At 64.2% G+C, this 56,127-nt stretch carries 53 protein-coding genes and 1 pseudogene (1 of these 54 only partly in view); 32 read left to right on the top strand and 22 right to left on the bottom strand.

Going from position 1 to position 56,127, the window contains the following annotated elements; genetic code table 11:
* Positions 1–355, bottom strand: partial view of an aldehyde dehydrogenase gene (locus tag ACG97_RS05315; RefSeq protein WP_047966307.1) — the 5' end (the start) only. The gene continues 1,133 nt to the left of window position 1, outside the view; only the first 355 of its 1,488 coding nucleotides appear in the window; its start codon is at positions 353–355; its stop codon lies off the left edge, out of view.
* Positions 356–403: 48 nt separating this feature from the next.
* A complete protein-coding gene (locus tag ACG97_RS05310; RefSeq protein WP_047966306.1) occupies positions 404–949 on the bottom strand; it encodes a cupin domain-containing protein in 546 nt (181 codons plus the stop codon).
* A gap of 211 nt (positions 950–1,160) precedes the next feature.
* On the opposite strand from ACG97_RS05310, the gene ald reads away from it, so the two are divergent.
* The 10 genes from ald to ACG97_RS05260 all read left to right on the top strand — a co-directional run bounded on the left by ald (position 1,161) and on the right by ACG97_RS05260 (position 11,754).
* Positions 1,161–2,285 carry an alanine dehydrogenase gene (gene ald / locus ACG97_RS05305; protein ID WP_047966305.1) on the top strand — a complete coding sequence of 375 codons (1,125 nt, stop codon included), beginning with the start codon at positions 1,161–1,163 and terminating at the stop codon, positions 2,283–2,285.
* A gap of 17 nt (positions 2,286–2,302) precedes the next feature.
* Positions 2,303–3,055, top strand: coding sequence for a gamma-glutamyl-gamma-aminobutyrate hydrolase family protein (locus ACG97_RS05300; protein ID WP_047966304.1), 753 nt, complete (start codon positions 2,303–2,305; stop codon positions 3,053–3,055).
* A gap of 51 nt (positions 3,056–3,106) precedes the next feature.
* Entirely contained in the window at positions 3,107–4,441 is a 1,335-nt protein-coding gene (locus tag ACG97_RS05295; RefSeq protein ID WP_047966303.1) for a glutamine synthetase family protein, read from the top strand.
* Between the two features lie 55 nt (positions 4,442–4,496).
* Positions 4,497–5,876 carry an aspartate aminotransferase family protein gene (locus ACG97_RS05290; protein ID WP_047966302.1) on the top strand — a complete coding sequence of 460 codons (1,380 nt, stop codon included), beginning with the start codon at positions 4,497–4,499 and terminating at the stop codon, positions 5,874–5,876.
* 214 nt (positions 5,877–6,090) lie between these two features.
* Positions 6,091–6,987 (top strand): flagellar motor protein MotB, encoded by an 897-nt coding sequence (gene motB, locus ACG97_RS05285; RefSeq protein ID WP_047966301.1) that lies wholly within the window; start codon positions 6,091–6,093, stop codon positions 6,985–6,987.
* Entirely contained in the window at positions 6,984–7,733 is a 750-nt protein-coding gene (locus ACG97_RS05280; protein ID WP_047966300.1) for a class I SAM-dependent methyltransferase, read from the top strand. The genes motB and ACG97_RS05280 overlap by 4 nt, the downstream gene beginning before the upstream one ends.
* A complete protein-coding gene (locus ACG97_RS05275; protein ID WP_047966299.1) occupies positions 7,720–9,048 on the top strand; it encodes a hypothetical protein in 1,329 nt (442 codons plus the stop codon). The genes ACG97_RS05280 and ACG97_RS05275 overlap by 14 nt, the downstream gene beginning before the upstream one ends.
* A gap of 2 nt (positions 9,049–9,050) precedes the next feature.
* Positions 9,051–9,854, top strand: a complete 804-nt coding sequence (locus ACG97_RS05270) for an RNA methyltransferase (protein WP_047966298.1) — start codon at positions 9,051–9,053, stop codon at positions 9,852–9,854.
* 97 nt (positions 9,855–9,951) lie between these two features.
* Complete coding sequence (locus tag ACG97_RS05265) at positions 9,952–10,683, top strand: pseudouridine synthase (RefSeq protein WP_047966297.1); 732 nt, start codon at positions 9,952–9,954, stop codon at positions 10,681–10,683.
* Between the two features lie 81 nt (positions 10,684–10,764).
* Positions 10,765–11,754: a hypothetical protein gene (locus ACG97_RS05260; protein WP_156167948.1), complete on the top strand. Its 990-nt coding sequence runs from the start codon at positions 10,765–10,767 to the stop codon at positions 11,752–11,754.
* 106 nt (positions 11,755–11,860) lie between these two features.
* Here the strand turns inward: ACG97_RS05260 and ACG97_RS05255 are convergent, their stop codons facing one another.
* Both ACG97_RS05255 and ACG97_RS05250 read right to left on the bottom strand, forming a co-directional pair.
* Positions 11,861–12,325 (bottom strand): GNAT family N-acetyltransferase, encoded by a 465-nt coding sequence (locus ACG97_RS05255; RefSeq protein WP_047966295.1) that lies wholly within the window; start codon positions 12,323–12,325, stop codon positions 11,861–11,863.
* Positions 12,318–13,532 (bottom strand): alkaline phosphatase family protein, encoded by a 1,215-nt coding sequence (locus tag ACG97_RS05250; RefSeq protein WP_053068072.1) that lies wholly within the window; start codon positions 13,530–13,532, stop codon positions 12,318–12,320. Before ACG97_RS05250 ends, ACG97_RS05255 begins: the two co-directional genes overlap by 8 nt.
* Positions 13,533–13,599: 67 nt before the next feature.
* On the opposite strand from ACG97_RS05250, the gene ACG97_RS05245 reads away from it, so the two are divergent.
* Positions 13,600–13,947 carry a YkgJ family cysteine cluster protein gene (locus ACG97_RS05245; RefSeq protein ID WP_047966294.1) on the top strand — a complete coding sequence of 116 codons (348 nt, stop codon included), beginning with the start codon at positions 13,600–13,602 and terminating at the stop codon, positions 13,945–13,947.
* Between the two features lie 40 nt (positions 13,948–13,987).
* Here the strand turns inward: ACG97_RS05245 and ACG97_RS05240 are convergent, their stop codons facing one another.
* The 4 genes from ACG97_RS05240 to ACG97_RS05225 form a co-directional block, all read right to left on the bottom strand.
* A complete protein-coding gene (locus ACG97_RS05240) occupies positions 13,988–15,058 on the bottom strand; it encodes a DUF1513 domain-containing protein (protein WP_047966293.1) in 1,071 nt (356 codons plus the stop codon).
* Entirely contained in the window at positions 15,048–16,079 is a 1,032-nt protein-coding gene (locus tag ACG97_RS05235; RefSeq protein WP_082133651.1) for an imelysin family protein, read from the bottom strand. The genes ACG97_RS05240 and ACG97_RS05235 overlap by 11 nt, the downstream gene beginning before the upstream one ends.
* 47 nt (positions 16,080–16,126) lie before the next feature.
* The gene (locus ACG97_RS05230; RefSeq protein WP_047966291.1) at positions 16,127–17,539 is read right to left on the bottom strand and encodes a di-heme oxidoredictase family protein; all 1,413 of its coding nucleotides are present in this window, start codon (positions 17,537–17,539) and stop codon (positions 16,127–16,129) included.
* Between the two features lie 74 nt (positions 17,540–17,613).
* The gene (locus ACG97_RS05225; RefSeq protein WP_238377260.1) at positions 17,614–18,798 is read right to left on the bottom strand and encodes an imelysin family protein; all 1,185 of its coding nucleotides are present in this window, start codon (positions 18,796–18,798) and stop codon (positions 17,614–17,616) included.
* 142 nt (positions 18,799–18,940) lie between these two features.
* Here ACG97_RS05225 and ACG97_RS05220 point away from each other — a divergent pair, with 142 nt between their 5' ends.
* A complete protein-coding gene (locus ACG97_RS05220; RefSeq protein ID WP_047966290.1) occupies positions 18,941–19,291 on the top strand; it encodes a hypothetical protein in 351 nt (116 codons plus the stop codon).
* 319 nt (positions 19,292–19,610) lie between these two features.
* The gene (locus ACG97_RS05215) at positions 19,611–20,738 is read left to right on the top strand and encodes an HD-GYP domain-containing protein (protein ID WP_047966289.1); all 1,128 of its coding nucleotides are present in this window, start codon (positions 19,611–19,613) and stop codon (positions 20,736–20,738) included.
* Positions 20,739–20,884: 146 nt separating this feature from the next.
* On the opposite strand, the gene ACG97_RS05210 is transcribed toward ACG97_RS05215, so the two are convergent.
* From ACG97_RS05210 to prpB, 8 genes are all read right to left on the bottom strand, one after another.
* Complete coding sequence (locus tag ACG97_RS05210) at positions 20,885–21,466, bottom strand: HD family hydrolase (RefSeq protein ID WP_047966288.1); 582 nt, start codon at positions 21,464–21,466, stop codon at positions 20,885–20,887.
* Between the two features lie 142 nt (positions 21,467–21,608).
* Positions 21,609–22,331 (bottom strand): ABC transporter substrate-binding protein, encoded by a 723-nt coding sequence (locus tag ACG97_RS05205; protein ID WP_047966287.1) that lies wholly within the window; start codon positions 22,329–22,331, stop codon positions 21,609–21,611.
* A gap of 206 nt (positions 22,332–22,537) precedes the next feature.
* Complete coding sequence (gene prpF / locus ACG97_RS05200) at positions 22,538–23,725, bottom strand: 2-methylaconitate cis-trans isomerase PrpF (protein ID WP_047966286.1); 1,188 nt, start codon at positions 23,723–23,725, stop codon at positions 22,538–22,540.
* A gap of 8 nt (positions 23,726–23,733) precedes the next feature.
* Entirely contained in the window at positions 23,734–24,135 is a 402-nt protein-coding gene (locus tag ACG97_RS05195; RefSeq protein WP_047966285.1) for a GFA family protein, read from the bottom strand.
* A gap of 57 nt (positions 24,136–24,192) precedes the next feature.
* Positions 24,193–26,793, bottom strand: coding sequence for a Fe/S-dependent 2-methylisocitrate dehydratase AcnD (acnD, locus tag ACG97_RS05190; RefSeq protein ID WP_047966284.1), 2,601 nt, complete (start codon positions 26,791–26,793; stop codon positions 24,193–24,195).
* Positions 26,794–26,909: 116 nt separating this feature from the next.
* Positions 26,910–28,061 carry a 2-methylcitrate synthase gene (prpC, locus tag ACG97_RS05185; RefSeq protein ID WP_047966283.1) on the bottom strand — a complete coding sequence of 384 codons (1,152 nt, stop codon included), beginning with the start codon at positions 28,059–28,061 and terminating at the stop codon, positions 26,910–26,912.
* Between the two features lie 49 nt (positions 28,062–28,110).
* Positions 28,111–28,437 carry a cupin domain-containing protein gene (locus tag ACG97_RS05180; RefSeq protein WP_047966282.1) on the bottom strand — a complete coding sequence of 109 codons (327 nt, stop codon included), beginning with the start codon at positions 28,435–28,437 and terminating at the stop codon, positions 28,111–28,113.
* Between the two features lie 35 nt (positions 28,438–28,472).
* Complete coding sequence (gene prpB / locus ACG97_RS05175) at positions 28,473–29,345, bottom strand: methylisocitrate lyase (protein WP_047966281.1); 873 nt, start codon at positions 29,343–29,345, stop codon at positions 28,473–28,475.
* Between the two features lie 266 nt (positions 29,346–29,611).
* Here prpB and rpoE point away from each other — a divergent pair, with 266 nt between their 5' ends.
* From rpoE to nagZ, 16 genes are all read left to right on the top strand, one after another.
* Positions 29,612–30,211 (top strand): RNA polymerase sigma factor RpoE, encoded by a 600-nt coding sequence (gene rpoE / locus ACG97_RS05170; protein WP_047966280.1) that lies wholly within the window; start codon positions 29,612–29,614, stop codon positions 30,209–30,211.
* Between the two features lie 7 nt (positions 30,212–30,218).
* Positions 30,219–30,716, top strand: coding sequence for a sigma-E factor negative regulatory protein (locus tag ACG97_RS05165; protein ID WP_082133650.1), 498 nt, complete (start codon positions 30,219–30,221; stop codon positions 30,714–30,716).
* Positions 30,716–31,663, top strand: coding sequence for a MucB/RseB C-terminal domain-containing protein (locus ACG97_RS05160; protein WP_047966278.1), 948 nt, complete (start codon positions 30,716–30,718; stop codon positions 31,661–31,663). The genes ACG97_RS05165 and ACG97_RS05160 overlap by 1 nt, the downstream gene beginning before the upstream one ends.
* A 2-nt stretch (positions 31,664–31,665) precedes the next feature.
* Positions 31,666–32,139: a SoxR reducing system RseC family protein gene (locus ACG97_RS05155; RefSeq protein ID WP_047966277.1), complete on the top strand. Its 474-nt coding sequence runs from the start codon at positions 31,666–31,668 to the stop codon at positions 32,137–32,139.
* Complete coding sequence (locus ACG97_RS05150; protein WP_047966276.1) at positions 32,121–33,536, top strand: DegQ family serine endoprotease; 1,416 nt, start codon at positions 32,121–32,123, stop codon at positions 33,534–33,536. Before ACG97_RS05155 ends, ACG97_RS05150 begins: the two co-directional genes overlap by 19 nt.
* The gene (locus tag ACG97_RS05145) at positions 33,533–33,787 is read left to right on the top strand and encodes a glutaredoxin family protein (RefSeq protein WP_047966275.1); all 255 of its coding nucleotides are present in this window, start codon (positions 33,533–33,535) and stop codon (positions 33,785–33,787) included. Before ACG97_RS05150 ends, ACG97_RS05145 begins: the two co-directional genes overlap by 4 nt.
* A gap of 63 nt (positions 33,788–33,850) precedes the next feature.
* Positions 33,851–35,644, top strand: a complete 1,794-nt coding sequence (gene lepA / locus ACG97_RS05140; RefSeq protein ID WP_047966274.1) for a translation elongation factor 4 — start codon at positions 33,851–33,853, stop codon at positions 35,642–35,644.
* Entirely contained in the window at positions 35,645–36,607 is a 963-nt protein-coding gene (gene lepB, locus ACG97_RS05135) for a signal peptidase I (RefSeq protein ID WP_047966273.1), read from the top strand. It begins immediately after the preceding gene.
* A 20-nt stretch (positions 36,608–36,627) separates the two neighbouring features.
* A complete protein-coding gene (locus ACG97_RS05130) occupies positions 36,628–36,996 on the top strand; it encodes a DUF4845 domain-containing protein (RefSeq protein ID WP_047966272.1) in 369 nt (122 codons plus the stop codon).
* A 5-nt stretch (positions 36,997–37,001) separates the two neighbouring features.
* Positions 37,002–37,706 (top strand): ribonuclease III, encoded by a 705-nt coding sequence (gene rnc / locus ACG97_RS05125; protein ID WP_053068071.1) that lies wholly within the window; start codon positions 37,002–37,004, stop codon positions 37,704–37,706.
* 3 nt (positions 37,707–37,709) lie between these two features.
* Positions 37,710–38,600, top strand: a complete 891-nt coding sequence (gene era / locus ACG97_RS05120; RefSeq protein WP_047966271.1) for a GTPase Era — start codon at positions 37,710–37,712, stop codon at positions 38,598–38,600.
* 21 nt (positions 38,601–38,621) lie between these two features.
* Positions 38,622–38,978 (top strand): antibiotic biosynthesis monooxygenase, encoded by a 357-nt coding sequence (locus ACG97_RS17975; RefSeq protein WP_047966270.1) that lies wholly within the window; start codon positions 38,622–38,624, stop codon positions 38,976–38,978.
* Positions 38,959–39,687: a DNA repair protein RecO gene (gene recO, locus ACG97_RS05110; RefSeq protein WP_047966269.1), complete on the top strand. Its 729-nt coding sequence runs from the start codon at positions 38,959–38,961 to the stop codon at positions 39,685–39,687. The genes ACG97_RS17975 and recO overlap by 20 nt, the downstream gene beginning before the upstream one ends.
* A gap of 25 nt (positions 39,688–39,712) precedes the next feature.
* Positions 39,713–40,447, top strand: a complete 735-nt coding sequence (pdxJ, locus tag ACG97_RS05105; protein ID WP_047966268.1) for a pyridoxine 5'-phosphate synthase — start codon at positions 39,713–39,715, stop codon at positions 40,445–40,447.
* Positions 40,447–40,842, top strand: a complete 396-nt coding sequence (acpS, locus tag ACG97_RS05100; protein ID WP_047966267.1) for a holo-ACP synthase — start codon at positions 40,447–40,449, stop codon at positions 40,840–40,842. The genes pdxJ and acpS overlap by 1 nt, the downstream gene beginning before the upstream one ends.
* A gap of 13 nt (positions 40,843–40,855) precedes the next feature.
* Positions 40,856–41,944, top strand: coding sequence for a beta-N-acetylhexosaminidase (gene nagZ, locus ACG97_RS05095; RefSeq protein ID WP_047966266.1), 1,089 nt, complete (start codon positions 40,856–40,858; stop codon positions 41,942–41,944).
* 120 nt (positions 41,945–42,064) lie between these two features.
* On the opposite strand, the gene ACG97_RS05090 is transcribed toward nagZ, so the two are convergent.
* From ACG97_RS05090 to dinG, 5 genes and pseudogenes are all read right to left on the bottom strand, one after another.
* Positions 42,065–43,732, bottom strand: coding sequence for a SulP family inorganic anion transporter (locus ACG97_RS05090; protein WP_047966265.1), 1,668 nt, complete (start codon positions 43,730–43,732; stop codon positions 42,065–42,067).
* A gap of 114 nt (positions 43,733–43,846) precedes the next feature.
* The gene (locus ACG97_RS05085; protein ID WP_156167945.1) at positions 43,847–45,313 is read right to left on the bottom strand and encodes a hypothetical protein; all 1,467 of its coding nucleotides are present in this window, start codon (positions 45,311–45,313) and stop codon (positions 43,847–43,849) included.
* A gap of 176 nt (positions 45,314–45,489) precedes the next feature.
* A complete protein-coding gene (gene map / locus ACG97_RS05080) occupies positions 45,490–46,287 on the bottom strand; it encodes a type I methionyl aminopeptidase (RefSeq protein ID WP_047966263.1) in 798 nt (265 codons plus the stop codon).
* A 118-nt stretch (positions 46,288–46,405) separates the two neighbouring features.
* Positions 46,406–46,693, bottom strand: a pseudogene (locus ACG97_RS05075) (DUF3579 domain-containing protein); the annotation flags it as partial.
* Between the two features lie 180 nt (positions 46,694–46,873).
* Entirely contained in the window at positions 46,874–49,006 is a 2,133-nt protein-coding gene (gene dinG / locus ACG97_RS05070) for an ATP-dependent DNA helicase DinG (RefSeq protein WP_047966261.1), read from the bottom strand.
* A gap of 142 nt (positions 49,007–49,148) precedes the next feature.
* Here dinG and ACG97_RS05065 point away from each other — a divergent pair, with 142 nt between their 5' ends.
* The 3 genes from ACG97_RS05065 to ACG97_RS05055 all read left to right on the top strand — a co-directional run bounded on the left by ACG97_RS05065 (position 49,149) and on the right by ACG97_RS05055 (position 53,601).
* Positions 49,149–51,116 carry an aminotransferase class I/II-fold pyridoxal phosphate-dependent enzyme gene (locus ACG97_RS05065; RefSeq protein ID WP_047966260.1) on the top strand — a complete coding sequence of 656 codons (1,968 nt, stop codon included), beginning with the start codon at positions 49,149–49,151 and terminating at the stop codon, positions 51,114–51,116.
* Between the two features lie 303 nt (positions 51,117–51,419).
* Entirely contained in the window at positions 51,420–52,343 is a 924-nt protein-coding gene (argF, locus tag ACG97_RS05060) for an ornithine carbamoyltransferase (RefSeq protein ID WP_047966259.1), read from the top strand.
* 37 nt (positions 52,344–52,380) lie between these two features.
* A complete protein-coding gene (locus ACG97_RS05055; RefSeq protein ID WP_047966258.1) occupies positions 52,381–53,601 on the top strand; it encodes an argininosuccinate synthase in 1,221 nt (406 codons plus the stop codon).
* Between the two features lie 452 nt (positions 53,602–54,053).
* Here ACG97_RS05055 and ACG97_RS05050 read toward each other — a convergent pair whose 3' ends face one another.
* Positions 54,054–55,487, bottom strand: a complete 1,434-nt coding sequence (locus tag ACG97_RS05050) for an IS1182 family transposase (protein WP_047966257.1) — start codon at positions 55,485–55,487, stop codon at positions 54,054–54,056.
* Between the last annotated feature and the right edge of the window lie 640 nt (positions 55,488–56,127).

Raw genomic sequence — 56,127 nt, 5'->3', positions numbered from 1 at the left:
CCACGCTGGTGGTGTCGCCGATCGGCTTGCCGGCGTCCAGCGTTTCCAGCAGTGCCAGTTCGTCACCATGCTCGCGGATCAGCGCCGCGAAGCGCTTCAGGATGCGGCCGCGGGCCAGCGGCGCGAGGTCCGACCATTTGCCGCTGTCGAAGGCGCGGCGGGCGGCCTTGACTGCCTGTTCCACTTCCGGTGCGCCGGCCCAGCTGATGCTGGCCAGGTGCTGGCCGTTGGCCGGGTTGATGCAGTCGAAGGTGCGCCCGTCTGCTGCTGCAACATACTGGCCGTCGATGAAGGCGCGGCCTTCGATGGTGAGCGTGCTGGCAAAAGCTTGCCATTCTGCATGGGTGCGAGCCATGGTGTTTCTCCTTTGTTGTGTCGGGTCCGCCCCGTAGCAGGAGGCGGTTCAGAACGTCGGCGGAGAGCTGGCGCTGACGATCTCGCAGCACTCGTCGCTGACGTTGCGGAAGCGGTGCGGCTGGCGACTGTCGAAGTAATAGGCGTCGCCGGGGCCGAGGATGCGGGCTTCGTTATTGACGGTGATCTCGATCTGGCCGCGAATGATCACGCCGCCCTCCTGGCCGTCATGGGTCAGCATGTCCGGCCCGGTGTCGGCAAACGGCTCGTACACTTCGCGCAGGATGGCGATGTCGCGCCGCTCGTGCGAGGTGCCGACCAGCAGCAGCTGGATCTGGTCGTTGCCGAGGTTGGGCAGTTCGTCCTTGTTGTAGAACACGCGTGGTGCTTGCGGGTCTGCATCGAAGGTGAAAAAGTCGGAGAGGGTCATCGGCAGACCCTCCAGCACTTTTCGCAGTGAACTGATCGACGGGCTGACGCGGTTTTGCTCGATCAGCGAGATCGTACCGTTGGTGACGCCCGCTCTTTTGGCCAGTTCACGCTGCGAAAGACCCATGCGTTCGCGAACCATCCTTAATCGTGCTCCAACATCCATGCTTCCTGTCCAATCTGTATGTTAATAATTTTAGACGTACAACGATGAGGATTTTGACCACTTTAAGCCCGTCTGTTGCGCCGCAATAACGAAATTTCTTTGCAACCCGTGCATTTTATAGTCAAAATCAGTGTGTGATTGCAAGTTTGTTGTATATTTTTTTAAACAACTGTTGCTCAGAGCTTCACGACATCACCCAAAGGAGAGTGCTATGTTAATCGGCGTTCCGAAGGAGATCAAAAATCATGAGTACCGTGTCGGCCTGACGCCGTCCGGTGCGCGTGAACTGGTGGCACACGGCCACAAGGTGCTGGTGCAAAGTCAGGCCGGGCTCGGCATCGGCTTTGCCGACGAGCAGTACCTGCAGGCCGGCGCCACCATCGTGTCGCGGCCGGAAGAAATCTTTGCCAGGGCCGAGATGATCATCAAGGTCAAGGAGCCGCAGCCGGCCGAGTGTCGCATGTTGCGCCCGGGGCAGCTGCTGTTTACCTATCTGCATCTGGCGCCGGATCCGGAACAGGCTCAGTTGTTGCTGGAATCCGGTGCCGTGGCCATCGCCTACGAGACGGTGACCGACGAGCGTGGCGGCCTGCCGCTCTTGGCGCCGATGTCGGAAGTGGCCGGCCGCATGGCGGTACAGGCCGGCGCCCACGCGCTGGAAAAGGCGCAGGGTGGCCGCGGCGTGCTGCTCGGCGGTGTGCCCGGTGTGGCGCCGGCGCGGGTGGTGGTGCTGGGCGGCGGGGTGGTTGGCCTCAATGCGGCGCGGATGGCGCTGGGACTGGGCGCCGATGTGACCCTGCTGGACAAGTCGCTGGCGCGGCTGAAAGAGATCGACATGCTGTTCGGCAGCGGCATCAAGACGCTGATGTCCAACAGCAGCAATATCGAGGAAGCGGTGCGCGATGCGGACCTGATCATCGGTGCGGTGCTGGTGCCGGGTGCGGCGGCGCCGAAGCTGCTCAACCGCGCGATGCTGAAACAGCTGCGCGCCGGTGCGGTGCTGGTGGATGTCGCCATCGATCAGGGCGGCTGCTTTGAGACCAGCCGGCCGACCACGCACCAGCACCCGACCTATATTGTTGACGGCATCGTGCACTACTGCGTTGCCAACATGCCCGGTGGTGTCGCCAGAACCGCCACCATGGCGCTGACCAATGCCACGCTGCCTTATGCCCTGGAGCTGGCGGACAAAGGTTGGCCGCAGGCCCTGCATGACAATGTTCATCTGCGTCACGGCCTGAACATCTGTTGTGGCAAAGTGACTTATGCGGCGGTAGCGCGCGACCTCGGTTACGACTACGTCGATCCGCTGACCGCGCTGAAGACGGCGCTGTAAAACCAACCGAGGTAACCATGCAAGCGATTATCGGCATCCCTTGTGATGTCAAAACCATAGGCCTGTTTCCCTTCCACGCGGTGGGCGAGAAGTACATCACCGCGGCGGTGGGGGCGGCCGGCGGCGTGGCCGTGCTGATCCCGTCGCTGGGTGACGCGGCGCAGCTGGACACTATTATTAATCTGGTGGACGGCATCCTGCTGCCGGGTTCGCCGTCCAATATCGAGCCGCACCACTATCAGGGTGTGCCCAGCCGCCCCGGCACCCTGCACGACAAGGCGCGCGACGCTACCACGCTGCCGCTGGTGCGGCGGGTGATCGACGCCGGCATCCCGCTGTTGGGCATCTGTCGCGGCTTCCAGGAGATCAACGTGGTGCTGGGGGGCGAATTGCACCAGCACGTGCAGGAGCAGCCGGGGCTGAATGACCACCGCGAGCCGCAGACCGAGGATCTGGACCTGATGTACGGCCCGGCGCACAGCGTGCAGTTCACCGCCGGTAGCTGGCTGCAGTTCTGGCTCGGCCGCGACAGTGCCAGGGTCAACTCCATCCATCAGCAGGGCATCAAGCGGCTGGCCGACGGCCTGATCGCCGAGGCGGTGGCCGAGGATGGGCTGATCGAGGCCTACCGCGTCGGCAGCGCCAGCAACTTTGCCTATGCCGTGCAGTGGCATCCAGAATGGAAGTACTGGGACAACGACGTGTCCCAGGCAATTTTCGAGGCTTTCGGCGCAGCTTGCCGGGAGCGCCGTATGCGTCGCAACCAATAGACGTACTCGGCAAAACCGCCGGCATGACCGGTAAAAAAGAGGAAATGCATCATGAATCACCAATTGTTTGAATGGCTGCGCGACAACCGTATCACCGAGATGGAATGTATCGTTCCGGACATGACCGGCGTCGCCCGCGGCAAGATCGTCCCGAAAGACAAGTTTGTTTCCGACCAGGAAATGCGCCTGCCGGAAGCCGTGCTGATCCAGACCGTCACCGGCGACTATCCCGATGACAGCATGCTGGACCTGACCGACCCGGACATGGTGCTGATGCCGGATCCGAACACCATGCGCTTCGTGCCGTGGGCCACCGATCCGACCGCGCAGCTGATCTACGATGCGCTGCGTCCGGATGGCTCGATGGTGGAAGTCGCCCCGCGCAACGTGCTCAAGCGCGTGCTGGCGTTGTATGAGGCCCAAGGTTGGGAGCCGGTGGTGGCACCGGAGATGGAGTTTTACCTGCTGTCGCCCAACCCTGATCCTGATATTCCACTGGCACCGCCTATCGGTCGTACCGGCCGTGCCGAATTCGGTCGCCGCTCCTACGCCATCGACGCGGTCAACGAGTTCGATCCGCTGTTCGAGGACATCTACGACTACTGCCACGCGCAGAATCTGGAAGTCGACACGCTGATTCACGAAATCGGCACCGCGCAGATGGAAATCAACTTCATGCACGGCAATGCGCTGGACCTGTCCGACCAGGTGTTCCTGTTCAAGCGCACCGTGCGCGAGGCCGCCTTCCGTCACGGCATGTACGCCACCTTCATGGCCAAGCCGATGGAAGCGGAGCCGGGCAGCGCGATGCACATTCACCAGAGCGTGCTCAACAAGCACACCGGCAAGAACCTGTTCTCCGGTGAAGACGGCAAGCCGACCGAGCATTTCTTCCACTTCATCGGCGGCCTGCAGCACTACCTGCCGGAGTGCATGCCGTTCTTCGCGCCGTACGTGAACTCCTTCCGTCGCCTGTCGCCGTACACCGCGGCACCGACCAACGTGGAGTGGGGCTACGACAACCGTACCGTCGGCCTGCGCGTGCCGCACTCGTCGCCGGCTGCACGCCGCGTGGAAAACCGGGTGCCGGGTGTGGACGTCAACCCGTACATCGCCATGGCCGCCACCCTGGCCTGCGGCTACCTCGGCATGATGAACAAGATCAAGCCGCGCGACCCGCTGGCCAGCGACGCCTACGAGCTGCCGTTCCAGTTCCCGCACGGCACCGAGGAGGCACTGGTGCGCCTCAAGGCCTGCACCGACGTGGCCGAGGTGATGGGGCCGCGCTTCGTCGAGATGTATGTCGGCATGAAGGAAAAGGAATTTGCCGAATACTTCCGCGTCATCAGCCCGTGGGAACGCAAGTTCCTGCTGCTGCACGTGTAATTGAGTAGCAAGCGGGAGGCGCAGACCTCCCGTTATTCAAACCAGGAGAGATTTCATGAAGCATCAGCGCAGCACAGCCCAATGGCGGGAAATGGACGCCGCACATCACCTGCACCCGTTTACCGACACCGCCTCCCTGAACGGACAGGGAGTACGCATGATTACCCATGCGGATGGCATCTACCTGTGGGATAGCGAAGGCAACAAGATTCTCGACGGCATGGCCGGCCTGTGGTGCGTCAACATCGGCTACGGCCGCAAGGACCTGCCGGAAGTCGCCAAGCGCCAGATGGAAGAGCTGGCTTATTACAATACCTTCTTCAAGACCTCGCACCCGGCGGTGGTCGAACTGTCGCACCTGCTGGCGGAAGTGGCACCCAAGGGCTTTGACCATGTGTTCTACACCAACTCCGGCTCGGAGTCGGTGGATACCATGATCCGCATGGTGCGCCGCTACTGGGACGTGAAGGGCAAGCCGCAGAAGAAAACGCTGATCGGGCGCTGGAACGGCTACCACGGCTCCACCATCGGCGGCGCCAGCCTGGGCGGCATGAGCTATATGCACGAACAGGGCGACCTGCCGATTCCGGGCATCGTGCACGTGCAGCAGCCGTGGCACTACAAGTACGGCAAGGGCATGAGCGCCGACGAGTTCGGCAAGCTGGCTGCCAGCTGGATCGAGGACAAGATCCTGGAAGTGGGTGCCGACAAGGTGGCCGCCTTCGTCGGCGAACCGATCCAGGGCGCCGGCGGCGTGATCATCCCTCCGGCCAGCTACTGGCCGGAAGTGGAACGCATCTGCCGCAAGTACGACATCCTGTTGGTTGCCGACGAGGTGATCTGCGGCTTCGGCCGTACCGGCCACTGGTTCGGCCAGCAGCAATTAGGCTTCACCCCGGACATCTTCACCACCGCCAAGGGCCTGTCGTCCGGCTACATGCCGATCGGTGCCGTGTTCGTCAACAACGAGGTGGCGGCAACGTTGGCCGCAGGCGGCGATTTCAACCACGGCTTTACCTACTCCGGTCACCCGGTGGCGGCGGCGGTGGCGCACGCCAACGTCAAGGCGCTGCGCGACGAGGGTATCGTCGCCGCCGTGCACGAGGACACCGGCCCGTACATGCAGAAACGCTGGCGCGAGGCGTTCTCCCGCTTCGAGCATGTCGACGACGTGCGCGGGGTCGGCCTGATCCAGGCGTTTACCCTGGTCAAGGACAAGGCCAGCCAGACGCTGTTCGACAACTGGGGCGAGATCGGCCTGATGTGCCGCGACATCTTCTTCAAGCATGGCCTGATCATGCGTGCCTGCGGCGATCACATCGTGTCGGCACCGCCGCTGATCATCAGCAAGGACCAGATCGACGAGCTGATTACCACTGCAGTCAAGTGCATGGAAATCTTCGAGCAGCAGCTGAAGGAACGCGGTCTGGCCTGAGCCTGAGGCCGTGACGGCGCGGCTTTTACGAGCAGCAAAGCGGGTTTGATTATACAATCGACCCGCTTTTTTCATTGCCGGACGGCTAGCGCGTGGCCGGCGGCCATGCCAGTGACGTGACTGCGCGGCTGGCAAGCACCGGCGGCTTTGGTTATGCTGATACGGCATGCTGCTTTCCTGATACTCCAGACTCAAAACGAGGCCACGGCTGACAATGGCTGACGAATCGCAACGCCCCATCATCGTAAAACGCATCAAGAAAGGCCACGGCGGCCACCACGGCGGTGCCTGGAAGATCGCCTACGCCGACTTCGTGACCGCGATGATGGCTTTTTTCCTGTTGATGTGGCTGCTGGGCTCGACCTCGGCGGGCGCCCTCAGCGGCATCTCGCAGTACTTCCAGATGCCGCTGAAGCTGGCGCTGCAGGGTGGCGAGGGTGCCGGTGACGCCACCGCGGTGATCCCCGGCGGCGGCACCGACCTGACGCGGCAGTCCGGCCAGGTCAAGCGCGGCAATCCGGACCCGGCCAGCGGGCAGAAGCGGGCAGAGCTGAGCAAGCTGCAGCAGCGCATCCAGCAAAAGCTGCAGCAGAAGATGGAGCAGAGCGCGGTACTGAAGTCGTTCAAGGACCAGGTCAAGCTGGAAATGACGCCGGAAGGGCTGCGCATTCAGCTGATCGACGAGCAGAACCGGCCGATGTTCCAGTCCGGCGGCGCGCTGCCGATGGAACACACCCGCGTGCTGCTGCAGGAAATCGGCCGCGAGCTGAACGAGGTGACCAACAAGATCAGCATCTCCGGCCATACCGACGCCACCCGCTTTGCCGGGGCGGCCACCGGCTATACCAACTGGGAACTGTCGGCCGACCGCGCCAATGCCGCGCGCCGCGAGCTGATCGCCGGCGGTATGCTGGATGAGAAAGTATTGCGCGTGGTCGGGCTGGCGTCGGCGGATCCGCTGAACAAGCAGAACGTGTTCAGCTCGGAAAACCGCCGTATCGCCATCGTGATCCTGAACGAGGAAACCGAGAGCCAGATTCGTGGCCAGGGGCCGGTCGCGGAAGCGGCGCCGGTGGCGGCTGCGGCTGCAGGAGCACCGGCAGCGCCATGAGGCTGACAGCCTTGCTGCGTCATGCCGGCATCCAGCTTTTGGCGGTGCTGCTGGCCTGGGTGTTCTGGGCGCCGCTGCTCACGCCGCTGCCCTGGCTGGCGGCGCAGTGCCTGCTGGCGCTGCTGCTGGCCAGCGTGCTGCGCTGTTCGCTGCCGCAGCGCCTGCTGCATCTGCTGTTCATGCCGCTGGTGGTGCTGGCACTGTGGCAGCAGTGGGCACCGTGGCTGTATCTGTGCGGCTTCGTGCTGCTGTTTGCCCTCAGTCGCAATGCGCTGACCGAGCGGGTGCCCTTGTACCTGTCGTCGCAGGAAAGCATCGCCACCCTGGCGCACTGGCTGCCGCCGGGCGCGGCGGTGCTGGATCTGGGTAGCGGTGACGGCCGGGTGCTGCTGCAGTTGGCGCGACAGCGTGCCGACCTGCAGCTGTGCGGTGTGGAGAACGCGCTGCTGCCGTGGCTGTGGTCGCGCTGGCGCTACCTGCGCGCCGGGCGGCCGGCCAATGTCAGCCTGCATTACGGCAATTTCTGGGATCTGGACTGGTCACGTTTCGACGTGATCCATGCCTTCCTGTCGCCGGCGCCGATGGCGCGGGTGTGGGCGCACTTCCAGCAGCATGCGGCCAACCATGCGCAGCTGGTGAGCAACAGCTTCGGGATCGCGGCGGTGCCGCCGCAGCAACGGCTGCCACTGAACGGGCCATTACAAAAAGAACTCCTCATCTGGGGACACAATCATGGACATCGCTAACTGGCTGTCATCGCTGTCGGAAAACCGCTGGCCGATCCTGCCGGCCACCGCGGTCGAGGTGCGGCAGATGCTGTCGCTGCCCGGCGATCGCATCGTGTTTTCCGAGCTGGCCAACCTGACCCTGTCCGACCCGTTCCTGCTGCTGGACCTGATGCGGCTGGTCGGCGCGTCGCGCGCGCTGCAGCGCAGCGAGGCGCACCCCACCGTCGAGCAGATGCTGATGATGCTGGGGCTGGAGGTGATCACCGCGCGCTATCGCCAGATTCCGGCGCTCTCCACGGTGCACGGCAAACTGGACCAGGAGGTGGTCGATGCCGTCGGCGACTGGCTGGGGCGCTCGCGGGTTGCCGCCTTCATCATCAAGGAATGGCTGGCGATCACCGGTGAATACAAGGTCGAGGACTGCTTCATCGCGGCGCTGGTGTACAACCTGCCGGCCTGCCTGTACCTGATCTACCGCAACCGCATTCCGGGCGGGCCGTTGCTGCACGAGGTGTCGGATGTGTTCGCGCTGGACTACCCCAAGATCGTCGAGCAGTTCATCCAGCGCATGCCGTTGCCGTCCGGCCTGCTCAACACCCTCGGCGCCGGGCCGGTCAACCGCCGCAAGCAGTTGCTGAAGCTGGCGATTGCCACCGCCAACGCGGTGGACCAGGGCTGGTGGCGGCCGCAGTGGAATATTGGCATCGAGGCGGCGGCCAAGCTGATCGGCTGCCGGGTCGACGACGCGCAGCAGGTGGTGCAGCAGGCGATCCTGCAGGTGGCACGCCACCCGCGCGCGCTGGGTTACACCTATCCGGCGCGGGCCTACCTGTACATTCCCGGCCCGTTCCCGGAGCGAAACAAGCAGGACGAGGTCGCCTCCCTCACCGGCGAGCAGCAGCTGGAAAAGGCGCTGCTGGAGTCGCTGCGCCATCTCGCCAACGACATCCAGTTCGAACGCATCATGTTCCTGCGCTACGACCAGCCCAGCCATTCGCTGAAAATGCGCTACCAGATCGGGCTGGAAGACAACCACCCGCTGCGCAAGCACATCGTGGCGCTGGAGCCGGGCTCGTTCTTCGCGCTGCTCACCAGCCGGCCGCAGAGCTTCCATGCGCCGGCCTCGACCCGCGCGCAGCTGGCGCGCAAATACCAGGACGAATTCTTCACCCATCTCGGCGAAGGCCACTTCGCCTGCATGTCGGTGTTTTCCGGCCACAAGCTGGCCGGAGTCTTCTTTGTTGACAACTATCGCAGCAACAAGGCGATCGACGACGACACCTACCACCGCTTCAAGGAAACGGTATTCCGGGTGTCGCAACTCACTTTCTAGGCATGACATTCCATAAAATCATTACCTCGGCCGCCAATGACGAGATGAAATCGCTGGCGCGGCTGCTGGACAACGCCCGCGAGCGGCGCAAGCAACAACTGCTGGTGCTGGAAGGGCTGCACCTGCTGCAGGCAGCGCTGGACGCCGGGCTGCCGCTGCACGCGGTGTACGTCAACGAGGCGGCGCAGCAGCATCCGGAATGGCTGGCGCTGCAGGGTCGCATCGACCGTGCCGTGCCGTGCAGCCTGGTCAGCACCGCGGTGCTGGCCAAGGTCACCGCGCTGGCGACACCGGCAGAAGTGCTGGTGCTGTGCCCGCGACCACAGGGCAGCGCCGCGCAGCAGGAAGCGGCGGTGCTGCTGGACGACGTGCAGGACCCGGGCAATATGGGCACCATCCTGCGCTGCGCCGCTGCGGCCAACGTGCGCCAGGTGTACCTGTCCAAGGGCTGCGTCGACGTCTATTCGCCCAAGGTGCTGCGCGCCGGCATGGGCGCCCACTTCGTGTTGCAGATCCACGAGCAGGCCGATCTGGCCGCCGAGCTGGCGCGCTGGCCCGGTGCCCGGCTGGCGACGCATCTGGAAGGCAGCGTGTCGCTGTACAGCGAAGACCTGCGCGGTGCGGTGGCCTTCGTGTTTGGCAACGAGGGCAAGGGCGTGTCGGCGCCGGTGCTGGCCGCCTGCGACCGCCGCGTGCGCATTCCGATGCCCGGCCATGCCGAATCGCTGAACGTGGCGATGGCGGCCACCGTCTGCCTGTTCGAACGCGTGCGCCAGGGCGAGGCGGCGGCCCCCGGTGCCGCGTAATCAGCGCTTTGCCAATCGGGCAGCGCTCACTACAATACGCGGCCTGTTATTACACGCGCGGTGCCGCCAGCGGCCTGACGCTACTCCGGAGTGAAGAATGGAACCCGTACGACTTTCAAAACGCATGGCTGAAATGGGGCTTTGTTCTCGCCGCGAGGCCGACAGCTATATCGAGCAGGGCTGGGTCAAGGTCAACGGCAGCGTGGCGGTGCTGGGGCAGAAGGTGGTGACCGGCGACGACATCCAGCTCGACAAGAAAATGACCCAGGCGCAGGAACGCCGCGTCACCATCCTGATCAACAAGCCGATGGGCTACGTCTCCGGCCAGGCCGAGATGGGCTACCTGCCGGCGGCGGCGCTGATCACGCCGGACAACCACTGGGAAGACGACAAGTCCGGGTTGCGCTTCTCGCGCGACCACATGAAAGGGCTGGCACCGGCCGGCCGCCTCGACATCGACTCGGTCGGCCTGCTGGTGCTGACCCAGGACGGCCGCGTGGCGAAAGAGCTGATTGGTGAAACCTCCGACGTGGAAAAGGAATACCTGGTGCGCGTCGAGGGCGATCTGTCCGACGAAGGCCTGCGCCTGCTCAACCACGGCCTGTCGCTGGACGGCAAGGCGCTGATCCCGGCCAAGGTGTGGTGGCAGAATGACGACCAGCTGCGCTTCATCCTGAAAGAGGGCAAGAAGCGCCAGATCCGCCGCATGTGCGAGGCCGTCGGCCTGCACGTGGTCGGCCTCAAGCGCATCCGCATCGGCAAGGTGATGCTGGGCGACCTGCCGACCGGCAAGTGGCGCTACCTGGCGGCGGACGAACAGTTCTCCTGATTTCTGGCCATGCGGCCAACCTTGTTGGTCGCCATTTCACGCAGCCGGCAGGGACACAGTCACGATAAAGCGGGCAGGGTGATGAGCTTCTTTTTGCAGCGGTGGTTGGGCGGCGGCGGCCCCTGGGGGCGGCAGGAGGTGTCGCAGGCGGTGGAGCGGCTGATCGACGAGGTCGATCCCAAGGTGCGGCTGCTGCCGCGCAGCCAGCAACAGCTGCAGCGCGGCGTGCGCGACACCCTGCGCTACGCCAGCGAGCTGATCGAGCACCTGCCGGCGCCGCTGGATCTCAGTCCCGCCGGCTACACCACCGACCGCCGCGTCGGGCTGCTGTTCGCGTCGCCGGAAAGCCTGTGCCGCGTGCTGCAGGGCAGCGAGGCGCTGCAACAGTATTTCTCCCATCCCTCCAATCCCGACACCGCCTACCTGCTGCTGGTAATGCAGCCACAGGCGCGGCAGCGCCTCGGCAGCCAGCTGCTGCCCGATGGCCAAGTGCAGAACGACGTGCCGCAGCAGGTGATCAGTTTCGAGCAGCACCGTGTGGTGGCGGCCTACGACAGCCTGAAAAACCTGCGGCAACTGGCCGGCATGGAGGCGTTCAACGCCTTGTGCCGCGACCTGGCGCGGCGGGTGGCGCTGTTCGATGCCCGCCGCCAGCAGTTGGAGGCCGAGCGCCAGCGCGTGCTGTTGCGGCTGGCGGCCGGTGGCCAGACGCTGATCAACGCCGCCGCGCTGCGCGGCAGCGATGACGTCAAGGACGCCGAGCTGCCGCAACGCTTGCAGCAGCTGGATGCGGAACTGGCGGTGATGGGCAAGCAGCTGTCGCTGCCGGGCAAGCTGGATTACCTGCGTCAGGTGCTTCGCCAGCCGCAGCAATACATCAAGGCCGGGCTGGAGTCGACATGGCTGGACCGCATGGGGGTGGTGACACCACCGGACCTGGGTGGCGCACAGCTGGATTTCGGCCTGATGAAGCTGGGCGAGGCCGAGGACAGCGTGCGCGAACGGGTGGTATTCCCCGGCAGCATCACGCGTCGCGATCTGCAGCAGTGGCGCGAACGTTGGCCGCAATGAGGCGGCCAACGGCGGCAGGCAGACCGGTTCAGGGTCGCTGACAAAACCTCGCCGCGCACCTGAGCCAAGGCGGCGTAATACAGAACCAGGGGTTTGTTAGCGACGCCTATTCCTGCGGCAGGGTCGACTTGCCGTAGTGCAGGAACACCTCGTCGCGCACCCAGCCCTTGGTGTGGTACAGCTTTTGCGCGGCCTGGTTGTCGCGGGCGGTGGACAGCTCCAGCCGCACGAAGCCGTTGTCGCGGGCGTAGCGTTCGATGTGGCCGAGCAGGCCGCTGGCAATGCCGCGCTGGCGGTCTTGCGGCCGGGTGAACAGGTCGTATAGCACGTAGATCGGCGCCGCCGCCAGCGAGCAGAACGACGGGTACAGCTGGCAGAAGCCGAGCACCTCGCCGTCGCTGTGTTCCGCCAGGAAAATCACCGATTCGTTCTTGGTCATGCGCGCCTGCAGGAAGCGCCGTGCCAGCTCGCGGTCGCTGCTTTCGCCGTAGAACTGGCGGTATTCGTCAAACAGCACCGCCAGTGCGGTCAGGTCGTTGTGTCCGGCGCGGCGTATCGTCGGGTCACTCATCACTTGCTACTCCTTCTTTTCCGTCAATCACGATCAGCGGCACCATCATCTCGGCGGCAGACAGCCCGCCGTGGTTGCCCAGCAGTTTGGGTAGCGGGGCGTCGGCCGGCGAATCCAGCAGACCCCAGTCCTCTTTCAGCAGCAGTACATAGTCACCGACGCGTGCGGCCAACCTTGGGTCGTTTACGTCGGCACCGGGGCCGAACCAGGCCTCGTCCAGCAGCTGCGTCGCCGGCAGGCACCAGGCGGCATGGCCGAGCAGGCGTGCGGCCAGCTGCGGGAAGTCCACCAGCCGTTCCGGCTTCACGTGGCAGAACGCCACCCGCGGCTCGCCGGACAGCGGCTGGCGCAGGCAGGCGGCCAGCTCCGGGAAATCGCGCAGCTGCAGCAGGCGCGGCGGCGGGATGTCCATCTGGCCGTGATCGGCGCTGATGCACAGTACGGCGTCGCGGCCGGACAGCGTGGCGGCAAAGGCGGCGCAGTGCGCTTCGATACGCTGCAACAGCTGGCGGCAACGCGGGTGCGTGGTGCCCTTGTGGTGCATGATCGAATCCAGGTCCGGGATGTAGGCGTAGATGAACTGCGGCGCGCTCGCCTCGCGCCGCAGCGTGTCCAGCTGGCGGAACAGGTCCTCGTACGACGCCCAGCCCTGGCGCGCTGCGCTGCCGCCGTGGTGCAGGCTGTAGGCGGAGTCGAGGATGTAGTTCGGCTGCAGCACGATCTGGCGCCGCGGCCCGGTGAGCGCCGAGGGCGTGCGGTACACCGCGCGCGCCAGCTCGGCCGGGTCGTCCGGGGTGTGGCGGCCGCGGTGACGTACCGTCAGCGGCAAGGGCGTGACCACGGCATCGACCTCCGGCGCCGCCAGATGCCAGCCGGTGAGGGTGTGCACGCTGGGCGGCAGCCCGGTGAGGTAGGTGGTAATGGCGCTGGTGGTGGTGCTGGGAAACACCGACGTCAGCGGCAGCGTCTGCTGCTGGCGCAACCAGCCGCCGGGCGACAGCTCGGCCAGTTGCTGGCAGCCCATGCCGTCGATGACCAGCAGGATGATGGTTTGCGCCTGCTCCAGTCGTGCCAGCGACGGGTGCTGCAGCGGCGGGCAGGGGCTGTGGCTGCCGTGCAGGCGGGCGGCGAGGTTGGCGATGCCGTGTTCCGGGTGTGGGAACACCAGGCCGGCGGCGGTCAGCTGTGGTCGGGTCGGTTGCGTCACTTGCGGCGATGGCCAGGTTGCGGTAATACCTGTACTTTTACCATTTTCACCGCATTCCAGATAGCCGATGGCCGCTTATCCTGTTTCCTGTACCAGTTGCGGCGCCTGTTGCGCCGCGTTCCGGGTGTCGTTTCACCGCGCCGAACTGGCCGGCCCCGAGCGCCGCGGCGTGCCGCCGGCCATGGCGGTGGTCGAGATCGGCAACACCATGCGCATGTGCGGCACCGACGAGCACACCCTGCGCTGTGTCGCGCTGCAGGGCACCGTCGGCGAGTCGGTCAGTTGCAGCATCTACGCCGACCGGCCGTCGCCATGCCGCGAATTCGGCGCGCTGGCCGATGTCGGCATCTACGAGCGCGCCTGTAATCGTGCCCGCGCGCGCCACGGCCTGCCGGCGCTGCCGGTGGACGACTAGGGCCGGCGCCACGGTTAAACCTGTGTTGACCGGCCTCAAATCACAACAGCACCAGATGGTTGTCCCACTTCACCGGGAAGTGCTGGCTGCGCGCGGCGACGATCTGCAGCTGCTGGCTGTCGATCCACACAATGTCGCCCAGCTCGTTGCTGACGATGAAGTGGCGCTGGTCCGGTGTCGCGGCGATGCCGGCCGGCTTGCTCAGCGCCACCGTCCCCAGAAACTCGCCGGCGGCTGACCAGAACACCACCTGGTCGCCCTTGGTGGCGGTGCAGGCGATGCGGGTCGGCGTCGCCGCCACGCTGGCGGCGTAGCCGTTGCAGGCGGCGGCCAGTTCCGGCGGCAGCGGCAGCTTGCGCAGCCCGCTGTTTTCGTGCCACAGGCTGGCCAGCGGCGCGCTGCCTTCGCCTTCGTACTGCAGGGCCACCGCGTAGTGGCCGTCGGCCACCGCCGCCAGATGGCGCAGCGACAGCTTGTTGTCCGGCAGGCGGAAGCTGGCCACGCTGCGGCCAACGTTGAGGTCGATGATGTCCAGGCTGGGCTGCATGCTGTGCACGTTGAGCTTGATGCGGCCGCTCTCCGGCAGCGTCAGGATGCCGCCGTTGGCGACCAGGATGCGGCCGTCAGGCAGCGGCAGCAGCTGGTGCGGGCCGATGCCGCCGGACGGCAGCTCGCGTTGCGGTGCCAGCGTCAGCGCGTCGCGCAGGGTCAGGATGCCGTCGCCACTATCGATATTGCTGTCGGTGGTGGCCAGCACGCCGCCGGGCAGCACGATGCCGTGGCCGAAGCCGTGGCGGTCGTCGGGATAGTCGTACCACGCCAGTGTCTCGCCGCTGTGCCAGTCGAGGCGCGCGATGAAGCTGCCGGGGCGGCGCGCGAACACCAGGCACTCGTGCGGCCGGCCGGGCAGCAGCGCGATGTGGTGGCCGCGTTGCGGCAGGGTGGCGGCGGTGCTGCGGCCGGCGGCGCCGACGCGGTGCTCGTTGCGGCCAACGTCGTAGGCCGACAGCAGCTGCAGCGGGGTCTCGCCGGCCAGGCTGCGCAGCGGCCACGCCAACAGGCCGGCGGCCACGCCCTGCAGCAGGCGGCGGCGTTGCGGATCAGTCGCCATCGGATTCATTGAAGCTGAGGGTGATGTCCAGGCTGTCGGCGACCGGGCCTTCCAGCAGGGTCAGCAGCGCGGCCAGCGCCTGCACCGCCGCCCTCTCCTTGCCGCTGCGGCCAGCCTGTACCAGGTTGTCCGGCAGCAGCGCCAGCCCCTTGCCCACCGCGGCTACTCGTTGTCGCAGCTGCTGCGCCAGCGCCGGCTGTGGGCCCTGCGCCAGCAGCTGGGCCAGCGCAAAGTCCTTGCCGTTACCGCCGACCAGCAGTTGTTGCAGCAGGTCGAACTGTGCCTGCAGCAGCCGCTTGCCGCTGTGGCTGCGCTGGCCGCTGACCAGTTCCGGCTTCTGGCTAGCCAGTCGCGACAATTCCTTGTGCAGCTCGTTGTTGCCGGCCAGGGTCAGGTTGATGATTTCCTCCAGCGCCTGCTGGCTGGACGGCAGGTCGTCGGCGCTTTCGCCGGCACTGATACGCGCGGCAAAACGCTGCCACTGGCGCTGCAGCTCGGCGCTGTGCTCGCTGATGTCGTCGGCGTTGCGTTGCAGCCAGGCGCAGACGCCGGGCGTGGCCAGGCTGGCGGTGGGGCGGTACAGCAGGTATTCGATGGCGGTGTAGCCCTTGGCCGCGGTGCCGGTGGTGTCGAAGACGTCGGCCTCCTGCGCGGCACTACGGCTGACTGCGCTGTCGACCAGCGTGGTGCGCGTCGGCTTGAAGGCGATGGTGCGCTGGCTGCGCAGCTGCGCCGTCGGCCCCCAGTTCAGCGCCGCGACGCGCATCCAGCTGCCGTAGGCCTGTTGCCACTGCTGGCGTACCGCCGCCAGGCCGGCATCACCAGGCTGGGCGCAGCTGTGCTGCAGCTGACTGGCCAGCGCACGGTTGGCGGTGGCCAGCTGCTGGTAGCGCGGCAGCAGGGTGTCGTTGAGCACGTACTGCACGTAGCGCGGCGTCGCATCCTGCGGCGCGGCGGTGTCGGCGTGGGCCGCGCCGGCGAGCAGCAAGGCCGACAAAGTCAAAACGGATTTCAGTTGCATGGTCGCTCCGCTGTCGCCGGCACCAGGGCAGGGTGCCGGCTTCAGGTTCAAAGGGATTCGAGGAAGCGCAGCAGGGCGGCGCGGTCGGTCTTGTTGAAGGCCATGAAGCGCTGCTTGGCGGCCTCGGCCTCGCCGCCGTGCCACAGGATGGCTTCGCTCAGGGTGCGCGCGCGGCCGTCGTGCAGGTAGCGGGTGTGGCCGTTGACGTCGGCAAACAGCCCGATGCCCCACAGAGGCGGCGTTTTCCACTCCTGGCCACTGGCCAGCCCGTCGGGGCGGCCGTCGGCCAGGCCCGGGCCCATGTCGTGCAGCAGCAGGTCGGTGTAGGGACTGATCTTCTGGCCGGATACTTCCGGCAGGCCGCGCAGCGGGCCGGTGGTGTAGCTGGACACGTGGCAGCTGCTGCACTGTGCCTGGCTGAACAGCCACTTGCCGCGTCGCACCTCGGCGCTGTCGGCCTCGCGCTGCGCCGGCACCGCCAGCGTGCGGCTGTAGAAGATCACCGCGTCCAGCTTGTCCTTCGGGATTTCCGGCTTGCCGCCGCGCGCGGCCTGGCGGCAGTCGCGCTGCGCGGGCAGGCATTCTTCCTGCGCGAAGTGGCGCGAGGTGATGCCGATGTCGCCGTTGAAGGCGCCGGCGGACTGGTGGGCGATGGTGGCGACATTGGCCTTCCAGCCGAAGCGACCGATCAGGGTCTTGCCGGCGTAGGCATCGGGCACGTAGTTGGCGCGGCCGGACACGCCAAGGTTGGCCGCAGCCTGCGCGCGGGCGTTGGCGAGGATGTCCTGCTCGCGGATCGCCTCCAGCAGGCCGAGGCCGATCATCTGCGGCGCGATGCGCGGCGATACCTGCAGCTGCGGATGCAGCGGGCCGTAGCCCAGCTCGGTAAAACGGTACTGCGGTTGCAGCAGCTCGAACGGCTCGCCATCGGGGAAGCTGCCCGTTTGCGGCTGGTAGCTGATCTGCACCTTGCCTTCCGGCTTCACGCCGGGAATGGCGTCGTTGTTGAACTGGCCGCCGTAGTTCGGTTCCGGCTGCGGGCCTTTGCTACCGGGGACGGACAGGCGGAACAGCAGCGCCATCGGTTGCTCGGCCTGCAGCTGCTTGTCGAACTGCGGCGGTGCGCCGCGGCCGTCCAGCGCGTGACAGGCGCCACAGGAACGGGCGATGAAGTGTGGTCCCAGCCCGTCGCGGGCGGTAGTCGACGACGGCGCCTCGACCCAGGCCTTCTTGAAGAAGGAGTTGCCGACAAAGAAGCGCGTCTGCCGTTCCGACGCCATATTGGCGGCCGACAGCGAGAAGGCGTTGCGGCCGGTCTCGTACACGGTGGTATCGCCGCCCAGCTTTTCATCGCCGTCGTGATACGGCGCCAGCTCCGGCAGCGAGGTAAAGCCGACCAGCCCGCCGAGGATCAGGCCGGCGGCTAGCCACGAGGCGGGGCGCAGAAAGAGTTTTGTCATGGTGCATTCCGAATAGGCAAAAACCCGCCCGGCGAACCGGGCGGGGTGATGGCGATGGCCGATGGCAGGAGTGCTTAGCCGTTGACGTTCAGCTTCTTGATGCCGATCGCCTTGGCGGCTTCCACCAGGCTGCTGGCCTGTTTCTTCAGCGCGGCGACGGTGGCCTGCACCCGGCTGCGGCCGTCCTTGTTGACGATTTCCTGGTCGAACGGCGCCTTGATCGCCTCGGCGCGGGCCTGGGTGGCGGCCATGTCGGCGGTCACACGCTCGGCTGCCTTGGCATTGCTGGCGGCGACCAGGTCACGCAGGCTGGCGCCCTTGAGCAGGCTGCCGTCCACGCGGGTGTACTCGCCCAGCCACACGTTCTGGATGCCACGGGCGTTGGTGACGATGTCGCGGTGGGTGTTGTCGGAGAAGCAGGAGTGCTCGTCTTCCTGGTTGCGGCTGTCCAGCGCCACTTCGATGCGCTCGCCGGCCAGCTCCGCCCGCGACAGCACGCCGATGCCAACCAGCATCTGGCGCAGCGCGTCCGGTTTTTTCTCGAACTTGGCGCGGAAGTTGTTGCTGTTCGGCTGCCAGGCGGCAACCAGATAGCCCAGGTCGTCGACCAGTAGCTCGGCGGCAGTCTTCAGGTACTCGCGGCGGCGGTCGGCGTTATTGCCCTGGCCGTCGACAAAGTCGGTGTAGCTGCGCTTGCCGGCGCCGTTGCTGTCGAAGTCCTGGCCCCACAGCAGGAACTCGATGGCGTGGTAGCCGGTGGAGATGTTTTCTTCGCCGCCACGCTCATTCAGCGAGCTGAGCAGCTTCTTGCTGATCACCACCTTGCGGTTGTTGACCACGCCTGCGCTCGGCTTGCCCTTGACGCCATCGATATAGGCCTCGTCCAGCGGCCAGGCGTTGATCTGGCCTTCCGGGCCGCGGGCGTCGTCGATCGGGCCGCCATAGAAGCGGAAGGCTTCGGTCTGGCCGTACGGCTCGCGTGCGGCCAACCATGCCTGGCGTGCCTGGTTCAGGCCGGCTTCGCTCGGGGCGGCGACAAAGGCGTTGATCGCGTTCTGTAGTGCCTTGGCGGTGAGCAGCGAATCTTCGTAGCTGGCGAACACGATCTGGCTGTATTGCTGTACCACCGCCTCGCGGCTGACCTCGGCGGCCGAGGCGTGGACAGGAGAGAGCAGGGTGCCGAGCAAGGCGGCCGCGAGCAGGGTTTTGCGCATGATGGAATCCGGCGTGATGAATGGGTAGTGAAACGAAGGATTCATGATAATCACTCGCAGTTAATGCGGTCAATTTAATCGAGAATCGTTCTTGTTTTTGTGCCATTTTGTCATATTGCGCGGGTGTTCGCGCCGCGGGCTGGCTTCGTGGTATCCTTGCGCCCCTTTCAAATTACCCCGCCCCGGCATGCGAGACCCCTGCGACCACTACACCATGGACCTAATCGGCGGCAGCCGCGCCAAACCCGGGCGCAAGCCGCTGGGCGAGCGCGCGATGACGGCTGCCGAGCGCAAGCGTCGTTCGCGCGAGCTGCGTCGCAACCGCCTGCAGGAACTGTCGGTGACGGTGGAGCTGTCGCGCGACGCGCAAAAGGCGCTCGACAAGATGATCGAGTGGTGGGGTGTCAGCAAGAAAGAAGCGATCAACCGGGCGATGCTGATCGCCTGCCAGTCGCAGACTGGGCGCACCGGCATGCTGTTCGACCTTGATCCCGCCTTTTTGCTGACCGAACGCGGCAACAAGCGCCGCCAGCGCTGAGCCGGCAGCCGGCAGCCGGGGTGGCGCCGTTCGCCCTGTGTTGCTGACGGGTGATGCCGTTCAGGCTGTGTTGTCCGCTGCCTTTTTCCTCGCCTGTTGTTTCCCACCGGCCGCCACGGCAAGGTTGGTCGCACGCCGCAATTCCCGAAAAATCAGACCAGACGTCACGCTGCTGGCACCCGCCGCCACGCCAGTCATGTCACGTCAGTTCATGACGTCGCTATATCGCGACAGCCCACTCCCGTGCTTGACGCAGATCAAGCGTGTCATGCCATTTGGAATTAATAATGGCCGATTGTTTCAATAGGAAGTGGCTGCCATGGCACTCAAACAGCTTTCGCCCGCCGATGTGATGCTGGGCAAACCGCTGGAGCAGGCGGTGTACAACGCGGATGGCCATCTGCTGCTGAACAAGGGCTCGGTGCTGCGCGACCCCGGTGCCAAGCAGAAACTGCTGGCCATGGGCCACAAGGAAGTGGTGCCCGGTGCCGCGCCGGTGGCGCCGGCTGCCAGCACGCCGCGGGCGGAACAGCTGCGCGAACCGGTGTTCGCGCTGGTGCAGCACGCGGCGGTGACGCTGAACGCGATGCTGGTCGACCAGCAGGCCGATGTCCATCGCGACCAGTTCATCACCCGCATCCGCTCGCTGGCCGGCCGCCTGCAGGCCGCCTGCCTGCAGGACCCGGAAGCCGCCATCGCCGCCATTCACCTGTTTCACGAAGGCGAGTATGCGCTGCGCCACCACCTGTCGGTGGGCGTGGTCAGCGCGCTGCTGGCCGAAGCCGATGGCCGTCTGGACAAGGCACAGCAGCATTCGCTGATCTGCGCCGCGCTCACCCACGACATCGGCATCTACAGCCTGGCCAACCACAGTGGCGGGCTGACCGAGGAAAAACGCCGCGAGATCAACCAGCACCCGATCACCAGCTGCGCCATCCTCAAGGACATCGGCGTCGACGACGAGCTGTGGCTGGAAGCGGTGCTGCAGCACCACGAACGCCAGGACGGCAGCGGCTACCCGCTGTGTCTGTCCGGCGGCGCCATCTCGCTGCACGGCAGCCTGCTGGCGGTGGCCGATGTCTACTGCGCGATGACGCGGCCACGGCCGTACCGGCCCAAGGCTTACTTCCCGATGGCGGCGATGCGCGACCTGTATGTCGGACAGAGCCAGCAGCTGGACAATGCGCTGATCCAGAAGCTGATCAAGGCGCTGGGGCTGATCCCGCCCGGCACCATCGTCAAGCTGAAAAACGGTGAAATCGCGGTGGTGAAAAAGCGCAGCACCAATAACGCGCCGCAGGCCTACTGCCTGTACAACCGCCAGGGCATGCCGATGGCGTCGCCGGAGGCGCGCAATACCTCACTGCCGGACTACAGCATCCAGGGCCGGGTCGACTACGACGACTGCCGCAATGTCGAGGCCGCGATGCGCCGCATCTGGGCCTGAACAAAGCCCGTCGTTGCGGCCAACGTTGGCCGCAGTCTCGGCCGCTGCTTGCGCCGGAGGGGCGAGCTAGCACACAGACAAGCAAGCCCGGCGTAACAGTTACGCCGGGCTTGCTTGTCTTTTTTTTGGGGGGGAGTCCGCCGAGCTCAGTCCGCGCCGAACCAGCCCTGTTGCCGCGCGTGGGCCAGCTGCTCGGCCAGGTAATCCCACAGCGCCGGACAGCCACTCTGGATCGGCGGGCCGATGCGCTGCACCACGCGTGCGTGGCTGATGCCGTTTTCGCGCCAGCTCTGCCCGTTGTTGGCCAGGTTCAGCAGCACCGGCATCGCGCGGTCGGCGGCGTGGGCAAAGCGCGCCTCGGCGGTTTCGCCGTTCTCGAACTCCTGCCATAGCGACATGAAGCGCTGCGCCTGCGTGTCCGGCAACAGGCCGAAAATCCGCGTCACCGCCGCCAGCTCCGCCGCCTTGCGCTCTTCCCAGCCGTCCTCGGCGTAGACGATGGTGTCGCCGGTGTCGATCTCGCCGATGTCGTGTACCAGCAGCATCGCCACCACGTGGCTGATGTCGACCGGCTCCGCCGCGTACGGCGCCAGCGACGCCGCCAGCATTGCGATCTGCCAGCTGTGCTCGGCGGAGTTTTCCTGCCGCTCCAGCCCCAGTGGCCGCGTCTTGCGGGTGACGCCCTTCAGTTTGTCCAGTTCCAGGATGAAATCGATGATCTGCTGCATGGTGTTTTCCTTGTGAACAGCCTGCGATTCTAGCGCTGAGCGGCGCCGCGGTCGAACAGCAGGCGCGCTGCAGCGGCGAGAAGGGCGGCGGGCGCTACCGGGGTGATGGTCGAGGCCGACTGCGTTGCCGGGCGGCGGTCAGCTAGCGGTATTTTGCCAAGATGCGCGGCACGGTGTCGTCGTGCAGCAGTCGGGCGATGGCGCGATTGAGCTGCGGCAGGCTGATCCGGCTGTGGCGGGATAGTGCACAACCGGCGCGGTAACTGTTGAGCACCAGCGGCGGGTGCAGCGCGACCGGTAGTTGCCCCAGTTTTTGCTGGTAGCGCAGGTAGAGCTGGTTGACGGCAGCGTGGTGGGTGCGGCCGGCTTCCAGCTTTTTCAGGTTGCTGCTGGCGTTGGGTGCGTCGTCGCGGACAAGATTGCTGCCGAGGCGGGCTTCCAGTTCCGGGTAGTGGAAGCCGTGAATGGTGCCGATGCTTTGTCCGGCCAGCGCGGCGATGCTGCCGGGGCGTGGCTGGTCGCGGCGGGTGACCAGCAGGTCGGCATTGGGCAGGAATGGCCGGGACCAGCGAAACGGGCCGGGCAGCCACTCGGGCAGGTACAGGCACACCAGGTCGGCATCGCCGTTTTGCAGGCTGCTGCTGATCCGCTTGCGCGGCAATACCCGGAAGCTGGCCTGCTTGCCCAGTTCGCTGGCCAGCGCCTGGCCCAGGTCAAGATGAATGCCGGCCAGCAGTGTGGCGCCCTGTAGGCTGGCCAGTGGCATCTCGGTGCTGTCGTCGAGCAGGATCACCAGTTTGCCGGGGCTGGCGAGGGCCAGTGGTGCGGCCAGCAGCCAGCCGGCCATCCGTAGATATTTTTTCATGGGTAATCGCTGCGGTTGTGCGCTGAGGTGCCGAATCTAACACGCCTGAATGGGCGCGAGAATGCTGCTGGCGTGCTATCCGCCAGTGGTCGTCGCGAACAAGACAGAGGCCGGCTCACTTGTGGTGAGCCGGCCTGTTTCGGTCATGCACTATCAGCAAGGTTGGCCGCAACGGTGTGGCCCGGGGCGCAACGGCTTGCCGCTGCTTACAGAATGTCGCCGGGCACCCGTACCCAGCCTTCCATCAGTACCCGCGCGCTGCGGCTCATGATGGCCTTGGTGACCTTCCATTGGCCGTCAACCTGTTTGGCTTCGGCGCCGACGCGCAGGGTGCCGGACGGATGGCCGAAGCGCACCGCGCTGCGTTCGCCGCCACCGGCGGCCAGGTTTACCAGCGTGCCGGGAATGGCGGCGGCGGTGCCGATGGCCACCGCGGCGGTGCCCATCATCGCGTGGTGCAGCTTGCCCATCGACAGTGCGCGCACCAGCAGGTCGATGTCGGCGGCCTGAATCTGCTTGCCGCTGGAGGCGGTGTAGTCGGCCGGCGGTGCCACGAAGGCGATCTTGGGGGTGTGCTGGCGGGTGGCGGCTTCTTCCGCGGTCTTGATCAGGCCCATGCGCAGCGCGCCGGCCACGCGGATGGCCTCGAAGCGGGCCAGCGCCGCCGGGTCGCTGTTGATGGCCTCACGCAGCTCGGTGCCGGTGTAGCCGATGTCGGCGGCGTTGACAAACACGGTGGGAATGCCGGCGCTGATCATGGTGGCCTTGAAGGTGCCGACGCCGGGCACTTCCAGATCGTCCACCAGCTTGCCGGTGGGGAACATGGCGCCGCCGTCGTCGCCGTCATCGGACGGATCCATGAACTCCAGCACGATCTCGGCAGCCGGGAAGGTGACGCCGTCCAGTTCGAAATCACCGGTTTCCTGTACCTGGCCGTTGGTCACGGGGACATGGGCGATGATGGTCTTCCGGATATTGGCCTGCCAGATGCGGACTACGGCGGTGCCGTTCTCTGGGATGCGGGCCGGGTCGACCAGGCCGGCGTGGATGGCGAAGGCACCGGCGGCGGTGGACAGGTTGCCGCAGTTGCCGCTCCAGTCGACGAAGGCCTTGTCGATGGCGACCTGGCCGTACAGGTAGTCGACGTCGTGATCGGGCTGGGTGCTTTTCGACAGGATCACGCACTTGCTGGTGCTGGAGGTGGCACCGCCCATGCCGTCGATGTGGGCGGAGTAGGGGTCGGGGCTGCCGATCACGCGCATGAACAGCGCATCGCGCGCCGGGCCGGGCTGCTGGCAGCTGGCGGGCAGGTCCTGCAGGCGGAAGAACACGCCCTTGCTGGTGCCACCGCGGATGTAGGTAGCGGCAATGCGGGCTTGAGCTTGATGAGTCATGACTATCCTCAAAGGTGGGCAAACACCGCCGGCGGCCGATCCCAGTGCTCGTCACGACCATTCACATAGGTGATGGGGGCTTGTGCCAGTTCTGTGTCGCTGACATCGTCGAGGCAACCCAGATTGACGCCATACATGAGGCCGGTCGGGGTCTCGGTGCCGATGCCGAAGCAACGCACGCCACAGTGTTTGCAGAAGTAATGCTGATTTTTCCGGGTATTGAACAGGTACTGGGTCAGCTCGGCTTGCCCGGTCAGCAGGCGGAACTGCCCGGCCCGGGCGATGGCGGGCCAGAAGCGGGTGCGTCGGCAGATTGAACAGTTGCAACGGTAGGTGGGTTGGCTCAGGTCGAGGTCTGCTTCAAAGGTGACCGCCCCGCAATGGCAACTGCCATGATAGGTCTTTTCCATATTGCCTGTTCCCGGTTACGTGGCAGGCACCACTGGAAGGTGCCTGCCGCTTGATGCTCAAGCCGGCTGGCCGGCCAGGAAATCCTGGGCGAAGCGCTGCAGTACGCCGCCGGCCTGGTAGACGCGCACTTCGGCGGCGGTGTCCAGACGGCAGGTCATCGGCACCGCCACGCGCTCGCCGTTTTGGCGGTGGATCACCAGCGTCAGGTCGCCGCGCGGCGCGATGTCGCCCTGAACGTCGTAGGTTTCGCTGCCGTCGAGGTTCAGCGTCTTGCGGTTGACGCCGGGTTTGAACTCCAGCGGCAGCACGCCCATGCCCACCAGATTGGTGCGGTGGATGCGCTCGAAACCCTCGGCGGCAATCGCCTCGACCCCGGCCAGACGCACGCCCTTGGCCGCCCAGTCACGCGAGCTGCCCTGGCCGTAGTCGGCACCGGCGACGATGATCAGCGGCTGCTTGCGCTGCATATAGGTCTCGATCGCTTCCCACATGCGCATCACCTGGCCGTCCGGCTCGACGCGGGCCAGCGAGCCCTTTTTCACTTCGCCGTTCACCACCGCCATCTCGTTGACCAGCTGCGGGTTGGCGAAGGTGGCGCGCTGCGCGGTGAGGTGGTCGCCACGGTGGGTGGCGTAGGAGTTGAAGTCCTCTTCCGGCAGACCCATTTTCGCCAGGTATTCGCCGGCGGCGCTGTTGGCCAGAATGGCGTTGGACGGGGACAGGTGGTCGGTGGTGATGTTGTCCGGCAGCAGTGCCAGCGGGCGCATGCCGCGCAAGGTGCGCTCACCGGCCAGCGCGCCTTCCCAGTACGGCGGGCGGCGGATGTAGGTGGACTGCGGGCGCCAGTCGTACAGCGGGCTCTTGGCCTGCTCGGCGGTGCCCAGATCGAACATCGGGATGTAGATCTGCTGGAACTGTTCCGGCTTCACGCTTGCGGCGACGATGGCGTCGATCTCCTCGTCGCTCGGCCACAGGTCCTTCAGACGGATTTCGCGGCCGTCGACCACGCCCAGCACGTCGCGCTCGATGTCGAAGCGCATGGTGCCGGCGATGGCGTAGGCCACCACCAGCGGCGGCGAGGCGAGGAAGGCCTGCTTGGCGTAGGGGTGGATGCGGCCGTCGAAGTTGCGGTTGCCGGACAGCACCGCGGTGGCGTACAGGTCGCGGTCGATGATTTCCTGCTGGATCGCCGGATCCAGCGCGCCGGACATGCCGTTACAGGTGGTGCAGGCGTAGGCGACGATGCCGAAGCCGAGCTGTTCCAGCTCGCCGAGCAGGCCGGCGTCTTCCAGGTACAGCTTGGCCACCTTGGAGCCGGGGGCGAACGAGGTCTTCACCCACGGCTTGCGCGTCAGTCCCAGCTGGTTGGCCTTCTTGGCCAGCAGCGCAGCGGCGACCACGTTGCGCGGGTTGCTGGTGTTGGTGCAGCTGGTGATGGCGGCGATGATCACCGCGCCGTCCGGTAGCAGCCCTTGCGCTTCCTGTTCGCGCGCCGCAGCAAGGTTGGCCGCAATGCCGCGCTCGGCCAGTGCCGAGGTCGGCAGGCGTTTGTGCGGATTGGACGGGCCGGCCATGTTGCGCTCCACGCTCGACAGGTCGAATTCCAGCACCCGTGGGTACTCGGCGGTGGCCAGATCGTCAGCCCACAGTCCGGTAAGTTTGGCGTAGTTTTCCACCAGCGCCACCTGTTCCGGTTCGCGGCCGGTGAGCTTCAGGTAGTCGATGGTCTGACCGTCGATGTAGAACATGGCGGCGGTGGCGCCGTACTCCGGGCACATATTGGAGATGGTGGCGCGGTCGCCGATGGACAGGCTGTCGGCGCCTTCGCCGAAGAACTCCACCCACGCGCCGACCACGCGCTCCTTGCGCAGGAACTCGGTCAGCGCCAGCACGATGTCGGTGGCGGTGATGCCGCTCTGGCGCTGGCCGGTCAGCTTCACGCCGACGATGTCCGGCAGGCGCATCATCGACGGGTGGCCCAGCATCACGGTTTCGGCTTCCAGACCGCCGACGCCGATGGCGATCACGCCCAGCGCGTCCACGTGCGGGGTGTGGCTATCGGTGCCGACACAGGTGTCGGGGAAGGCGACGCCGTTGCGCGCCTGGATCACCGGCGACATCTTCTCCAAGTTGATCTGGTGCATGATGCCGTTGCCGGCCGGGATCACGTCCACGTTCTTGAACGCGGTGCGCGTCCAGTTGATGAAGTGGAAGCGGTCCTCGTTGCGGCGGTCTTCGATGGCGCGGTTCTTGGCGAAGGCATCGGGGTCGAAGCCGCCGCACTCCACCGCCAGCGAGTGGTCGACGATCAGCTGCGTCGGCACCACCGGGTTGACCTGCGACGGGTCGCCGCCCTTGTCGGCGATGGCGTCGCGCAGGCCGGCCAGATCCACCAGCGCGGTCTGGCCGAGGATGTCGTGGCACACCACCCGTGCCGGATACCACGGGAAATCCAGGTCCTGGCGGCGTTCGATCAGTTGCGTCAGCGCGTCGGTGAGCAGCGCCGGCTCGCAGCGGCGAACCAGCTGTTCGGCCAGCACGCGGGAAACGTAGGGCAGGGTGGCGTAGGCACCGGGCTTGATGGCATCCACCGCGGCGCGGGTGTCAAAGTAGTCAAGGCGGGTGCCGGGCAGCGGCTTGCGGTATTGGCTATTCATGGCGTGGGCACGAGGGTGAGGTTGGAGATCACCCTGCGGCCAACGTTGGCCGCAGGGCGCCGTTCCTGTTTTATGGTAATCACCCGCCGGTCGCTGCCGGCAGGGGGGGGGACGCGTCAGCGCTGTGCCAGTGGCACGAATTCCTGGTCTTCCGGGCCGATGTAGTTGGCGCTCGGGCGGATGATCTTGCCGTCGATGCGCTGTTCGATCACGTGTGCGCTCCAGCCGCTGGTACGGGCGATCACGAACAGCGGGGTGAACATCGCGGTCGGCACGCCCATCATGTGATAGCTCACCGCGCTGAACCAGTCCAGGTTGGGGAACATCTTCTTGATGTCCCACATCACGCTTTCCAGACGCTCGGCGATGTCGAACATCTTGCTGTCGCCGGCGCTGTTGGACAGCTCGCGCGCCACTTCCTTGATCACCTTGTTGCGCGGGTCGCTGATGGTGTACACCGGGTGACCGAAGCCGATCACCACTTCCTTGCGCTCGACGCGGGCCTTGATGTCGGCCTCGGCTTCGTCCGGGTTTTCGTAGCGTTTCTGCACTTCGAATGCCACCTCGTTGGCGCCGCCGTGTTTCGGGCCGCGCAGCGCGCCGATGGCGCCGGTGATGGCGCTATACATGTCGGAGCCGGTGCCGGCGATGACGCGGGCGGTGAAAGTGGACGCGTTGAACTCGTGCTCGGCGTACAGGTTGAGCGAGGTGTGCATCGCGCGCACCCACTGCGCGGACGGCTTCTGGCCGTGCAGCAGGTGCAGGAAGTGGCCGCCGATGGAGTCGTCGTCGGTTTCCACCTCGATGCGCTTGCCGTTGTGGCTGAAGTGGTACCAGTACAGCAGCATCGAACCCAGCGATGCCATCAGGCGGTCGGCGATATCACGGGCGCCCGGCACGTTGTGGTCGTCCTTTTCCGGCAGCGTGCAGCCGAGCGCCGATACGCCGCTGCGCATCACGTCCATCGGGTGCGAGGCGGCCGGCAGTGCTTCCAGCACCGCTTTCACCGACGCCGGCAGACCGCGCAGCGATTTCAGCTTCTTCTTGTAGCCGGTGAGTTCGGCCTGGTTCGGCAGCTTGCCGTGTACCAGCAGGTAGGCCACTTCCTCGAATTCGGTGTCGGCGGCCAGATCCAGAATGTCGTAGCCGCGGTAGTGCAGGTCGTTGCCGCTGCGGCCAACGGTGCACAGCTCGGTATTGCCGGCGGCGACGCCGGAGAGTGCGACGGATTTCTTGGCTTTGGGAAGCACTTGGAGTGATTCGGTCATTTCTTCTCTTCTCCTGCTGCTGGTATTGACTGGGTTGTGCGTTATCGGATTATTTTTCGCTGAAAAAAACGGCCAGCCAGACGCTGTCCTGTGCCGGTGTGGTCCATGCCACGCGGTGGCGGCAATGGGCCGGAATCAGCACCGCATCACCGGGCGCCAGCTGCTGGTGGCGGGGCGGGTCGGCGTACGCCAGTTCTGCGGCGCCAGCCAGCAGCAGCACCCACTCGTGTTCGTCCTGGTCGTACCAGAAGTCCTCGGGTGAGGCGTGTCCGCGCGACACGATGCGTTCCACGCGAAAACCGGCGCTGCCGGAGAACAGCGTCTGGAACAGCTCCTGCGGCAGGTCGGCCGGAATGTCCGCTAGCAGATTGGGCATGGTGTACACCGCCGTGCCACTTATTACTTGGCCGCTTACTTGCCTTGGCTGAACAGGGCGTCCAGCTTCTGCTCGTAGGCGTGGTAATCAAGGTGTTCGTACAGGTCCATCCGCGTCTGCATGGTGTCGACCACGTTCTGCTGCGTGCCGTCACGGCGGATGGCGCCGTAGACATTGAGTGCCGCCTGGCTCATGGCGCGGAACGCCGACAGCGGGTACAGCACCAGCCCGACGCCGTTGGCGCCCAGTTGTTCGGTGGTGTACAGCGGGGTGGCACCGAATTCGGTGATGTTGGCCAGTACCGGCACCTTCACCGCTTCGGCAAACTGCTTGTACATCGCCAGATCGGTGATCGCCTCCGGGAAGATCATGTCGGCGCCGGCTTCGACGCAGGCCACCGCGCGCTCGATCGCCGCTTCCAGCCCCTCGACCGCCAGCGCGTCGGTGCGCGCCATGATCACCATGCCGTGCTTGCGGGCGTCTACCGCCGCCTTCACGCGGTCGACCATTTCTTCCTGGCTGACGATGGCCTTGTTCGGGCGGTGGCCGCAGCGCTTCTGTTGCACCTGGTCTTCGATGTGCACCGCGGCGGCACCGGCTTTTTCCAGGTTGCGCACGGCGCGGGCGATGTTGAAGGCGCCACCCCAGCCGGTATCGATATCGACCAGCAGCGGCAGTTCGGTGACGTCGGTGATGCGGCGCACGTCGATCAGCACGTCTTCCAGCGTGGTGATGCCAAGGTCGGGGATGCCGCAGGAGCAGGCAGCGACACCGCCACCGGACAGGTACAGTGCCTTGAAGCCGCTGTGCTCGGCCAGACGGGCGGCGTAGGCATTGACCGCGCCGACGACTTGCAAGGGTTTTTCGTTGGCAACTGCATCGCGGAAACGTTGGCCGGGTGTCGTCATCGGGTTTCTCCTGTCTTCGGGTTCGGGTGTTAGGTTCTGGTGTTTTGTGTTCTAGAGTGGCTGTTCATATTCTAGCAAGTGCTTGGTAAATTGGTAAACGAATTTCTGCGCGCTTTTTTGCTAGATGCGGACAGCTTTGTTATAAGTGCAACGGCTTGTACGGTGAACTTATCCTGAACAAGGCAGGTCACAGTTTCTGTCCTGTGTTGGCCCAGCGTTGGCCACAACAAAAACAAGCAGGACGAATCAGGGAGATAACGGCAACGATGAGTGATCGTGATATCGATCAGCAATTGGTCGAGCGCGCGCAGCGTGGTGAAAAACGCGCGTTCGATCTGTTGGTGGCAAAGTACCAGCGACGGCTTTCCCGCCTGTTGTCACGCTTTATCCGCGATTCGGCGGATATCGAGGATGTGACGCAAGAAGCGTTTGTAAAGGCCTATCGTGCACTGCCTTCGTTTCGCGGTGAAAGTGCGTTTTATACCTGGCTATATCGTATTGGCATCAATACGGCCAAGAACTTTTTGACTTCCGCCGGCCGCCGGCCGGTAATCAGCGCCGAGTTCGAGGACGAGGACGGCGAAAGCCTGGACATGGCCTCGCAGGTGCCGGATTACCACACGCCGGAAGCCGAGATGATGAACCAGCAGATCCTCGCCGCGGTCAATGCCGCGGTAGAGCGGCTGCCGGAAGAGTTGCGCACGGCCATTTCGTTGCGCGAGATGGAAGGTCTCAGCTACGACGAAATTGCCAGTGCCATGAACTGTCCAATCGGTACCGTGCGGTCGCGGATTTTCCGTGCCCGCGAAGCGATCGCGGCAGAGTTGCGTCCCTTGCTGGATACGGCAAAAAACAAAAGATGGTGAACCGATTATGAAACAAAACCTTTCTTCCTTGATGGATGGGGAGCTGGACGATGCGGCTTCCACTCAGTGTATTCGTGCGCTGGATGCTGATCCGGAGTTGAAAGCGGCATGGAATGAATACCATCTGATTGGTGATGCAATTCGCGGCTCTGCGCTGTTGTCTGTCGATGTGCGTGCCGAAGTCGGACAGGCGCTGCAGCAGGAGCCGACGGTGCTGGCGCCCAAGCCCAAGCGCGGTTCGGCATCGGGCCTGATGCGCTACGCGATGGCGGCGTCCTTCGCACTGGCCGGGGTGGTCGGCTGGGCGGTGTGGCAGAGCCAGCCGGAACCGGTGCCGGGCCTGATGGCGCAGGCGGTGTCGACGCCGCAAGGCGGGGCGGTGCAGGTATCGGCCGAGCAGGCGTCCTCCCGCAACTCCTATTTGCAGGCTCATCGCGACATGATGGCCACCGAAGGGCTGGAACGAGTCAATCTGGCGGAATCGGTGTCGGGGGTGGCGCGCTGATGGTCAAGTTTGCCGGTTATCTGTTGCTGGGCATTCCATTGTTGGCGGCCGCGGAGTCGGATTGGGATCTGTTGCAAAAAGCCGCGCAGGCGGGCCGTCACCAGGCGCTGAGCGGTAGCTATACCCATCACGTCGATGACGAGCTGGAAACCTTCCGCCTTTATCGCGCGCAGGAAGGTGGTGTGGTGCGCGAGCGGCGCGAGTCGATGGACGGCATGCCGCGCGAGCTGGTGCGCGACGACAACGAGCTGACCTGCTACGCGCCGGACACCAAGGCGCTGAGTGCGGCCAAGGTCAATGCCATCAAGCTGTTTCCGGCGATCCTGCCGGAGCGTTCGCAAGACCTGAAGTCGGCCTACGTGCTGAGCCGCGGCAAGCTGGACCGTGTCGCGCGCCGCGATTGCCAGTGGCTGTTGCTGACGCCGAAAGAGGCCAACCTGCGCTACGGCCTGAAGGTGTGCGTGGACCCGGCCAGCGCCTTGCCGCTGAAGACGGTGACCCACGATGCCAAGGGTGCGGTTATTGAGCAGTTTGCCTTCAGCGACCTGACGCTGGGCAACCCGAAAGAGCGCGCCTTGTTGCGGCCGCGCTTCAAGTACAGCCTGGCACTGGGCGCCGCGGTCAGCGCGCCGCAGGAAGTGGTGCCGGCCGATTTCGAGATCCGTGGCATGCCGACCGGCTTCCGCCTGTTGCGCTACGCGACCCGCCAGTTGCCGGGACATGACTCCCCGGTGTCACATTTTGTCTATACCGATGGTCTGGCCAAGCTGTCGCTGTTTGTCGAGGCCGGCAAGGGCGAGGCCGATTCGCATCCGGCGGTGATCGGTCCAGGTGGGCTGGGGCTGGCGTCGCGCCGGCTGGGCAACCAGGTGCTGACCGTGGTCGGTGATCTGCCGGAGCAGGGCCTGGAAAACGTGATCAACACCGTGCGCGTAATCAAGAAATAAGCATGCTGGAAACCGAAGCCCAGGTGGTGTCCCTTCATGGCGGCGAAGCCATGGTGCGGCCAACCCCGCATTCCCCGTGCGGGCAGTGCGATCCGGTGCACGGCTGCCGTTCGCTGTCGCTCGCGCGGATGTTTGTGCTGCGCGAGCCGCTGTTCCGCGTGCGCAACCCGTCCGCGGCCGGTGTCGGCGACAAGGTGATCGTTGCCGTGCACGAGCGCGCGCTGCTGGTGTCGACTGCCCTGTTGTACTGCCTGCCCTTGCTGGCGCTGCTGGCGGGGGCGGTGCTGGGGCGGGCGCTGGGCGAGTTGTCGTCGGTGCTCTTGGCTTTTTCCCTGTTTGCCCTGACCTTGTGGTGGGTCAAACGCTATGCCGCAGTCGTGACCGCCCGGCAGTTCTTCATGCCCAGCATCGTGCGCCGGGTCGATCCGTCACTGATCATTCAGGAGAAAACAGAAACATGCCGTTCAAGAAACTGATCCTGTGTTCTGCCATGTTGGCCGCATTGGGTGCCACGGCGCCCGCGCTGGCTGCGCCGCAGGTGCTGCCCGACTTTACCCAGCTGGTCGAGCAGCACGGGCGCGCGGTGGTGAATATCCGTACCGTGCAGACAGTGCGTGAGATGGTGCGCCAGATTCCGGAGGGGATGCAGAACGATCCGTTTGCCGAGTTCTTCCGCCGTTTTGCGCCGCCGCAGCTGCGTGAATACCGCACCGGTGGTCTCGGCTCCGGCTTCATCCTGTCGGCGGATGGCTACATCCTGACCAATGCCCACGTGGTGGCCGAGGCGGACGAGATGATCGTCACTCTCAGCGACAAGCGCGAGCTGAAGGCGCGCCTGATCGGCTCGGATGCGCGTACCGATGTCGCGCTGCTGAAGGTCGATGCGGCCAACCTGCCGACGGTAAAACTCGGCAGGTCGGAAAAACTGAAGGTCGGTGAGTGGGTGCTGGCAATCGGCTCGCCCTTCGGTTTCGAGAGCACGGTGACTTCAGGCATCGTCTCGGCCAAGGGGCGCCAGCTGCCGGACGAGAGCTATGTACCGTTCATCCAGACCGATGCCGCGATCAATCCCGGTAACTCCGGTGGCCCGCTGTTCAATCTGGACGGCGAGGTGGTCGGTATCAATTCGCAGATCTACAGCCGTTCCGGTGGCTTCATGGGCATTTCCTTCGCCATTCCGATCGATGTCGCGCTGAATGTCGCCGAACAGCTGAAAAAGGACGGCAAGGTCAACCGCAGCCGCCTTGGGGTCAGTATCCAGGAGCTGACGCGCGAACTGGCCGCCTCGTTCGGCTTGAAAGAGCCGCAGGGCGCACTGATCAACTCGGTGGAGAAGGGCGGTCCGGCGGAGCTGGCCGGCCTGCGTGCCGGCGACGTGGTGCTGAGCGTCAACCGCGACAGTGTGCAGGCCTCGGCCGATCTGCCGCGGCTGATTGGCGCGATCAAGCCGGGCTCGCGCGTGGAGCTGGGCGTGTGGCGTAACCGTGCGCTGTCACGGGTGACGGTGTTGACCGTCGCGCTGCAGGAAGAGGATCCACGTACCGTCGACCGGGCCTACCATGGTCACCAGCAGCAGGATGGTGACGCGATGAACCGCACCGGCCTGTCGGTGCAGTTGCTGGCGCCGCAGCTGGCGCAGCAGCTGGGCGTCAAGTTCGGTCTGCAGGTGCGCCAGGTCGAGGGGCCGGCGCAACGGGCCGGCATCGTGGTCGGTGACGTGATCATCGGTGTTGCCGGTAGCGAGCTTACCAGCGTCAAGCAGCTGCAGGATGCCATCGCGGCGACGCCGGCGGGGCAGGCGCTGCCGATGCGCCTGTTGCGACAAGGTAATCCGCTGTTCGTGGCGCTGGTGCCGGAGAAAAAAACGCAATGAGGCAGCTGACACTCTATTTCCGCGAATACTGCAGCCTGTGTCACGACATGCTGGCGCAGCTGCAGCCGCTGCAGCAGCAATACGGCTTTGCGCTGGACGTCGTCGATGTCGATGCCGACCCGCTGCTGGAGGAAAAGTACAACGAGCTGGTGCCGGTATTGATGGAAGGGGCGACCGAAATCTGCCACTGGCATCTCGACCTGCCGCGACTGCTTGCACGATTGGCTGCACAGCCAGGCGAAATCGGCTAAAATCCGCGCCAGTGTGAGTTATCAAGGGCACAAACCAGTGCCCTTAATTTTTGCTGGATTCTGATGAAAAATATCCGAAATTTCTCGATCATTGCCCATATTGACCATGGCAAATCGACCTTGGCCGACCGCTTTATCCAGTATTGCGGTGGCTTGGACATGCGTGAAATGAGTGCGCAGGTGCTCGATTCGATGGACATCGAAAAAGAGCGCGGCATTACCATCAAGGCGCAAACCGCCGCGCTGACCTACAAGGCGCGTGATGGCCAGGTCTACAACCTGAACCTGATCGACACCCCGGGACACGTTGACTTCAGCTACGAAGTCAGCCGTTCGCTGTCGGCGTGCGAAGGCGCGCTGCTGGTGGTCGATGCCTCGCAAGGTGTCGAGGCCCAGACCGTGGCCAACTGCTACACCGCCATCGAACTGGGCGTGGAAGTGGTGCCGGTACTGAACAAGATCGACCTGCCGGCGGCCGATCCCGACCGCATCGCGCAGGAAATCGAGGACATCATCGGCATCGAGGCGGTGGACGCGGTGCGTGCCTCGGCCAAATCCGGCATCGGCATCGAGGACATCCTCGAAACCGTGGTCAGCAAGATTCCGCCGCCGGAAGGCAATCCGGACGGCCCGCTGAAGGCGCTGATCATCGACTCGTGGTTCGACAACTACGTTGGCGTGGTGATGCTGGTGCGCGTGATTGACGGCCAGCTGAAGCCGAAAGACAAGATCAAGTTCATGGCCACCCAGGCCGAACACCTGTGCGAACAGGTCGGCGTGTTCACGCCGAAGTCGGTGCAGCGCCCGAGCCTGAACGCTGGTGAAGTGGGCTTTGTCATCGCCGGTATCAAGGAACTGAAATCGGCCAAGGTCGGCGACACCATCACTCTGGTGAACAAGCCGGCGGATGCGCCGTTGCCGGGCTTCAAGGAAGTACAGTCGCAGGTGTTTGCCGGCCTGTACCCGGTGGAAAGCCACGACTACGAGTCGCTGCGCGATGCGCTGGAAAAACTGCAGCTGAACGATGCCTCGCTCAAGTACGAGCCGGAAGTGTCGCAGGCGCTGGGCTTCGGCTTCCGTTGCGGCTTCCTCGGCCTGCTGCACCTGGAAATCGTGCAGGAACGTCTCGAACGCGAGTTCGACATGGACCTGATCACCACCGCGCCGACGGTGATCTACGAAGTGGTGATGAAGGACGGCACCATCAGCGAGGTGTCCAACCCGTCGAAGATGCCGGAAGCGGGCAAGTACGAAGAACTGCGCGAGCCGATCATCACCGCCACCATTCTGGTGCCGCAGGACTATGTCGGCTCGGTGATGACGCTGTGTAACCAGAAGCGCGGCGTGCAGCGCAATATGCAGTACATGGGCCGTCAGGTGATGCTGACCTACGATCTGCCGATGAATGAAGTGGTGATGGATTTCTTCGACAAGCTGAAGTCCACCAGCCGCGGCTATGCCTCGCTGGACTACGAGTTCAAGGAATTCCAGGCCTCGGATCTGGTGAAGCTGGACGTGCTGGTCAACAGCGAAAAAGTCGATGCACTGAGCCTGATCGTGCACCGTGCCACCAGCGTGTACCGTGGCCGCGAGCTGGTGTCGAAGATGCGTGAGCTGATTCCGCGCCAGATGTTCGACATCGCGGTGCAGGCGGCCATCGGCGGCCACATCATCTCCCGTGAAACGGTGAAGGCACTGCGCAAAAACGTGCTGGCCAAGTGCTACGGTGGCGACATTACCCGTAAGAAAAAGCTGCTGGAAAAGCAGAAGGCCGGTAAGAAGCGGATGAAGCAGGTCGGCAACGTGGAGATTCCACAGGAAGCCTTCCTCGCGATCTTGCAAGTTGGGGACAAATAAATGGGGGCAAACCTGTTCTGGGTATGGATGGTGCTGCTGGCGGTCGGCGTGATGCTGATCGCGTTTGGCGGCAAGCGTGATGACGGTACCCACGCTTCATCCATCGAGTGGGGATATCTGGCGATTCTGGGCGGGGCTTTCGGCCTGCTCTCCGACCACATGAGCTTCACCGCGGTGATGCTGCTGGTGGTGGTGGTGACCGGTGGCGTGTGGCTGTTCGACAAGCTGGTGCTGGCCAAGCGCCGGCAGCCGGGCGTGGTGGTGCCGCACTACATCGACTTCCCGCGCGGCTTCTTCCCGGTGATCGCGGTGGTGTTCCTGCTGCGTGCCTTCGTGGTGGAGCCATTCCAGATCCCTTCCAGCTCGATGCGCCCGGGACTGGTGGTCGGCGACTTCATTCTGGTCAACAAGTTCGGCTACGGCCTGCGCGTGCCGGTGCTGAACAAGGTGTTCGTGCCGGTCGGCACGGTCGAGCATGGTGACGTGGTGGTGTTTACCTATCCTGAAAACGAGAAGGTCAGCTTCATCAAGCGCGCCATCGGTTTACCGGGTGACACGGTGGAATACCGCAACAAGCAGCTGTCGGTGAACGGCAAGCCGCTGCCGCGCCTGAGCGTCGGCGAGCACAGCTATCTGGAACAGGGCTTGATGTTGGTGCAGAACCAGCGCTATACCGAAACCCTGGGCAAGGTCAGCTACGATACGCTGGTCATTCCGGAGGCGCCGGTTTATAACCCGGCCGGTGTGCGTTCCTTCGCGCTGCGCGAAAATTGCGAGTACCGTGATGATGGCTTCAGCTGCAAGGTGCCGCAGGGACACTATTTCATGATGGGTGATAACCGCGACAACAGCGAAGACAGCCGCTACTGGGGCTTTGTCGAGGACCGCTTGCTGGTGGGCAAGGCGTTCCTGATCTGGCTGAATCTTGGTGACTTCTCGCGTATTGGCAAATCCATCCATTAATCCGGGTGCAGGAGCATGATATGAAGCAGCAACGTGGTTTTTCCCTGTTGGTGGTGCTGGCGCTGGCCATCGTGTTGTCGGTGGTGCTGCTGGCCTTCTTCAAGCTGCTGCCGGTGTATACCGAATATTTTGCGATCAAGAAGACGATCGACGAAATGGTGGTGACCCCGGGTAAAACCGAAGGTGAATTGCGCCGCGAATTCAGGGACCGCACCACGGTGCACGGCATTGTCTCGATCAAGCCGGAAGACCTGCTGATCCTGACGACACCGACCGCGGTCGGCATCGGCGTGCGTTATCGCCGCGAAGTGCCCCTGGTTGACCATCTCGGCCTGATCCTTTCTTTTGAACATGAGGCAGGTACCCCTGTCCTGGAATCGAATCCCTAAACATAGTGAATCAGTCTGATCAACGTTTCCGGCGCCTGTGTACGGCGCTGGATTATTCTTTTAGCCGCTTCGAATTGCTGCGTCAGGCGGTAACCCATCGCAGCTTTGGCGCGCCGAACAACGAACGTTTCGAGTTCGTTGGCGACAGCATTCTCAACTACACCGTCGCCAAGATGCTGTTCGATCACTTTCCGAAACTGTCGGAGGGCGAGCTGTCGCGCTTGCGGGCCAACCTGGTGAACCAGAGCACGCTGGCCGAGATCGCGCAGCAGCTGAAGCTGGGCGATTACCTGTACCTGGGCGAGGGCGAGCTGAAGAGCGGCGGTTTCAACCGGCCGTCGATCCTGGCCGATGCGGTGGAGGCCATCTTTGCCGCGATCAGCTTCGATACCGACTTCATGGCGGCGGAGCGTGTAGTGCGCCGCCTGTACCAGGAGCGCGTGGTCGCCATCGACCCCAGCAAGCACGCCAAGGATGCCAAGACCCGGCTGCAGGAGGCGCTGCAAGCGCGCCGGCTGTCACTGCCGCGTTACAGCATCCTGTCGCAGAGCGGCGAAGCGCACGAGCAGAGCTTCCGCGTGCAGTGCGATCTGGCCGAGCTGAGCATCATTACCACCGGTGACGGCATCAGCCGTCGCGGGGCAGAGCAGCAGGCGGCCGATGCTGCGCTGCTGCTGCTTGAACAACACTTTGCCGCAGGCAAGAAATAAGCCATGACCGATACCGATTTCCGCTGTGGCTTTGTCGCCATCGTTGGCCGCCCCAATGTGGGCAAATCCACGCTGATGAACCATCTCATCGGCCAGAAGATCAGCATTACCTCGAAAAAGGCGCAGACCACGCGCCACCGCGTCAACGGCATCCATACCGAGCCGAATGCGCAGTTCGTGTTCGTTGATACCCCCGGCTTCCAGACCTTTCACAAGGGCGCGCTCAATGCCACGCTGAACCAGTCGGTGAAGGACACCCTGGGCAGCGTCGATTGCGTGCTGTTCGTGCTGGAGGCGATGCGGCTGTCCAACGCCGACCGCGAGGTGATGGCGCTGCTGCCGAAGAACACGCCGGTAATCCTGGTGCTGAACAAGGTCGACAAGGCCAAGGACAGCCTGATGCTGAACGCCTTCATCCAGCAGGTGCGCGAAGAGTTCGAGTTTGCCGATGCCGAGGTGGTCAGTGCCAAGCACGGCCAGCGTCTGGCCGAGCTGCTGGACAAGGTGCGGCCGCACCTGCCGGCCTCGGTGCCGCTGTACCCGGAAGACATGATCACCGACAAGAGCCAGCGCTTCCTCGCCGCCGAGATCGTGCGCGAGAAGCTGTTCCGCTACCTGGGTGAAGAGCTGCCGTACGAGATGAACGTGGAAGTCGAGGCGTTCGAGGTCGACGGTCACATGTTCCGTATCCACGTCGCCATCCTGGTGGACAAGGAAGGGCAGAAGCCGATCGTGATCGGCCGTGGCGGCGAGAAACTGAAGAAGATTTCCACCGAGGCCCGCCTCGACATGGAGCAGCTGTTTGACTGCAAGGTGTTCCTCGAGGTGTGGGTGAAGGTGAAATCCGGCTGGGCCGACGACGTGCGCTTCCTGCGCGACTTCGGCCTGAACTGAGACTGAGCAAAGGTTGGCCGCATGTTTGCCCGTACCCCGACACCGCCCTACTGGGCGGTGATTTTTAGCAGCCAGCGCAGCGCTGTCGAGCAGGGCTACGCCGACATGGGCGAGCGCATGGTCGAGCTGGCGGCCGAGCAGCCCGGCTTTCTCGGCGTGGAAAGCGTGCGCGATGCCGACGGTTTCGGCATCACCGTGTCGTACTGGGACAGCGAGGAGGCCATCGCGGCGTGGAAGGCCAATAGCGAGCATCAGTTGGCGCAGCGGCAGGGCTTTGCGCAGTGGTACGCCGGCTTCGAGCTGCGCGTGGCACAGGTTGGCCGCGTGCACAGCTGGCGCAAGCCGCAGGCAGGGACGGATGCAGCAGGGCAGGGTTGATCGCCAGCCGGCCTACGTGCTGCACACCCAGCCCTACCGCGAGACCAGTCTGCTGGTGGAAGTGCTGACCCGCGATTACGGCCGTTTCACGCTGGTGGCGCGCGGTGCGCGGCGGCCCCGTTCCGATCTGCGCGGACTGTTGCTGCCGTTCCAGCCGCTGCAGCTGGCCTGGTTCGGCAAGGGTGAATTGCGCACCCTGCACACCGCCGACTGGCGCGGCGGCGTGCCACAGTTTGCCGGCGCGCGGCTGGTGACCGGTTTCTATCTCAACGAGCTGGTGCTGCGCCTGGCGGCCCGCGACGACCCGTCGCCGGCGCTGTTCAAACTGTACGATCGCGCGGTACGCAGCCTGGTCGACCATGCGCTGACCGCCACCGTGCTGCGCCGCTTCGAGCTGGCGCTGCTGGAAGAGCTGGGCTACGCGCCGGCGCTGACGCAGGATCATCTGGCGCAGGCCATCGCACCGCAGGCGCGCTACCTGTGCCGCTTCGGCGCCGCGCCGGAGCTGATCGACGGCGAACAGGCGCCACGCGGTGCGGCCAACGTCAGCGGCGCCACCTTGCTGGCGCTGGCCGCCGCCGATTTCGAGCTGCCGCAAACCCGGCGCGAAGCGCGCCTGCTGTTGCGGCTGTTGCTGGATGAATTGCTGGGCCCGGAGCCGCTGGCTTCGCGCGAACTGCTGACTACCCTCTACGCGCTGTCCGACTGACGGCGCGCCTTGCCGGAGATACAGAATGATACTGCTAGGTGTAAACATCGATCATGTAGCGACGCTGCGCCAGGCGCGCGGTACCCGTTTCCCGAGCCCGATCGAAGCGGCGCTGGTGGCCGAATCCAGCGGTGCCGACCTGATCACGCTGCATCTGCGTGAAGACCGCCGCCATATCCAGGACCACGATGTCGACACCATGCGCCGCGTGATCAAGACGCGCATGAACCTGGAAATGGCGCTGACCGACGAGATGCTGGCCAACGCGCTGCGCGTGCAGCCGGAAGACGTGTGCCTGGTGCCGGAAAAGCGCGAGGAAGTGACCACCGAGGGCGGCCTCGACGTGATCCGCTACTTCGACCAGGTGCGCGACTTCACCCGCCAGCTGACGGCAGCCGGCAGCCGGGTGTCGATCTTCATCGACCCGGACCGCGAGCAGATCCAGGCCGCGTTCGATGCCGGTGCCCGCGTGATCGAGCTGCACACCGGCGCCTACGCCCACGCCGATTTCAAGCATGACGAGCAGCAGGCCGAGCTGGCACGCATCCGCGAGGCGGCGGTGTTCGGCAGCCATCTCGGCATGGTGGTCAACGCCGGCCACGGCCTCAACTACCACAACGTGAAACCGATTGCCGCGATCGAGGAGATCGCCGAGCTGAACATCGGCCACGCGCTGGTCAGCCATGCGCTGTTTGTCGGCTTTGCCGAGGCCGTGCGCCAGATGAAGGCGCTGATGATCGAAGGTCGTCAGGGGCTGTAATGATTTACGGCATCGGCACCGACATGGCGCGCATCGAGCGCTTCGATGCGCTGCTGGCACGGCATGGTCTGCGTTGCGGCCAACGTTTGCTGGCCGAGTCCGAGCGGGCCGAGCTCGCGCAGGCGAAACAGCCGGCGCGCTTTCTTGCCAAGCGCTTCGCCGCCAAGGAGGCGCTGGGCAAGGCGCTGGGTACCGGCGTGCGTGCGCCGGTGCTGCTGACCGCGATCGCCGTGGTGCACGATGCGCTGGGCAAGCCGATGTTTGCCTTTTCCGATCCGCTGCAGGCTTTCCTGCACCAGCGTGGCATCTGCGCGGTGCACCTGTCGATCAGCGATGAACAACAACACGCGTTCGCTTTCGTGGTCTGCGAAAGCGCGCTTGCGGCCAACCCTTGATGGCGTCCATTCCATGAACAAGCTTCCCCTGCAACTGCCTCGCGGCCCGGTGATGATCGACGTCGCGGCCTTTACCCTGACCGATGCCGAGCGCGAGCGCCTGTGCCACCCGCTGGTCGGCGGCGTGATCCTGTTCCGTCGCAATTTCCAGAACATCGAACAACTGCAGGCGCTGACCGCCGAGATCCGCGCGCTGCGCGAGCCGCAGCTGCTGATCGCCGTCGATCACGAAGGCGGCCGTGTGCAGCGCTTCATCGACAGTTTCACCCGCCTGCCGCCGATGCGGGTGCTGGGCGAGGCGTGGGATGTCAATGCCGACAAGGCGGCGGAATTGACGCGCCAGGTCGGCTACGTGCTGGCCGCCGAACTGCGTGCCTGTGGCATCGACCTCAGCTTCACCCCGGTGCTGGATCTGGACTGGGGGCAGTGCGCGGTGATCGGCAACCGCAGCTTCCATCGCGACCCGCAAGTGGTGACCGCGCTGGCGCTGGCGTTGCAGCAGGGCCTGGCCGGCGGTGGCATGGCCACCTGCGGCAAGCATTTCCCCGGTCACGGTTTCGTCGAGGGCGACAGTCATCACGTGATCCCGGTTGATGAGCGCTCGCTGGCGCAACTGCAGGCCGACGATCTGCAACCGTTTGCGCAGCTGGCGGCGGCAGGCATGGCCTCGGTGATGCCGGCGCACGTGGTCTATCCGGCGGTGGATTCGCAGCCGGCCGGCTTCTCGCGGCGCTGGCTGCAGGACATCCTGCGCGGCGAGCTGGGCTTCGATGGCGTGATCTTCTCCGACGACCTGACGATGGAAGGCGCCGCCGGTGTCGGCAATATCGTCGAGCGTGCCCGTGCCGCCTTCGACGCCGGCTGTGACATGGCGCTGGTGTGCAACCGTCCGGATCTGGCCGACCAGTTGCTGGCCGAGCTGGCCGATCCGCAACTGCCAGGGTTGGCCGCACGGTTGCAGAAGATGGCCGGGCAGGGCGCGCAGGTGGACTGGCAGGCGCTACTGGCTACAGACAGCTTCGCGCAGGCGCGCGCGGCGGTGCAGCAGCTGAGCATGCCCAAGGATGCGCTGGCCGGGCCGGCGGTGGGCGAGGCCTGCTGAGTCGGGACGGGGTTAACCCGTTCGCGGTATGCGACAAGGGCAGCCGGCTGGCTGCCCTTTTTCGCGTCCGCGCCGCAAGGCGCTCGGCATACGGTGAGTCATTAAGCCATCGCGGTAGGCTCAGGCCCACACCACGCCGGCGGTGAGCACTTCTTCCGCGTGCTGCAGCGCGGTGGTCAGATCGGGCTGGATGTTGCGGTTGCCCATCTCGCGGGCGAGACGCGCCTGTTTCAGCATCTGCATCACCTCGGTGCCGGCGCCGCACAGGATCAGGGTGCGCCCCTGTGCCTTCAGGTGCCGGTTCAGCGCCGACAGCGCCAGCAGGCCGGTGGTGTCCAGCATCACCAGCCGGTGCAGTTGCAGGATGATGACCCGCGCCTCAGGATGGGCGTTGGCGATGGCCTCGATGCGGTCGGTGGCGCCGAAGAACAACGCGCCCTCGATGCGGTAGGCGATGCAGCCGTCGGGGATGTGCTTGCCGGCGATGGAGTGGCGTTCGTACAGCTGCTGATGTTCGGCTCTCAGTTCCTGCACGCTGGTGCTGCCGGCCATGCGCTGGATGAAGAACACCGCCGCCATCATCAGCCCGATCTGCACTGCGATGGTGAGGTCGAAGATGACCGTCAGCGCGAACGTCACCACCAGCACCAGCGTGTCGCGCTTCGGAAACTGCGCCGCCTTGCGGATGTCCCAGTCGCCCATCTTGATGGCGACCGCGATCAGGATGGCGGCCAGCACCGCCAGCGGGATGTAGGCCGCCAGCGGCGCCGCGATCAGTATCACCAGCAGCAGGAACAGCGCATGCACGATGCCGGAAACCGGCGTCTTGCCGCCGTTGTTGATGTTGGTGGCGGTGCGGGCGATGGCGCCGGTGGCGGGAATGCCGCCGAAGAACGGCACCACCATGTTGGCGATGCCCTGCGCGATCAGCTCCTGGTTGGCGTCGTGCTTGTCACCGGTCAGGTTGTCGGCGACCACGGCACACAGCAGCGACTCAATGGCGCCGAGCAGCGCGATGGTGAAGGCCGGGGCCAGCAGGTCGGACAGGTGTTCCGGGTCGAAGGCCAGGCCGTGCAGCTCGGGTAGCCCTTGCGGAATGCCGCCGAACTTGCTGCCGATGGTGGCCAGCGGCAGCGAGAACAGGCTGACGGTCAGCGTGGCCAGCACCAGCGCCACGAACGGCCCCGGCAGCGTCCGGTTCAGTGATTTCGGCCACAGCAGGATCAGCAGCAGTGAGGCGGCGGAGACGGCCAGCGTCAGCGGGTCGAATTGATTGATGGTGTGGCGCAGGAGGTCGACGACGGCGAAGAAGCCGCTGGGCATGCTGCCGATCGGCAGGCCGAAGAAATCCTTCAGTTGGGTGAGCAGGATCAGCACCGCGATGCCGTTGGTGAAGCCGGTAATCAGCGGCATCGGGAAGAACTTGATCACCTGCCCCAGTCGCAGCAGCCCCATCAGCACCAGCATCACCCCGGCCATGAAGGTGCAGATGATCAGGTTGGCGATGCCGTATTTGACCACGATGCCGTAGATGATGACGATGAAGGCGCCGGTCGGGCCGCTGACCGAGGTCTTGCTGCCGCCGAGCAGCGAGGTCAGGAAGCCGGCGATGACGGCGGTAAAGATGCCGGCCTGTGGCGGCACGCCACTGGCAATGGCAAACGCCATCGCCAGTGGCAGCGCGACGATGCCGACGGTAATGCCGGCCATCAGGTCCTGGCGCAAGGTGGCCTTGTCGTAGCGGCGCAGGGTATGCAGCAGGGCGGGGTGGAAGCGGACGGTGGCCATGGGGCGCTCTGGGCGACAGTTGGAGAGCTACAGACTAGTAAAATCCCCATTGCTGCTCAAGGGTTTTATGCAAACGCTGCGCCGAAAGCGGCAAGGCCTTGCCGCCGGAATGGCTCAGTGACGTTCGGCGCGGACGTTGATCAGCTGGTAGTAGGCGGTCTGCAGCAGTAGGCGGGTGGCCTTGACCGGCAGCACGCCCTGCGGCTGGTGGATCTCGAACTGGCGCAGCGCCTGGTACGGCTTGCCGTACATCACCAGCACGTCCTGCGGGTTGAGGCGGGCATTGGCAGCCAGCCGGATCGCGTTTTGCGCCTGTTCGGTGGCGTAGGTGACCACCGGCTTCACCTGGATCGCTTCCGGGTTCTTGCCGACGATCTCGATGCCGCATTCGGTGTCGCCGCACGGGCTGTGGCGGTTGATCCAGCGCACCACGCCGAGGAAAGGGTCACGGCCGGGACGGCGGATCAGCACCAGTTCGCCACTGCGCAGTGGCATGGTCGGCAGTTGGCCGCGCAGCAGGTAGCCGCTGGCGCTCATATTGCACACCTGCATCTGCGCCACTGGCGGTGGTGTATCGTCGCTGTCGGCTTGCAGTGCCTGCCAGCAGTGGTCGAGGGTGGCGTGCAGCTGCACGAACTCTTCGCTCTTGCTGTGCAGGCGCAGGTAGCGCCGCTGCGGCGGATAGACCAGTTCCTGGCGCAGTTTCAGGATCAGCTGCTGCTCCAGCTGTGCCGCGGCATCCAGTTGCGGGGTGGCTTGGCTTTTTTCTTCCCAGCTCTGCAGCACGCGGTGCACGCCGAGCAGCAGCTGGGCATGTTCCTGCCCCGGTTTGCCGCGGATGCTGCTGTGGCGCGGCGCGGCATCGCGCGCCAGGTCGACGATGAAGCCGTTGCCGTCCACTGCCGATGCCAGCGGCAGCAGCTGGGCATGCTTGCCGCCTTCGCGCACCAGCCGCACCAGGCGCTCGATGCGCGCCGGATCCAGCCGGTTGCTGGCGGTGACGCCGAGCAGCAGCAGCTGGCGGTACAGCGCGCCGAGGGTGTCGTTCTTGCCTGCGGCTGTTTTGCTTTCCCAGCCGCCATCCAGCAGGTAGCGGTACAGGCGGTGGCAATCCTGCCAGAAACCGGGGGGCAGGCTGCTGTAGCCGAGCGCATGGGTGCGCAGCACCTCGATGGCACAGCCGAGGCAGTCGGCGCAGGCGTCGATCTTGCTTTTGTTGCTGCTGAAAAAGCCGCTGCGGCCCGCTTCCTGCTGCAGTCCCCGTTTTGCCTGGTGCAGCAGGCTGGCGGCAAGCGCCTGGGCGAGCACCATGGCGAACAGTGCCTGCTGTGGCTGCGAGGCATCCAGACGGCGGGCCAGCTCCAGCAGTGCCGGCAGCAGGCTGTCGGCCTGGGCTTGCTGTGCCGGCAGCAGGGGCGTGCTGTTGCCGGTCAAGGCGGCATGCAGCTCGCGCAGCAGGGCCTCGGCGGCGGCAAGGGTCTGCCGTGCGCCGTGCTCGCGGGCGTGCTCGCCGCTGGCACGCATCAGGTCGGCAAATTCGACTGCTTCGGCCAGATCGATGGCCATGACGAGGGTCAGCACATTCAACGCACTAGCTTGGGAGGTGGGGAGGGGGCGTGCTCGGGGCGCGCCGGCTGCAGGGCATTGTGCCTGCTTAGTGGCGGAAGAAAAGGGGGGTCGGTCGCTTTTTGGCGGGAATGTGCATATTCACGCAAAAGGCCGGACATTCAGCCCGGCCTCGTTAACGCTGCTGCAGCTTATTTCCACACCGGTTTCGGCGGGGTGCCGTCGGAGGTGGTCATGATTTCGTAGCCGGTTTCGGTGACCAGCACGGTGTGCTCCCACTGCGCCGACAGGCTGCGGTCCTTGGTGACCACGGTCCAGCCATCGGCCAGCAGGCGCAGGTGGCGCTTGCCCTGGTTGATCATCGGCTCGATGGTGAAAATCATGCCGGCCTTCAGTTCCATGCCGGTGCCCGGCTGGCCGTAGTGCAGCACTTGCGGCTCTTCGTGGAACTTGGTGCCGATGCCGTGGCCGCAGAATTCCTGCACCACGCTGTAGCCGGCGCCTTCGGCGTGGCGCTGGATGGCGTTGCCGATGTCACCGAGGCGGGCGCCCGGCTTGACCTTCTCGATACCCTTCCACATGCACTCGTAGGTGACCTTGCACAGGCGGCGCGCAAAGTCACTGACCTGGCCGACGTAGTACATGCGGCTGTTGTCGCCGTGGTAGCCATCCTTGATCACGGTGATGTCCATGTTGAGGATGTCGCCGCTTTTCAGCGGCTTGTCGTCGGGGATGCCGTGGCAGATCACGTGGTTGATCGAGGTGCAGATCGATTTCGGATACGGAATGCCGCCATCCGGCGCGTAGTTCAGCGGCGCCGGGATGGTGCCCTGCACATTGACCATGTAGTCGTGGCAGAGCTGGTTCAGTTCGTTGGTGGTGACGCCGGGTTTGACGAAGGGCGTGATGTAGTCGAGCACTTCCGCAGCGAGCCGTCCGGCAACGCGCATTTTTTCGATATCTTGCTGGCTTTTGATCAGTGTGGACATGCGTTCATCGCTTGATGGGTTCAAGCCGTCATGATAGCAAACATCACGTTAGCGGACGACCCGCGCCGTCTGCCTGCGTGCTGCCAGCATGTCAGGCCAGAAACTGGTTCGGGTAGATTTCGTCGATCAGGGTGCGGCAATCCACGATGCGCAGGTCGTTGTCCTTGGCAAAATCCATCAGGAAGCGGAATACCTGTGGCTGGTTTTTTTCCAGCTTCTTGTCCACTGCGACGCAGCGGACGTTGTCCAGCATCATCGGGCGTACAAACTGGTGATAGGCCAGCTTCTGGTCGTCGCCAAACGACGAGAGGATGCCGGCGAGACGTTCGGCCCAGTCGCTGGGACGGAACGTGCGGCCTTCGGATGTCAGGCCTTGGATAACGATTTCGTATGGATTACAGATCATGGCTTAACCGGGCGCGTTCTTTTGAGTGGGTGTGGTCTCTTGCCCTGTGCTGAATTGTTATGTGGCAGAGCAAACTGTTCTGCGATGTCAGTCACGGTTCGGGTTTACCCTCCATTCTACCGTAAAACCGGGTGGGCATCATCCTGCGCGGTGGCGGCAGGATGGCGGCTTTCCCCAATGTCAAATCCGGCGGAATGGTGGCAGGGCGGCCAGCAGGCGTTTGCCATAGTTCTGGCGCACGATGCGGGTGTCAAGAATGGTGACGCGGCCATAGTCCTGTTCGGTACGGATCAGGCGGCCGACGGCCTGGATCAGCTTGATCGAGGCCTCCGGCACCGTCAGCTCCACGAAGGGGTTGCCGCCGCGTTTTTCGATCCAGCGCGACAGGGTGCGGCCGACCGGATCATCCGGCATCGCGAACGGCAGCTTGGCGATGATCACGTGTACGCAGGCTTCGCCCGGCAGATCCAGTCCCTCGGAAAACGAGTCCAGCCCGAACAGCACGCTGGCGTGGCCGGCCTGCAGTGCGTCGCGGTGGTTCTGCAGCAGCACCGCCTTGGGTAGCTCGCCCTGCATCTGCACCCGTTCGCGCAGGTTGGCCGCAAGCCCTTCCGCCACTTCCTGCATCTGCTTGCGCGAGGTGAACAGCACCAGCGTGCCGACCGCCTCGTTGAGGTCGACCAGCTTGGGCAGCCAGTCGATGATTTCGCGGGTGTGACCGGCGGGGTCTTTCGGGGTGCTGAGCAGCGGCGGCACGTACAGCTCGCCCTGTTCGCTGAAGTTGAACGGCGAATCCAGCGCCACCGTCTGCACCTGCTCCAGCCACTTGAGGCCGGTCTGAGACAGTAGCAGGTCGAAGCTGCCCAGCGAGCGCAGCGTGGCCGAGGTCAGCACCGCGCCGGCGGCACGGCGCCACAGCGTGGCGGCGAGGCTGCCGGCCGCGCTTACCGGCGAGGCGGAGAACAGGTAGTCGCCCTTGCCGTCGGCGCGGCGGGTCACCCACTTGGCGATCGGCGGCGCGTTTTCTTCCGGCTCCTTCTCGAACAGGTCCCACAGCGCCATCAGCTGTTCGCACTTGCCGACCATGAAGCCGACATCGGAGCTGGTCTTGTCGATCAGCAGCGTCTCCTGCTGCTTGTCCTTGCGCAACTGGCCGAGGCCGTCGCTCATGCCGGTCAGGTTTTTGTACAGCATGCGCGCCGACAGCGCCATGTTGGCCGCCGGGATCTTCATCGATTCCGGCAACACGCCGTCCTCGACCAGCCACGACGGCTCCAGATTGTCGCTGCTGGCTTCCAGCGACGGCTCGGTCTGCAGTAGCCACAGCCATTCGGTGAGGCTTTCCATGCAGGCCGCCGCCGCCTCGCAGGCGTTGCTGGCCAGCTCCGGCTTGTCGATCAGGCTTTCGACGCGGGTCGCCAGCGGCGTGATCTTGTCCAGCCACGCCATCGCCTGCGCCAGACTGTGCTCGGCGGCGAACTGGTTGACGGCCTTCTTGGCCAGGTGGTGCGCCTCGTCGATGCAGTAAAAGCTGTTTTCCGGCGCCGGCAGGATCACGCCGCCGCCCATCGCCACGTCGGCCAGCATCAGGTCGTGGTTGGCGACCACGATGTCGACGGTTTCCAGCGTTTCGCGCGCCAGATAGAACGGGCACTCCGGACGGTTGGGGCAGCCGGCTTTCAGGCAGCCGTGGCGATCGTTGGTGACGCGGCGCCACAGCTCGTCGTTGATCATTTCCGGCCAGCTGTCGCGGTCGCCGTTCCACTTGCGGTAGTAGAAGGCGTCGGCCAGCTGGCGCAGCGCCTCGATCTCGCCCTGTTCCGGCTTGCGCTCCCACAGCGCCAGCGCCGGATCCTGTGCGATCAGCTCGCCCTGCGCGTTGTCGGCGGTGAGCTGGTACAGGCGGTACGGGCACAGGTAACGACCGCGGCCCTTGGCCAGCGCGAAGGTGGCCGGCAGGCCGCTTTTCTCGATGGCGAACGGCAGGTCGCGATTGACCAGCTGTTCCTGCAGCGCGATGGTGGCGCTGGTGACCACCAGCTTCTTGCCGCGCGACTTGGCCATCACGCCGCCGGCCAGCAGGTAGGCCAGGCTCTTGCCGACGCCGGTCGGGCCTTCGATCACGGCGATGCTCTCGCCGTTGCGCTCCGGCGCGTCGTCGCTGTCCTCGGCCTTGCTCAGGGTGCTGCCAAAGGCGTTGGCGACGGTGGCCAGCATTTGTCTCTGGGCGGCGCGCGGGCGGAAGCCCGGCAGGTTGTCGGCAATGGCGCGATAGTACTCGCGCAGGGAATCTTTTTCGGCGTCGGTCAGCATCCGCGCATTGTAGCGGATTGGCCGCACGCCTGCTTTGCCGCGTCGCCGGCGCGGGCGTCTGGCATCGCCGCTGCACGCCGCTTAGCAGCCTGTCATCGGGGCGGCTAGACTGGGAACACGGCCGGCGCCGCAGGAGAAAACCATGACACCAGTAAGCCGGGTCTTGATCGTCAGCAACGACGCACGCTGGCAGGCCAGCGTGCTGGCGGGGCTGAACGCGGCTGCCGCCAGACTGCACAATCCGCTGGGCCTGTGCTTCGCCGGCGTCGCCTGCAGCAGCGACGCGCTGGCGCAGGTGGCGCACGACGGCGAGCTGCAGTTCGTGCTGCTGGACAAGGGCATGAAGGAGCAGGGGCTGACGCAGCCGGCGGTGGAGCTGGCCAACCAGATTTCCGCGCTGCGGCCGGAGTTGTCGCTGTACATCCTGCTGCAGGACGACGATGAAAAGGTGCTGATGGAGACGCTGGCCAGCCACGCGGTGGACGGCTACTTCTACCGCGACGAGCAGGATTTTCACGGCTGGTTCCGCATCCTCGCCGCCGAACTGGCCGAGAAGTCGGCGACGCCGTTCTACGACCGCCTCAAGCTGTACGTCAGCATGGCCAAGGACTCATGGCACACCCCCGGTCACTCCGGCGGCGACTCGTTCAAGAACAGCCCGTGGGTCGGCGATTTCTACGATTTCGTTGGCGAGGAAATGCTGCGTGCCGACCTGTCGGTGTCGGTGCCGATGCTGGATTCGCTACTGCACCCGACCGGGGTGATCGCCGACGCGCAAACGTTGGCCGCAAAGGCGTTCGGCGCGCGCAAGACCTATTTCGCCACCAACGGCACCTCCACCTCCAACAAGGTGATCTTCCAGACGCTGCTGGCGCCGGGCGACAAGCTGCTGCTGGACCGCAACTGTCACAAATCGGTGCACCACGGCGTGATCCTGTCCGGCGCGCTGCCGCTGTATCTCGACTCCTCGGTCAACCGCCACTACGGCATCTTCGGGCCGGTGCCCAAGCAGGTGATCTTCGACGCCATTGCAGCCCACCCTGATGCGCGGGTGCTGATCCTGACTTCCTGCACCTACGACGGCCTGCGCTACGACCTGCCGCCCATCATCGCCGCCGCCCACGCCGCCGGCATCAAGGTGGTGGTCGACGAGGCCTGGTACGGCCACGCCCGGTTTCACCATGCGCTGCGGCCAACGGCGCTGGAGTCCGGTGCCGACTATGTCACGCAAAGCACGCACAAGGTGCTGTCGGCGTTCTCGCAGGCGAGCATGATCCACGTCAACGACCCGGCTTTCGACGAGCACCTGTTCCGCGAAAACTTCAATATGCACGCCTCGACCAGCCCGCAGTACAACCTGATCGCCAGCCTCGACGTGGCGCGCAAGCAGGCGGTGACCGAGGGCTTCCGCCTGCTCGATCGCGCGCTGAAGCTGGCGCAGGAGTTGCGGCAGAAGATCAACTCCACCGGCGCCTTCCGCGTGCTGGAGCTGGAAGACCTGCTGCCGCAGAGCGTGTGCGGTGACGGCATCCGGCTGGACCCGACCAAGCTGACGGTGGACATCTCGCAAGCCGGCTACAGTGCCGACGAGTTGCAGCGCGCGCTGTTCGAGCGCTTCAATATCCAGTTCGAGAAGTCCACCTTCAATACCATCACCCTGTTGCTGACGGTGGGTACCACGCGCAGCAAGGTGTCGCGACTGTTCGATGCGCTGCTGCGACTGGCCAAGGAGCAGCGCCCGCCGCGACTGCTGGGGCGGATGCCGGAGATCCCCGGCTTTACCCACCTGGCCTGCCTGCCACGCGATGCCTTCTACGAAACGGGCGAACGCCTGCCGCTGTTCGACGACGAGGGACGGGCCAATCCACAGCTGACCGGTCGCGTCTGTTGCGACCAGATCGTGCCCTATCCGCCGGGCATTCCGGTGCTGGTGCCGGGACAGGTGATCGACGACGGCATCATCGCCTATCTGGCGCGGCTGTTGAAAACGCAGAAGCGCATCGAGATGCATGGTCTGGACGAGGAGGGCGGCGAGTACCGGGTGCGGGTGCTGACGGCGGCGGAACTGGCGGCGTTGCCGGGACAGGCTAGTGCAGTGGCGCGGGAATGAGCGCCCGCGCCGTCGTGTTGATTATGCTAAACACCGGAAAATGCCTAGCACGATGATTCATATCGGTTTTTTTGAAAAATTGCGTGCGGACGCTGGCGCGTAAATGCCACACAGACTTGTCACCAGATTGGATTTCGGATACATATAACCATGTCGCAATTCTGTAAAACATGAAATGGACATGGGCAGATATTGCGACAATCCGAGCCAGGCAACGCCAGTTTGCGTGTAGTAATGTGCCACTGCGCATGAAAACGCCACGTTTTCACGCTGCCGTGGCATTCATTTTTTCCGGAATTCAACATGACCAAAACCAGACATTTTTTACAATTCAGTGACCTGACAGCCGAAGAGTGCCAGCACATCTTCCACCGAGCACAGGTTCTGAAGCGACGACATGTCTCTGGCGAGCTGTACCGTCCGCTGCTGGGCAAGGTCATGACCATGATTTTCGAGAAGAATTCCACGCGCACCCGCGTGTCGTTCGAGGCCGGCATGTCACAGCTGGGCGGCCACGCCATGTTCCTCGACGGCAAGAGCTCGCAGATCGGCCGCGGCGAACCGGTGGAAGACACCGCGCGCGTGCTGTCGCGCATGAGCGACATCATCATGATCCGCACCTTCGAGCAGAACATGGTGGAAACGCTGGCCGCCAACTCGCGCGTGCCGGTGATCAACGGCCTGACCAACGAATACCATCCGTGCCAGATTCTGGCTGACATCCTGACCTATATTGAACACCGTGGTGACATCCGCGGCAAAACCGTGGCCTGGATCGGCGATGGCAACAACATGAGCCGAACCTGGCTGCAGGCGGCCAAGCTGCTGGGTTTCAAGCTGCAGATCGCCACCCCGGCCGGTTACGAGCTGACGGTGCTGGATGGCCAAGACTACGGCGCGGACTGCTTCGCGGCGTCGCACGACCCGCTGGCCGCCGCGCGCGGCGCCGATCTGGTGACCACCGACGTGTTCACCAGCATGGGCTACGAGGGCGAGGCCGAGGCGCGCCGCCAGGCATTTGACGGTTTCATGGTCACCAGCGAGCTGATGGCCGCGGCCAACCCTGACGCGCTGTTCATGCACTGCCTGCCGGCGCACCGCGGCGAAGAGGTGGCTGCTGCTGTCATTGACGGCCCGCAAAGCGTAGTATGGGACGAGGCAGAAAACCGCATGCACGCACAAAAAGCCCTGATTGAATACTTGATGCTGGGTCGTATTGACGACTGATCCGGCGGCAACCCAAGCGTATCTGAAAGAGAAAACGATGTCTGATATCAACAAAGTCGTACTTGCCTATTCCGGCGGCCTCGATACTTCGGTGATCCTGAAGTGGCTGCAAGACACCTACCAGTGCGAAGTGGTGACCTTCACCGCCGACCTGGGCCAGGGCGAAGAACTGGAACCGGCACGCCAGAAGGCGCTGCAGTTCGGCATCAAGCCGGAAAACATCTTCATCGACGACCTGCGCGAAGAATTCGTGCGCGACTTCGTGTTCCCGATGTTCCGTGCCAACACCGTGTACGAAGGCGAGTACCTGCTGGGTACCTCCATCGCCCGTCCGCTGATCGCCAAGCGCCAGATCGAGATCGCCAACCTGACCGGCGCCGACGCGGTATCGCACGGTGCGACCGGCAAGGGTAACGACCAGGTGCGTTTCGAGCTGGGCTACTATGGCCTGAAGCCGGACGTGAAAGTGATCGCGCCGTGGCGCGAGTGGGACCTGCTGTCCCGCGAAAAACTGCTGGCCTACGCCGAGAAGAACGGCATCCCGGTCGACATGAAGCACAAGAACGGTGGAGCGCCTTACTCGATGGACGCCAACCTGCTGCACATCTCCTTCGAAGGCCGTCACCTGGAAAACCCGTCGGCCGAGGCCGAGGAGTCGATGTGGCGCTGGAGCGTGTCGCCGGAAGCGGCACCGGATGCACCGGAATACCTGGACGTCGAGTTCGAGCGCGGCGACATCGTGGCGCTGAACGGCGTGCGCCTGAAGGCGCACGAAGTGCTGGCCAAGCTGAACGAGCTGGGCGGCAAGCACGGCATCGGCCGTCTTGATCTGGTGGAAAACCGCTACGTCGGCATGAAGTCGCGCGGCTGCTACGAAACCCCGGGCGGCACCATCATCCTCAAGGCGCACCGCGCCATCGAGTCGATCACCCTGGACCGCGAAGTGGCGCACCTGAAGGACGACCTGATGCCACGCTACGCCAGCATGATCTACAACGGCTACTGGTGGGCACCGGAGCGCAAGGCGCTGCAGACCCTGATCGACTACACCCAGCAGAGCGTCAACGGCTGGGTGCGTCTGAAGCTGTACAAGGGCAACGTGATCGTGGTCAGCCGCGACTCGAAGACCAACTCGCTGTTCGACATGAACATCGCGACCTTCGACGACGACGGCGGTGCCTACAACCAGGCCGACGCCGGCGGCTTCATCAAGCTGAACGCACTGCGCATGCGCATTGCCGGCCGCATGAACAAGTAAGCCGGACTGATCTGGCTCATGAAACCGCACCTCTTCGGGTGCGGTTTTTTATTGCCGCTTTTATAATCTGCGGCCAACCTTACCGATCCGTATGCAGGGGGACAGCATGATCTGTGTACCAGCTTTTTTTACTCAAAGAAATTACATTTCAGCTTAAGACATATGGCTTTATTGGAGCGGGAGGGGGTAGGCTGTTTGTGTTTAACAAATAAGCAGGGGCAGTGCGTAGTGCTACCTTTCCAAGCCTCAAACACGTCAGGTGCCCATGCCTGCAACCGACCGCTTCGGTCGACGATTGGCCCCCTCCCCATGGTGGACATGGCTGCAGATCGGCGAGGCTGTGTGGAAACGCAGCACCGGTTAATGCCAAAGTGGTTCGCACCACCTCTTGCCGGGTTATCCAGTTCGGTCTCAGTGCGAACAAGGCTATTTAGATGAGTAAAAGGCTCCCTTCAGGCCTTTACTGCCGCCATTAACCCTGCAAATCCTATGATCTTCATGACTCGCTTCAAGTTGTAGGCAAGTACGTGCAAGCTCATCTCGGTGCTGACATGTTCCGGGGTACGTGTCAGGAAGTGCGTCGCCCCCATCCAGTCTTTCAATGTCCCGAAGGGATGCTCCACAGTCTGCCGCCGTAGTTTCATCGCACCAGGCTGGATATCCAGTCGCCTTTGCATGGTTTCCAATGTGGCTTCGTGCTCCCATCGATTGACACGTCGATAATCACTTGGCGTACACTTTTCTTTGATCGGGCAACGCGGGCAGTCTGAGCCCCAGTAACGATTGATCTGCAGGCCAGACTTAATCCGGGCAAATCGCCATTTCAAGCGACTGCCTGCCGGGCAGACGTATTCGCCAGCGACCGGATCAAACACGAAGTCCTCTTTGTCGAAGCGCCCTTCGGCCTTCGCGCCAGAGGTCATCGGTTTTGATACCAGCGCAGTAATGCCGGCCTCTTCACACTTTTGAATTTCTTCGCCTTTAAAGTAGCCACGATCTGCAATGGCTTGCATGCCCAAGACATCCAGTGCCGACTGCGCTTGTATGGCCATTTTGGCCAGTTGGCTGCGATCACTGCCGCTATTGGTAACTTCATGGGTAACGATGAGATGGTGCCGAGTATCGACAGCGGTCTGCACGTTATATCCCACCAGTCCACGGTTGGTACTGGTTGCCATGGCGCGGGAGTCTGGGTCGGTCAAAGAAATCTGCGCAGAGGGCTCTTGCTCTAACTGCGCCTGGATCCGCTGCAGTCTTTCCATGCTCTTTTTCAGAGTGGCCATCTTTTGCTGAATTCGCGCGGTTCGCGCTTCCGCTATCTCTGAAGGCTGGCGATCTGCGGTTTCCAGTGCACTGAGATAACGCGCAATGCAGTGATCAATTTCCTGCATCCGCTTCTCCAGTTTGCCACGCGTGAAGTTGCGGTCGTGAGCATTTACCGCCTTGAACTTGCTGCCATCAATGGCGACGACAGCGTGCGTGAATAGCTTCAGCTCCCGGCACAGCACAACGAACTGCTTGCAGACATTGCGGATACCGGTGCCATTGTCTCGTCGAAAGTCGGCAAGCGTTTTAAAGTCGGGTGCAAGCCGTCCCAGTAGCCACATCAGCTCAATGTTGTGCAGAGCCTCCCGTTCGAGGCGGCGACTGGATGGAGTCCGGTTGAGGTAACCGTAGATGTACAGCTTGAGCAAGATGGCTGGATGGTAAGACGGCCGCCCCGTGGCTTTGGGATCGACGCCGGCAAAGCCAAGCCCGCGCAGATCGAGTTGCTCGACAAAGGCATCCACGATGCGCACCGGGTTGTCTTCACAGACATAGTCATCAAGCAGCGCTGGCAAAAGTGCGGCCTGCGACCTATTCTTTCCTTGAACGAACCGTGTCATTGCGCAACCCTCGGCATGCCATTAGGAACATCATAGACACGAAGACGTTTTCACACGGCCTCCGGCCAAAACAGCCATTCAGACACCAAGTGAACAATGACTGGTTGTTGCTACCAAGTGGTCATTCAATGCCCTGTGACTACGAGCCCATGGAGTGGTGTTAACTCCAACTCCAGCTATCCCGCTATTGGGGAAAAAATTTGACCTACCCTTGTCGATTACCAATTCCCATACTGTCTTTATGACCTGCGTATCGGTCACCCACGTCAAGAATTCGATCAGGATGGTGTTATGAGAGACTCATGGTGCAAACCGGTTCGGGTTCGAACCGGCAATATCGTTAGCGGTGGGGCTGCCCGCAATGTGCGGATTGCCGCGTTGGGGGGCATGGGTGAGATTATTGAAGAAGTTGCCAGATCGGCCGTCGAGCAGGGGTTGGCTCGTGCCGATACAGCGGTTCGCAAGCGACTTCTTCGCGTGGTCAGAGGTGCGAGAAGTATGCCTGCAGATGCCGATTCCCCCATAGCCCCGGTTAGCCGGGGTTTATATTTGGTTCTTATATGAACGCGCCCCGTCTTGCTAGGTAAGATGGGCCTTCAGGAAGTCCTGCCAGTCGTAACTACTGGACTGACTCCCTTGG

Origin of the sequence: Vogesella sp. EB (assembly GCF_001037925.1) — a bacterium.
Taxonomy (GTDB): domain Bacteria; phylum Pseudomonadota; class Gammaproteobacteria; order Burkholderiales; family Chromobacteriaceae; genus Vogesella; species Vogesella indigofera.
This window is presented reverse-complemented; position numbering and strand designations above follow the sequence as displayed.

Bases quoted from the DNA above. Each gene is read 5' to 3' on its own strand.
- ACG97_RS05310 (WP_047966306.1), bottom strand. From the start codon at position 949: ATGGATGTTGGAGCACGATTAAGGATGGTTCGCGAACGCATGGGTCTT.
- ald (WP_047966305.1), top strand. From the start codon at position 1,161: ATGTTAATCGGCGTTCCGAAGGAGATCAAAAATCATGAGTACCGTGTC.
- ACG97_RS05300 (WP_047966304.1), top strand. From the start codon at position 2,303: ATGCAAGCGATTATCGGCATCCCTTGTGATGTCAAAACCATAGGCCTG.
- ACG97_RS05295 (WP_047966303.1), top strand. From the start codon at position 3,107: ATGAATCACCAATTGTTTGAATGGCTGCGCGACAACCGTATCACCGAG.
- ACG97_RS05290 (WP_047966302.1), top strand. From the start codon at position 4,497: ATGAAGCATCAGCGCAGCACAGCCCAATGGCGGGAAATGGACGCCGCA.
- motB (WP_047966301.1), top strand. From the start codon at position 6,091: ATGGCTGACGAATCGCAACGCCCCATCATCGTAAAACGCATCAAGAAA.
- ACG97_RS05280 (WP_047966300.1), top strand. From the start codon at position 6,984: ATGAGGCTGACAGCCTTGCTGCGTCATGCCGGCATCCAGCTTTTGGCG.
- ACG97_RS05275 (WP_047966299.1), top strand. From the start codon at position 7,720: ATGGACATCGCTAACTGGCTGTCATCGCTGTCGGAAAACCGCTGGCCG.
- ACG97_RS05270 (WP_047966298.1), top strand. From the start codon at position 9,051: ATGACATTCCATAAAATCATTACCTCGGCCGCCAATGACGAGATGAAA.
- ACG97_RS05265 (WP_047966297.1), top strand. From the start codon at position 9,952: ATGGAACCCGTACGACTTTCAAAACGCATGGCTGAAATGGGGCTTTGT.
- ACG97_RS05260 (WP_156167948.1), top strand. From the start codon at position 10,765: ATGAGCTTCTTTTTGCAGCGGTGGTTGGGCGGCGGCGGCCCCTGGGGG.
- ACG97_RS05255 (WP_047966295.1), bottom strand. From the start codon at position 12,325: ATGAGTGACCCGACGATACGCCGCGCCGGACACAACGACCTGACCGCA.
- ACG97_RS05245 (WP_047966294.1), top strand. From the start codon at position 13,600: ATGGCCGCTTATCCTGTTTCCTGTACCAGTTGCGGCGCCTGTTGCGCC.
- ACG97_RS05240 (WP_047966293.1), bottom strand. From the start codon at position 15,058: ATGGCGACTGATCCGCAACGCCGCCGCCTGCTGCAGGGCGTGGCCGCC.
- ACG97_RS05235 (WP_082133651.1), bottom strand. From the start codon at position 16,079: ATGCAACTGAAATCCGTTTTGACTTTGTCGGCCTTGCTGCTCGCCGGC.
- ACG97_RS05230 (WP_047966291.1), bottom strand. From the start codon at position 17,539: ATGACAAAACTCTTTCTGCGCCCCGCCTCGTGGCTAGCCGCCGGCCTG.
- ACG97_RS05225 (WP_238377260.1), bottom strand. From the start codon at position 18,798: ATGAATCCTTCGTTTCACTACCCATTCATCACGCCGGATTCCATCATG.
- ACG97_RS05220 (WP_047966290.1), top strand. From the start codon at position 18,941: ATGCGAGACCCCTGCGACCACTACACCATGGACCTAATCGGCGGCAGC.
- ACG97_RS05215 (WP_047966289.1), top strand. From the start codon at position 19,611: ATGGCACTCAAACAGCTTTCGCCCGCCGATGTGATGCTGGGCAAACCG.
- ACG97_RS05210 (WP_047966288.1), bottom strand. From the start codon at position 21,466: ATGCAGCAGATCATCGATTTCATCCTGGAACTGGACAAACTGAAGGGC.
- ACG97_RS05205 (WP_047966287.1), bottom strand. From the start codon at position 22,331: ATGAAAAAATATCTACGGATGGCCGGCTGGCTGCTGGCCGCACCACTG.
- prpF (WP_047966286.1), bottom strand. From the start codon at position 23,725: ATGACTCATCAAGCTCAAGCCCGCATTGCCGCTACCTACATCCGCGGT.
- ACG97_RS05195 (WP_047966285.1), bottom strand. From the start codon at position 24,135: ATGGAAAAGACCTATCATGGCAGTTGCCATTGCGGGGCGGTCACCTTT.
- acnD (WP_047966284.1), bottom strand. From the start codon at position 26,793: ATGAATAGCCAATACCGCAAGCCGCTGCCCGGCACCCGCCTTGACTAC.
- prpC (WP_047966283.1), bottom strand. From the start codon at position 28,061: ATGACCGAATCACTCCAAGTGCTTCCCAAAGCCAAGAAATCCGTCGCA.
- ACG97_RS05180 (WP_047966282.1), bottom strand. From the start codon at position 28,437: ATGCCCAATCTGCTAGCGGACATTCCGGCCGACCTGCCGCAGGAGCTG.
- prpB (WP_047966281.1), bottom strand. From the start codon at position 29,345: ATGACGACACCCGGCCAACGTTTCCGCGATGCAGTTGCCAACGAAAAA.
- rpoE (WP_047966280.1), top strand. From the start codon at position 29,612: ATGAGTGATCGTGATATCGATCAGCAATTGGTCGAGCGCGCGCAGCGT.
- ACG97_RS05165 (WP_082133650.1), top strand. From the start codon at position 30,219: ATGAAACAAAACCTTTCTTCCTTGATGGATGGGGAGCTGGACGATGCG.
- ACG97_RS05160 (WP_047966278.1), top strand. From the start codon at position 30,716: ATGGTCAAGTTTGCCGGTTATCTGTTGCTGGGCATTCCATTGTTGGCG.
- ACG97_RS05155 (WP_047966277.1), top strand. From the start codon at position 31,666: ATGCTGGAAACCGAAGCCCAGGTGGTGTCCCTTCATGGCGGCGAAGCC.
- ACG97_RS05150 (WP_047966276.1), top strand. From the start codon at position 32,121: ATGCCGTTCAAGAAACTGATCCTGTGTTCTGCCATGTTGGCCGCATTG.
- ACG97_RS05145 (WP_047966275.1), top strand. From the start codon at position 33,533: ATGAGGCAGCTGACACTCTATTTCCGCGAATACTGCAGCCTGTGTCAC.
- lepA (WP_047966274.1), top strand. From the start codon at position 33,851: ATGAAAAATATCCGAAATTTCTCGATCATTGCCCATATTGACCATGGC.
- lepB (WP_047966273.1), top strand. From the start codon at position 35,645: ATGGGGGCAAACCTGTTCTGGGTATGGATGGTGCTGCTGGCGGTCGGC.
- ACG97_RS05130 (WP_047966272.1), top strand. From the start codon at position 36,628: ATGAAGCAGCAACGTGGTTTTTCCCTGTTGGTGGTGCTGGCGCTGGCC.
- era (WP_047966271.1), top strand. From the start codon at position 37,710: ATGACCGATACCGATTTCCGCTGTGGCTTTGTCGCCATCGTTGGCCGC.
- ACG97_RS17975 (WP_047966270.1), top strand. From the start codon at position 38,622: ATGTTTGCCCGTACCCCGACACCGCCCTACTGGGCGGTGATTTTTAGC.
- recO (WP_047966269.1), top strand. From the start codon at position 38,959: ATGCAGCAGGGCAGGGTTGATCGCCAGCCGGCCTACGTGCTGCACACC.
- pdxJ (WP_047966268.1), top strand. From the start codon at position 39,713: ATGATACTGCTAGGTGTAAACATCGATCATGTAGCGACGCTGCGCCAG.
- acpS (WP_047966267.1), top strand. From the start codon at position 40,447: ATGATTTACGGCATCGGCACCGACATGGCGCGCATCGAGCGCTTCGAT.
- nagZ (WP_047966266.1), top strand. From the start codon at position 40,856: ATGAACAAGCTTCCCCTGCAACTGCCTCGCGGCCCGGTGATGATCGAC.
- ACG97_RS05090 (WP_047966265.1), bottom strand. From the start codon at position 43,732: ATGGCCACCGTCCGCTTCCACCCCGCCCTGCTGCATACCCTGCGCCGC.
- map (WP_047966263.1), bottom strand. From the start codon at position 46,287: ATGTCCACACTGATCAAAAGCCAGCAAGATATCGAAAAAATGCGCGTT.
- dinG (WP_047966261.1), bottom strand. From the start codon at position 49,006: ATGCTGACCGACGCCGAAAAAGATTCCCTGCGCGAGTACTATCGCGCC.
- ACG97_RS05065 (WP_047966260.1), top strand. From the start codon at position 49,149: ATGACACCAGTAAGCCGGGTCTTGATCGTCAGCAACGACGCACGCTGG.
- argF (WP_047966259.1), top strand. From the start codon at position 51,420: ATGACCAAAACCAGACATTTTTTACAATTCAGTGACCTGACAGCCGAA.
- ACG97_RS05055 (WP_047966258.1), top strand. From the start codon at position 52,381: ATGTCTGATATCAACAAAGTCGTACTTGCCTATTCCGGCGGCCTCGAT.
- ACG97_RS05050 (WP_047966257.1), bottom strand. From the start codon at position 55,487: ATGACACGGTTCGTTCAAGGAAAGAATAGGTCGCAGGCCGCACTTTTG.